Origin of the sequence: Leptospira ellinghausenii (assembly GCF_003114815.1) — a bacterium.
Lineage (GTDB): Bacteria > Spirochaetota > Leptospiria > Leptospirales > Leptospiraceae > Leptospira_A > Leptospira_A ellinghausenii.
The window spans coordinates 115,344-173,014 of sequence record NZ_BFAZ01000002.1; the positions used below are offsets into that span (position 1 = coordinate 115,344).

Genomic DNA, 57,671 nt, shown 5'->3' on the forward strand with positions numbered 1-57,671 from the left:
ACTAGCCGTAGGAGCAGTATTGAGTGGATTTGTCCTTACTCCTCATTTCTTTTTGCACATCGATACATTGGAACGTTACTTTGCTCCAGTTTTGGACAGGGGAACAGTTCTTGCGAACCAAATGGGAACATTTACCAAACACACAGAACTCACTCATCAGGTTGAGATTTCCCTTGCGGCTTTTTCTGTTGGAATCGCAAGTTTAGGCCTTATTTTAGCATATTTCATTTACCAAAGGAAACAAAGTCCTATCCTCGAGGAACATACTGGTTTTCGTAAAATCCTCTTTCATAAATACTACATTGATGAAATCTATGATGTCCTTTTTGTGAAACCTTATGTGTTTTTATCAAAAGGAATCGCATATACCTTTGATATCAAAATCCTAGATCGTTTTTTTCTCGGGATTGGTGGGAGTTTTGGAGTGATTGCCAACGGGTTACGTAGACTCCAATCTGGATTCATCGGTGACTATGCATTGTATGTGGTTCTTGGTACGTTTTGTATCTTGGTTTATTTATTAACAAGGGGGGTGTAAGGTGCCGGAACAAATTTTATCCATCATTATCTTTTTACCGATTGTTTCCTCTTTTCTCATCGTAGTGCAAAAACGTGTGGGAGCAGTGGTAGTGATCTCTGCTTTATCCTCTGCCTTTACGACGATTCTATCGGTGGGCCTTTTTTTCTTTTATGATGCTTCTAAGTCTGGGTTACAGTTTGTGCATTGGATTCCGGATTGGATCCTTTCTGGAAAACTCAGTGTAGATTACCATGTAGGTCTTGATGGAGTTTCACTACTTTTATTTGCCCTGACTACCTTTATGTTCTTTTTATCGAGCATTGCCTCCTGGTCCAATATCCCAAAAAAGATCAAAGAATTCCATATCTGTTTACTTGTATTGGAAACAGCTGTGCTTGGGGTATTTGCCGCAGGGAACTTAGTTTTGTTTTATGTATTTTGGGAGTTAATGGTGCTTCCGATGGTTCTTATGATTGGAATTTGGGGTGGGGAAGAACGTACAAAAGCAGCACTCAAATACTTTCTATTTTCCATGGCCGGTTCCTTGTTTATGTTAGGTGGAATCTTAACACTCTATTTCAAAACAGGAAAAACTTCTATTGAATCCCTTTCCACAGCCAGTTTGGCCCTCTATTCAGAGCCACTCCAATGGTTTTTGTTTTTTAGTTTTTTTCTCGCATTTGCGATCAAAATTCCACTTTTCCCTTTGCATACTTGGATGCCTGATGTGCATACACAAGCACCTACCGTTGGTTCGGTGGACCTTGCTGGTGTATTGTTAAAGATTGGGGCCTATGGTTTCATTCGATTTTGTATTCCATTTTTTCCTGAACAAAGTTTAATTTCACAATCAGGTGTCCAAACCCTTGCTGTGATTGGGATTGTGTATGGATCGATGGCAGCCCTTGTTCAAACGGATATCAAACGGATCGTTGCTTATAGTTCTTTATCTCACTTAGGTTTTTGTATCATCGGTATCTTTTCTTTTACAACGGAAGGAGTGGTGGGAGGAATGTTACAAATGGTTTCCCATGGAATTTCCACTGGGATGATCTTTCTTATGATTGGTATGATCTATGAAAGAGCTCATACAAGAAACATATCTGAGTTTGGTGGTCTTGCCGGCCAGATGCCAGTGTTTTCTACTTTTTTTCTCATCGCAGTACTTTCTTCCATTGGCCTACCAGGAACAAATGGGTTTGTGGGTGAGTTTCTCATCCTTATGGGATCAATCAAATCCAATGTATGGCTTGGTGGTATTGCCGCAACAGGTGTCGTTCTCGGAGCCTTATACCTTTTATGGTTTGTGAAACGATTCCTTTTTGGTGTGAGTAAAACCATACAAGCAAAACCATACAAAGATCTCACCTTTAGAGAAATAGGAATTTTAAGCCCTCTTGTTGTGCTCATTTTTTGGATCGGTCTTTATCCAAAACCATTTTTAGAGATTTTACATACATCATCAAATGTCTTTTTAAATGCAGGATCCATAGAATCTGTTGCAGAAAGAAAACAAATACAAAAGGATTTTCTGGGAACAGGCGAACAAAGATTATTTGCTGATTATATCAGTTTAGGAAAGGAACCAAAATCTTTCGAAGAAAGATTAGGAGCTTATAAATCTTCATTTGCACTGCCTACCTTGGCTTTAAACCAAGAGTCAAATCCAAAACTAGAGGAAAACTTGGAGAATCTAGAGAACTCCATTGAATCCGATTTTAAATTGGAACCAACTCCAAACGAGAAAAAAGGAAACTAACATGTCTTATACTCCTTCTTCGAATGATTTAATTGCAATCTCACCTATGCTCGTTCTTTGTGGAGTTGCTTTACTTTCTCTTGTTGTTCAGTTTTTGATTCCGAAAGAAGAAGAGGGGAAACCACTTTGGATCCTTTCTGTTCTGGGAATCCTTACAGCGATGTATGCGCTTTATCACATTACAAACTCACCTGGATACGGGAAATTTTTTGGATCCCAAATTTCGGTAAGCCCTCTTACAGTATGGCTCAGTGCCATTTATTTAATCGCTGGTCTTATCACACTTCTCATCGCACCTCCCTTTTTATCCCAACATAAAACACTATTCCCTGAGTTTTTTCCCTTACTGCTTTTCTGTTTGTCGGGAATGATGTTTCTCACTTCTGGGTATGATCTGATTGTGATTTTTGTTGGTTTGGAAATTCTATCCCTCGCCTTGTATGTGATGATAGGCATGGCAAGGACTTCCGTGTCTTCTTTAGAAAGTGCGATGAAATACTTTTTATTAGGAAGTTTTAGTTCCGGTTTTATGTTACTTGGAATTGCTTTTTTGTATGGTGGTTCTGGTACAACGAATTTAGACGGTGCCCTACGAGGTTTATTTTTAAAAGGATACGAGGCCAACTTTTCAAAGTTAGGTCTTGGTTTATTTTTAGTTGGAGTTTCCTTTAAAGCTGCACTTGTTCCTTTCCATTCTTGGACACCTGATGTGTATGAAGGCGCTCAAACTCCAATCACTGGATTTATGGCAAGTGCTGGAAAGGCTTCTGCTCTTGGGCTTGTGATCATCATTTTCAATCATGTTCCTGTTGGTGAAATCGGGAATGTTTGGAAAGTACTTATGGGTTCAATTGCACTAATCTCCATGACATGGGGAAATATCGTTGCCCTCAAACAAGAAAATTTAAAACGAATGTTAGCTTATTCTTCCATTTCCCATGCGGGTTATATTGTCGCTGGGATCGCTTGTGGTGCTTCACTTGAAGCATTGTATTATCTCTTTTCTTATTCTTTACTGAACCTTGCTGCTTTTGCAATTATCTCGTATTTGGAACAAGGGAAACATGAAGTCACTGTAAATGGGATCTCTCACTTAAGCGGTGAACATCCGTTAACTGCTCTTGCCCTAAGTGTGATTTTTTTGTCGTTTGCTGGGTTTCCCCCTCTCATCGGATTTTGGACCAAACTTTTTCTGTTACAAAAAATGGCAGAATCGGATCTCCTTTTCAATCGTATCCTTCTTTTTGGAGCGGTGGCAAACTCCTGTATCGCTTTTTATTATTACATGAAAATTACGATCCAATCCTACATGAAACAAGAAACTGGGGCTGTCGCAGGTGTCAGAGATTTGCCGAGTATGCCAACCCTTGGATTTTTGGTCTTTTTGCTCTGTGTGTTTTTTACCGCAGGTTGGCTTTTTTTCCAACCAGGTGCCTTGCTCTAAATCTGTTATAGCAGAATTACATCCAGGATAGCGAAAAACAAGTTGATTCTCTGGGGTATGGAAAAAGGCTAGTGGAAAGGTGGTAAATTCGAATGGCAACGATTGTTAGAAAACAAGAAACGATCCAGGACAAAGACCAAGTGAAAGCATTTTTGACCCAAAAAGGTCTAGTGTATGAGTCTTATAAAACTCCTGAATCATTGGATCTTATCCTTGGCCAAAAAGGTTTATCGGATGCGGAAAAAGAAGAAATACTTTCTGGTTTGGAATACCGTTTTGACCAATTGAAAAAAGAGCATGGATATAAGGCAAATGACCTAGTGGTCCTTCATGATGAAGTACCAGGCATCAATGATATGCTCGCAAAGTTTGACAAACTCCATATCCATACGGATGAGGAAGTTCGGTATATCATCGATGGAAGCGGAATTTTTGGATTCATCATCGACGGGGAACGATTTGAAGTGCATGTAGGAAAGGGTGATTTTATTTCTATCCCAGCCAATACAAACCATTGGTTCACTTTGGACAAACATTTACGAATCAAAGCAGTTCGTTATTTTAAAGACAATTCTGGATGGACCCCTGTGTATGTAGATGAGTCAAAAATCCTCATCAATGCATAAGAGTTTTAAAAAATAGAATTAACATTCTGATAAAAACCATCTCCCGATCTTTTCGGGAAGGTGGGAAATAGAAAAGATTTTATGAAGATTTCTAGTTTAAACTGTTTGTGAAGGATTCTCAATTCATATCCATTTGTTAGGATCCATCCGATTCAGAAATTCCAAACCATTCCACTATGAACTGTAAGGTTTTTCTACCTTGGTAAAAGTTTTCTTCCAAACTTCCTACCAAATCAAAACTTCCATGTTTCGACATAAAGTTTTGGAATTCTTCCCCTTTGTTCCAAATCATAAACTTTAAAGAACCACTCCCTACAATATGGAAACGAACATGTTTTCCTCCACTCAGAGGAGTTAGATGAATTGCTTTGGCATTTTTGATTCCTAATTTGATGTCAGGATTACCCTGGCCAAATGGTTCTAGGTCTTTCCATTCCTTTAAAAGTTTATCACCCATTTCTTCAGGTAAAACAGTAAAGTCAGTCTCAATTAGATGAACTTTGTTGCTTGCACTATCTTCATCTAACCAAAGTTTTGCTTTATCATACAATTCGGATTCAAATTTAGGTAGTTGATCAATTGAGATGGAAAAACCACCGGCTTCTGGGTGACCACCAAAATGTAAAAAATGATGGGAAAGTGACTCTAAGAGTTGGAGTACATTCTCTGGACCATAGGATCGTACACTACCTCTCGCATCACCATTGTCAGGTGCTATAAAAATAGCAGGTTTTTTATAAGTATCTACCATTCTTGTGGCAACTATTCCGCTGACACCTGGTTCCATATCAGGTTCGTAACAATAGACCACTTCTTTCCCCGTTCGTTCTGGTTTTCGTGCAAAATAACGTTCCACTCGGTCCATATTCCGTTTGGTGCGTTCTTTACGTTCTTCATTGATCGATAGGAGGAGTTTGGCCCGAACTTTAGCATCGGATTCTGATTCAGATAAAAGGAGAGAAACTGCTTCTTCGGTTTTCCCCATCCGACCAGCCGCATTCACAACGGGACCAATCGACCATCCTAAATCTTTGGTTGTGATTCCGTTCGGATTGAGTTTGAGTTCTTTTAATAGTTCTTTAAGGCCTTTTCTTTTTTTATCACTGATATAAAGCTTTGTGAGAGATTCTAGCGCAAGTTTCACAAAATGCCGATTTTCTCCCACAAGTGGCATCATGTCGGTTATGGTTCCTATGCCTGCAAGGTCTGTTTCTTCCTCCAATTGTTCAAAAAACTGCGGGATTTTTTGGCATTGGTAAAAAAATAATTTTCTTTCGTCATCTAACGGAATATTGGTGGAAAAGTCTTCTGGGTAAGGATTGACAGCGCTATTAGATAAGTCTAATGTGCTTGCGGTTTCGTTTGAGAGTTTAATTCCATTTTGGAAATAGTGAACTACTTTAGAGCCATCTTCAGCTAAAATGGTTTTGGCATAAAGCTGGTTCCATTCAGAACTTTCATGGAATAAAATCGCAGTTACCAATTTAAAGGATAAGGCAGCTGTGCAGATTTTTTTTTCGGGGTATTCTGAGTCAGTGCGTCTTGGGTTAATGAGTGCGCAGTTTTTGGGAATACGAACGGGAACTTCGTGGTGGTCGAGGACAATCACTTGGATTCCAAGGGAAGTTAATTCATCAATTTCGTCTGCTTGGCTTGACCCAAAGTCAAGTGTGACTAGTAAATCGGGTTTTGCTTTTTTGATTTTAGAAACTGCTTCTTTACAGAGTCCGTATGGATCACTTTCAGAAGAAACCATCACTTCTAAATTGGCCGATTGGAATTCTGGATGTGCTTTTAAAAAGAATGCAAGTAAACAAGTGGAACTAACACCATCCGAATCTCTATCTCCATACAGTAAGATCTTACGATTGGATTTTGCATATGTAAGGAGTAGGGAAACTGCCTCACCAATGTCCGGAAGGGAAAAGGGAGAATGGAAACAAGAAAAATCAGATTGAAGGAGTTCTTTTGGGTGTGTGTTTTGGAAACCCTCCCTACGATCGACTAAATACCGAAGGATGGGTCTCTTAGAATCAACTTTGGTTCGAACTTCGGATAAATTTGGTCCGAAGTGAACCTTTGTTACATGATGCAATTGCCAATAATTTTGGAACCAAATTCCACTTCAAGACCCGGTGTTTTGATATCACCGACAACCTTTCCATTCTTTTTTAATTCCACTTTCTCTTTCGCATCGACATTTCCTTTCAGATTGCCAAGAACCACTAAACTTCCAACTTCCACATCTGCTTCTACATCACCAGTTTCATCGATGATGAGTTTACCATGGGAAGTAATGGTTCCTTTGAATTGGCCTTTGATTTTTAATGTTTGGTTGAAGGAAAGGGTTCCGCGAAACGTGATGTCGTCGCTTATAATTGTGTCTATCGATTCGTCTTTCATCAGTAGGGATAGTGTGTATTCATAGTACAGTTTTGGCAACTCTATCGTTTTCGGTGTTTTGAATTAAACGGAAAAAAGTTCATATTTTGAAGGGAATTCTCTTGTCTCACTGGTTCCATCTCTGAAACTGGGTCTCAAGAATAGGAAACAGCAGTGAAAATAAGACGCTTCTGGAAGTCTGGGTTCATCCTACTTCTAGCGGTTTTCATCAATCTAAATCTGGTTGACGACCGGTTTGTTTCGCCTCTCGAAGATTTGGACTTCCAATACCAATCTTACGAGTTGGAGGAAACGACCCGTGTGCTTTCTTCCTCTAAAGAATCCAATCAGGTTCTCAAACTCGTTCCAAACAAACGAGAACATTCCCTTGTCAAAATTTGCCTCAATCGATTTTCGATTTTGACGACAGAAACTGAATTTTTTACCGAAATCTCTATCTTATTTTTCTTTCTTTACCTACCTCCGCCATTTTTGGCGTAAACGTTGCATGTAAATTACGTCCATTCCCTGTAAAATTTTATAGGGTGGTTTCATATTTGAAATAGGTATTATGTTAGAAAAAATCATTCAGTTTTCCATCCACAAAAGAGCAACGGTTCTTGTGATCACCGCTGTCCTTACCCTTGTGGGTTTTTACAATGCACTCAATTTATCCATTGATGCGATTCCAGATGTGACAAACGTCCAAGTTTCAGCCGTTACTTCTGTGCCGGGTTTATCTCCCCTAGAGGTAGAACAATTCATCACGTATCCCATTGAACTTGAGTTTAACGGGATGCCAAAAGTCACAGAAATTCGATCCATTTCCAGAACGGGTGTGAGTTCGGTGACTGTTATCTTTGAGGATGGAACCGACATCTATTTTGCAAGGCAACTTGTGAATGAACGTCTGAAACAAGCCGAGAATTTTATTCCGAAATCCTATGGGAGACCAGAACTTTCCCCTATCGCTACAGGTCTTGGTGATATTTATGAATTTGCTTTAGTCTCAGAAAGTCATACTCCAGAAGAACTTCGAACGGTAATGGAGTGGGAAGTGGCTAGGCAACTACGTTCTGTCAAAGGGATCATAGATGTGAACGTTGTAGGAGGCGATGCCAAACAATTCCAAATCAAAATTGACCCCAAACGACTGTTATCTCATAATCTCACACTCTCCCATATCACAGAAGCTTTGGAAGGAGCCAATGTAAACTTAGGTGGAGGATACATCCAAAAAGGTGAGGAACAATTTGTCATCAGAGGAGAAAGCCAATTTAAATCCATCGATGATATTTCGCGTTTATCAGTTCGAACTTCAAAAGATGGAATCCCACTTACACTTGGTCAAATTGCTCGAGTGGAAACAGGACCTGCTCTTCGGTTTGGCCTCAGTACCATGAATGGCAAACGAGAAGTGGTAGGTGGGACTGCGATGATGTTACTTGGTAGTAACTCATTACAAGTTGTAGGCCGAGTGAAGGAAAAAATGAAGGAAATTGAATCAAGACTCCCACAAGGGATGAAGATCCAAGTGTATTATGACCGGTCTGAATTCATTGGTCGAACTCTCTCCACAGTGTTTACCAATTTAGTAGAAGCTGCCATCATCGTTTTAGTCTGTTTGATCCTAACACTTGGCACCGTCAAAGGTGCGTTTGCTGTGGCTCTTGCAATACCTGTTTCCATGATGATCGCCACCATTCTGATGAATGCCTTTGGGATTGTGGGGAACTTGATGTCACTCGGAGCACTTGATTTTGGACTCCTTGTGGATGGTTCCATTGTGATGTTAGAGTCCACTCTCCATGGATTTCTGATTCGAAAAAGTTTCCTTCTCTCCAAAACCTCAGCCCAGGACATGGAAGATGGAATGGAAGATGTGATCATGGAATCCTGCATCAAGGTAGTACGTGCTTCCGCATTTAGTGTGGGAATTATTTTACTCGTGTATTTACCACTGATGACACTGGAAGGTGTGGAAGGGCGGATGTTTCGTCCGATGGCAATTACCGTAGCGTTTGCGTTAGGTGCAGCGCTCCTTTATTCCATCACTACATTTCCAGCCCTCATGTCTTATATTTATAAAAAGCCCATTTTACATGAGTCCGCTTTTTGGGAAAAATTCCAAAACAAATATGCGGATATTTTAACCTATGGGATGAAATTCAAACGCCAGTTTACTTATGCCGGGATTGGAGTTGTTGTTATATCCTTTATGCTCGCCTCTACTTTAGGTTCCGAGTTTTTACCAAGGATTGATGAAGGTGAAATCGCTATCGATATCAAACGACTTCCTTCCACAGCAATCAATCATTCCAGGGATTTGAATTTGGAAATGGAAAAGGTGATCTTAAAGTTTCCAGAAACAGTGAGTGTTGTGTCGAGACAAGGCCGTGGTGAATCCGCAGCAGAACCGATTGGTTCGGAAGAAGGTGAGATGATGGTGAAGTTAAAACCCAGGAAGGAATGGGTCACCGCCAAAGACAGAGAAGAACTGATGGAGAAAATGAAAAACTCGATCAATCAAAATGTTCCGTCTTCTTACATCAGTTTGTCGCAACCGATCGAAAACCGTGTGAACGCATTGTTGTCTGGATCAAAGGCCGATATCGTGATTAAAATCTACGGTGATGATTTAAAAACATTAAAATCAATCGCAGATAATTATGCATCCAAAATCAAAAAGATACAAGGTGCCGCAGACTTACGAGTTCAAAAATTACTCGGTCTACCTCTGCTCGAGATCAAAATGAATCGTGGGAATATGGCACGTTATGGGGTAAGGGCGGAGGAAGTCCTAACAACCATCGAAACCCTACGTGTTGGGTTTAATGCGGGTAAGGTATATGAAGGATACAAACGATTTGATTTGATCGTTCGCCTTGATGCTGACGTAACCGATATTGGGGTCATTGAAAATGTTCCCGTTATGACTGAGTTAGGTGGCACGGTTCCATTGGGACAGGTTACAGATATCCAGATGACAGAAGGTCCTGCAGCATTGTATCATGAAGGTCTGAAACGAAGAATCCTTGTAGAGGTGAATGTTCGCGGACGAGATATGATTGGTTTTGTGAATGATGTACAAGCGGCAACAGAATCCATTGAAACAGGTTTACCTCAGGGGTATTATGTGGATTGGGGCGGACAATTTGAGAACTTCACTCGCGCAAAAAACAGGTTGGCGATTGTGATTCCCATTGCAGGTGCCATCATCTTTGGAATGTTATTCATTGCATTTGGAAGTGTTTATTATGCCTTAGGTGTATTTATTCTAGTTCCTTTGTCATTGTCAGGTGGGATTTTATCTCTTGTGATGAGAGGGCTTCCTTTCTCGATCCCTGCAGGGGTTGGATTTATTGCCGCAGCTGGTATATCAGTGTTAAACGGGGTTGTGTATGCATCTGCCTTAAAAGACCAATTAAAAATCACAAGAGATCCATCTATTGCCGTGGTTGAAGCTGCTGTTTATACTCTCAGGGCTGTTGCCACAACAGAACTTGTGGCCATCATTGGATTTTTACCAATGGCTATTGCTTCCAGTGCGGGAGCAGAAGTGCAAAGGCCACTCGCCACGGTGGTAATGGGTGGAGTACTTGTTGCGACTATATTGTCTCGATTTTTATTACCGATTGCATTTGAGTTTTTAGTCAAACTAGCACAAAGACAAGAACTTAGACAAATGGAACGAGAAAGAAAGATGAATGAATATTTTGTAGAAGAAATGAAAAAATACAAAGCATCCGATTCATTCCATTCTACTGATCATTCCCATGGAATTCATTTAGAAAAAGAAGTCCAAGAAGATGATGAAGATACAAAACAATCAAAACAAAATCAAAAAACAAAACGAAAGAGGACATAAATGAAACCAAATTATTACGTAGCACACCCTTGGCATGGATTGGAGTTAGGACCAAAAGCTCCTGATGAGTTAGATGTTTTTATTGAACTAACTCCTCAAGATACAGTGAAATATGAAATTGATAAAGCATCTGGTTTCATTCGTGTTGACCGACCACAAAAGTATAGTAACCGTTCTCCTACTTTGTATGGTTTTATCCCTCGCACTTTTTCTGGAGAAGCTTCGGGCAAACATTGTTCGGAGGTAGTGGGAAGGCCTGATATTGTGGGTGATGGAGATCCAATTGATATTTGTGTATTAAGTGTAAATCCGATCACGCATGGTAATATGATCCTTACTGTGATTCCGATTGGTGGATTACGTATGATTGATAAAGGGGAAGCCGATGACAAAATTGTCGCTGTCCTCAAAGGAGATGAAGTGTTTGGTCAAATCAAAGAGATTTCAGAAGTTCCAAAAGCACTCATCAACAAACTCCATCATTATTTTCTCACTTATAAATTAGATCCGAACTCTCCTTCCACGGGAACTGTCGAAATAACAGAAGTGTATGATCGTGCTGAAGCCATCAAAGTCATTCAATATGGTATAGAGGATTATATCAAAAAATTTGTAACAGTATGAAGCATTTAATTAGATATCTACTCATCCCATTTTTGGGATTCATGACAACTTCAGTTTTTTCAAAGGAAAAAGCTGTATATGAATTACATTCTAAGGATGAGTTGTTTTATTTGGGCGAAGATTCAAGAGCGCAGGATTCCAAAGAAAAATGGAATTTGGACGAGTTAGAAAATTTTGCTGTTTCGAGTAATCCACTGTATTTGCGAGAAAAACAAAATATTGGTATGGCTCGTGGTGATGTGATCACTGCGAGTTTGTATTACAATCCCATTGTCAATATGCAACAGCAGTTTATGGGTGCCTCTTCCAAAGCAGCAACAGGTCTTCCTGAAACATCGATCATTTACAACCAACCTTTTGATATGAGTGGTGTGATTCCACAACGTGAAAAGGTTGCCAAACAAGAGTTTTTGGCAACGATCGCTAGTTTTCGGGATTTTGATCGTTTGTTTCGGTTACGCCTACGCCAAAATTTTTGGACCTACTTATACGTTACGGAACAGATTAATTACCAAAAAGAATTTTTAGAAAATTACCAAGACCTACTCGACTTAACGAAGTTACGTGCTGAGAAAGGAGATATTTCTTTTTTAGAGTATGATCGTTTGGCTCTGGAAAGAGTGCAAATCGAAAGAGAATATCGAAATGCCAGGATCCTTCGCGCTCAAGTTGTTAAAAACTTGCGAGTGTTAATCGGAATTTCTGATATCAATTCACCACTCAATATTAAAGGAAGGTTGGAATTTATCTCCACGAAGGAGTTCGGAATTGATCTCAATGATTTTGATATTGAGGAAAGACCAGACCTTGTTGCATTAAAAATAAGACAACAACGAGAACGGATGAATATTGAACTCAAAAAAAGAGAAATCATTCCTCCGCTTACCCTCGGGGTAGAGTTTTTGAATAAAGGAAATGAAAATGTTGCAGGTGTTTATGCAGCCACTCCACTTCCACTTTTTGATCGTAAACAAGGTGAGATATTAAAATCAGAAGAATCTTATAAAAAATTAGGATTTGATGTAGATGCGAAAAGAAATGAGATTTTATCTGAAATTTCTGCTGCCATCAAAGAATTACAAGCAAGAGAGTCACAGTTACTAGATTACCAGAAGATGGGACTTTTAGAAAAAAACAAAGAAGTGCAAGAAAAATCGAGGCTTGCATACATTCGTGGTGCTTCCAATTTAGTTACGTTTTTGGAAGCCGAAAAAAACTATCTTAGTGTGCTTAGAAGTTATTATGAAATCATTTATCTTTATTACAACGCTTTGGAAGGATATAAAGCATCCATAGGAAAAATGGATAACTCGGAGTTTTAAGCCAACATGCAAAATGAATTGAATTTAAAAAAAATCAGAAATATTAGTATTCTCGTATTACTTGGAAGTGTGTTGTATTTTGGTTATACAAAGTTCTTTGGAGCTGGAAAAAAAACTGAAGCACTCACTGAGGATAAATCGAAATTTGCCATTTCCAGTGAAATACAAAAAAATCATCCCTTTTCCGTGGTTTATTTACAGGAAAGAGCTTTAGAAGAAGAATTACAACTCCCCGGAACAGTTTCGTATGACATGAATAATGTGGCGAAAGTTGGTTCCCGTGTGAATGGTCGAATCTTACAAGTCTTTGTAAAAGAGGGTGAATACGTTAAAAAAAGTACAGCACTTGCATCCATCCAATCTGTTGACTTAGGAACAACTGAAGCTAATTACTTAAAAGCTCGAGCAAGACTCGAAGCATTAAAGGTTCAAGCTGATCGTGCAAAAGATTTGTATGAACGAAAAGTAACTTCAGCCAAAGAATATGAAATGTCTCTAATGGATTATAAGTCTGTAAAGGCAGAGATGGAAACATCTCGGAATGCTTTAGAAAACTTGGGTCTAAATGAAACTGAAATCGCAAATTTAGAAGCTGGCAAATACAATTCTAAAAATTTATACATCCGAACTCCCATCTCCGGTACAGTCACAGAAAGGGAAGCGATCATTGGGCAAGCAGTCAATGCACGTGATAACTTATTCACAGTTGCCGATTTATCAGTGTTATGGATTAATTTAGAAGTATATGAAAAAGATTTAGCTTCGATACGTGTGGGAAATGAAGCAAAGGTGATTCCCATTGGATCTAAAGATGAATCCTTAAAAGCCGTTGTCTCTCATGTGGGTGATATCATTGATCCTGTGAAAAAAACAGCAGAAATACGATTGGAAGTACGAAACTCAAAAGGTAGATTACGTCCTGGACAAAGTGTCACAGCAACCGTTGTGGGTGCAATGGTTACATCATCGGTTAACAAAGCAAAGGTGATTCCATCAAATTGTATTCATAAAATCGAAGGGGAAAACTTTATTTTTGTCAGAAATCCAGATGGTTCTTTCTCAGCGAAAAAAATTGGGATAGGGAAAACCTATGACAATTGGGTAGAAGTGACAGATGGTGTTGGTTCTGGAGAAGCTATTGTAGAAGAGGGGAGTTTTGTCTTAAAAAGTGAATATTTGAAACTATAATCACTAGTTTTTTGTTGACATAACGCCCATTTCCTATTTATCTGTTTAGTATGAAAGACCTCACGGAAAAACAAGAATCTGTTTTACAATACATCTCGGACACGGTCCGTGAAAAGGGATTTCCCCCTACCATCCGTGAGATTGGTGACCAATTTGGAATCACTGCAAAAGGTGCTTACGACCATCTAAAGGCAATTGAAAAAAAAGGTTATATCCGCACTTCCAAAAACCAAAGCCGTGCGATCGAACTTCTGAAAGGAAATGCGGACGAAGCTCTTCTTGTGCGGGCTTCTGGAATCCCTCTCCTTGGGCAAGTAGCAGCAGGAAATCCCATCCTTGCGGAAGAAAACATTGAGGAATACATTGCCGTCCCAGATGATTTGGCGACAAAACCGGGAACCTTTGCCTTAAAAGTAAAAGGTGATTCCATGGTGGAAGCAGGGATCAGCGATGGGGACATTGCCATCATCCAGAAAAAAGATACGGCAAGGAATGGTGAAATTGTCGTCGCTATGATTGATAATGAAGCCACTCTTAAGGTGTTTTACAAAGAGCCTGACATGATCCGACTAGAACCTCGGAACGCAAAACTCAAACCCATTCGCACAAAGAAAGCAACGATAATTGGAAAACTCATAGGTCTCTATCGTATTTACTGATTGACCAAGAGTAGGTTTCCTCTCATCCTAGAAGGGATGTCGAAACATCTCTTCTCACTCGCCTGTATCACACTCTCCCTTTTCCTTGTCAGTTGTGCTCCCAAAAAACAAGAAATCAATGCTTATGATTTAAAACGTGTTTTGGAACGATTTGCTCAAAATCGAATCCAAACGGGGCTTATGGCAGATACCAAACGACCAACTCCATCAGACGTACAATTATTCGAAGAAGCGTGTGATGTGTATCGTTTGTCGGTCCCTGAGGCAAAAGAAATGTTAAAAAAAGAGAATAAGGCATTATACGAGTCAATATATGGAAATGAATAAAGTGAAATTTTCAGAACGTTTTTTATGGGTGAGTGTCACCTTGTCCTTGTTAGGATTAGTTTTTTTCCTCAGTATTGAAAAAGTAAAAGCGATTTCATCTGATGGGGAAAAATACCTTCAAATTTTACATGAAGTTGTTGCTTATATCGAAAACGACTTTGTTGAACCCCAAGAAGAGAAAAAAATATACATTGGAGCGATCCAAGGTGCCTTACATAGTTTAGGTGACCCACATACTCGTTTTATCGATGTGGATGAATTTAAAGAACTACAAAACGAAACCAAAGGGAGTTTTGGTGGCATTGGTGTAGAACTCAACTACCAAGAAAATGCATTTGTCATTGTGGCACCGATTGAAGGAACCCCTGCTTGGAAGGCTGGTCTTTTACCACAGGACAAAATCATTGAAATTAATGGGAAACCAGTCAAATCACTTTCCCAAGCAGAATCTTTTGCCATGATGCGTGGCGAAGTGGGAACCTCTATTTCCATGAAAATTGAAAGGAAGGGATTAAAAGAACCTTTTGTTGTCAATTTAGTGAGAGAACTCATTCAAATTCGTTTTTTACGTTCCTTTTACCTTCCTGAAAAAGAAACAGGTTACATCAAACTAGTTCAGTTTATGGGGAAAGATACAGGCAAAGAGTTTGCTGCTGCAGTTAAAAACTTAAAAGACTCAGGAGCCAAAAAACTTGTTATCGACCTCCGAATGAATCCAGGTGGACTCCTTGATTTAGCAATTGATTTAGCAGATTTGTTCCTTCCTCCCAATTCAGACATTGTCTCCGTAAAAGGTAGAGGGGGAGTTCTCATTAAAAGTTTTAAGTCGGAAAATCGTGATTTAAAATTCTTGGATTTGCCTGTTGCTATCTTAGTTAATGGTGGGTCTGCGAGTGCATCCGAAATTTTAGCTGGAGCGTTGAAGGACAACAAACGAGCGTTAATAGTTGGAACACAGAGTTTTGGAAAAGGAAGTGTTCAGTCAATTATTCCCTTGTCCTTTGGTGCTGGTGTTGCGATCACCATTCAAAAATACTATACACCATCAGGAATTTCCATTCATGGAATAGGAATCACTCCTGACCATGTCATCAATCCAGTTTCTGCCAATGAAGACGAAAAGTATGCTTTGGAAAAACTATTTAAGAAAAACTTAATACGACCTTTTTTAGAATCTCATTCAGAATTTAATGAAATCTCTATCACCGATTTTAAGGAGATCCTTAAAAAGGAAAATTTGAAGATTTCAGATTCTGTGATACGTATTTTTTTATTCAATGAAATGAGAATGGGTTCTTCCCAATCTAAACCAAGACTTGACTTGGACATTCAATTATCAGAAGCAATTAACCTATTGAAATAAATGGTTTATGGAATTGGGATTGAATCCAGTTGTGATGAAACGTCAATTGCCATTGTCAAAGATGGCAAAGAATTAGTTTCACTCAAAGTATACAGCCAAATTGAAACCCATTCTCCTTACCGGGGAGTGGTTCCCGAAATTGCCTCTCGCGCACATTTGGAAAAAATAAATTCACTTCTTTCTGTCTGTATGGAAGAATCAAATTTGAAGTTCTCTGATTTGCAATATGTTGCCGTGACAGGGTATCCAGGTCTTGTTGGGTCACTTATGATTGGAGCACAACTTGCAAGGTGTATCTCACTTGTGCATTCAATTCCCATTGTTCTTGTGAACCATTTAGAAGCACACTTAACTGTGATTGGACTCGAACACGATTTGCCCACATTTCCTTGGTTAGGTGTCCTGCTTTCGGGTGGGAATTCATCCATTTACATCTATAAAGATTTTGGTGAATTGGAATTACTTGCCGATACAAGGGATGATTCTCTTGGAGAAGCGTTTGATAAAGTAAGTGCCATTTTGGGTTTACCTTACCCAGGTGGCCCCATCATTGAAAAAATGGCATCTTCCTTCGAAATACCAAAAGGAGAAAAAAGTCCCTTTCCGAAGTTATTAAAAGAAGACACACAGGATACCATTCGATTCTCCTACAGCGGCTTAAAAACAGCTGTGATGTATTACCTAAAATCATTCACAGGTATGCCTCCCATTGAAAAAATTGCTTACTACTTTCAAAAAACAGCCTTTGAATTAGTTGTACGAAATATAACAAAAGCGATCGAAAAAACCCAAATCAAAACGATTGTTGCCGCTGGGGGAGTGCTCGCGAATGAAACACTTAGGTCTACCCTCCAATCGGAAGCCCAAAATCGATCTTTTCAATTGTATTACCCCCAAAAAAAAATTTACTGCACGGATAACGGAGCGATGGTGGCATGTCTTGGATACCATCTTTGGAAAGAAAAAAAATTTGTAGGGCTCGATTTTAAAATCAGTCCAAAACGAAACTTTGAACAAATACTATGAAACTAAAATTAACTTGGATCCCCAATACCTTAACCCTCGGAAACCTCACTTTAGGTTTTGTTTCCATGTTACTTGTCTCTGAGACAAACCCAAGCCAACCAAATTCACATGAATTGTATTCCCTAGCAGGTGTGTTTATCATCTTAGCTGCGTTATTCGATGGTTTTGATGGAATGGCTGCGAGAGCTCTGAATTGTACGAGTGAACTTGGTGCTGATTTAGATAGCCTTGCAGACCTTACCACATTTGGAATTGCACCTGGTTTTTTAGCGTATAAAATGTTCTTTTTTGATATCAAACTCGATATTTTTGATAAACCAGATTATCTGCCTCTCGGAATGTTCATCGCGGCCTTGTATCCTATTTGTGCTGCTTACCGATTGGCAAGGTTCAATGTTGCCCATGATCCAAAGTCATTTAATGGACTCCCTTCTCCTGTGGCAGGTGTTGTGATTGGAATTTTCCCTATGGTTTTTTCAGTATCACAAGTGCCGTTATGGACTGCTGTTACCTTCTTTGTGATTACCGCATTACTTATGGTTTCCACGTTACGATACAGCAAACCCCAGGTAGCAATGCGTGGACTCTTTTCTTGGAAAAAATTAGGTATTAGCCTTTTTGGTTTGGGACTCATTTTGTTTGCAATTGGATTTTACCGATGGCCCTATGTGATGTATGGCGCAGTTGGTTTTTATGTATTTTCGGGGATTGTATCTTTCCTCATCCAAACCATCCAAGACTACCGAGTTTAATTCATTCGACTTGGAAAATTTCTAATAAATTTGCGACACTAAAAATGGTTCTGATTTCACTCGAGAGATGGACCATTTTTACTTTTTTGTTTTTTTCTTTTGTCCAACTGTAGGTATGAAGTAGGATTCCGATTCCCGACGAATCCAGATACGTTAAGTGTTGGAAATCGAAAACCAGTTCTGTGACCGAATCTGAATCGATCAATTCCTTAATTTCCAATTTTAATTTGGGTGTGTCCCTTAATGATAAGGAACCATTCAGATCGATGATGGCTTTTGAATTCTCACGTTTGATTTCGTATTGAAACATAACTTCAGTTAAGACAACATCTGAAAGAGGAAATACAATCAAAAAACGTTTGATTTTTCCAAAAAGGACTCTAGAAAAAGAGCAATGAAAATTAAGTTTTGGGGTGTTCGAGGTTCCATAGGTTCACCCATCCGGCCAGAAAACGTAAAACATAAAATCGAAAAAATTCTCTCTTTGGCAAGTCCAACCGACATCCAAAACGAACAAAGTATTCATAGTTTTTTAAATTCTCTTAGTTTTTCCTCATCATCGACTTACGGTGGTAATACGACTTGTGTCGAAATCCGTGACAAAGAGGGAACTCTCATCATTATCGATGGTGGTACTGGTTTACGGGAACTTGGAAACCAAATGATGTCATCCCAATTTGGAAAGGGTGTGGGGCACGCCTATTGGATACTCACTCACACACATTGGGACCATATCCAAGGCATACCTTTTTTTATTCCTCTGTTTTTACCAGGAAATCATTTCGAGTTCATTTCGTCCATGAGTGATGCAGAAAAGAGGTTAGAACACCAATTTGTATTCACACATTTCCCTGTTTCCTTTGATCATTATGCTGCAAAAAAAACCTTTCAATTCATCGAAGAAGGAGAGGTTGTTTCCCTTGGCCCAAACATCAAAGCGTTTAGTAAAGCAGTGCGCCATCCTGGTGGGAGTTTTTCCTATCGGTTTACTGAAGATGGAAAATCGATCATCTTTGCATCCGATGCCGAATTCAATTTGGAAGAAATGGAAAACATTGATACATACATTGATTATTTCCGAGATGCAGATGTTTTAGTTTTTGATACACAATATACATTTGAAGAATCATTACAAAAAATTGATTGGGGCCATAGTTCGGCTTCCATTGCTACAGATATTGCCCTTCGGGCAAAAGTAAAAAAACTCGTGATGTTCCACCATGATCCTTCTTATGATGATGAGAAGTTGGATTTGGTATACTTACGGGCGTTAAAGTACAAAGAGATGTTTGATCCACATGGAAAATTAGAAATCATTATGGCTTATGAAGGTTTGGAAATAGAGGTATAAAATGGCAAAAAAAAATTACATCATTGGGATTGATGCGGGGACAACTGGGATTCGAACATTTTGTTTTAATGACAAAGGGAAAGTGATTTCGTCTGCCTACCAAGAATTCAAACAATACTATCCAAAACCAGGTTGGGTCGAACATGACCCTGAAGAGATCTGGCAAAAAACACAAAAACTCATCGCCCTTGCGATCAAAAACGGAAAACTAAATCCCAAAGATGCCATCGCCATCGGGATTACCAACCAAAGGGAAACATCTGTTGTTTGGGATAAAAAAACAGGAAAACCAGTTTATAATGCGATCGTATGGCAATGCCGTAGGACATCGGATATCTGTAAGGATTTAAAAAAACAAAGCCTAGAATCCAATTTTCGTAACAAAACAGGACTTGTACTTGATGCTTATTTCTCTGGAACCAAAATCCAATGGATCCTCGACAATGTCAAAGGAGCACGAGAGAGGGCCGAACGAGGAGACCTTCTTTTTGGAACCATTGATACTTGGTTATTGTACAAACTCACAGGTCACAAAGAACACAAAACCGATCATACGAATGCATCCCGTACTTTACTCTTCAATATCCAAACCAAGGAATGGGATGAAGAACTTTGTAAGATTTTAAAAGTTCCTATGTCAATGTTACCCAAGGCATACAATTCTAAAAATCTATTTGGTTTTACTTCCAATGTTAAATCCATTCCAGATGGAATCCCAATCTCTTCACTTGTGGGTGACCAACAAGGTGCCCTTTTTGGGCAACTCTGCACAGAACCTGGGGAAGCAAAAAACACTTACGGAACAGGTTGTTTTTTACTCTTCAATGTGGGGGATGAATTTCGAATTTCGAACCAAGGTCTCATCACCACACTGGCTCTTGGACCTGAAGGGAAAACCGTGTATTGTTTGGAAGGTTCCGTATTTATTGGGGGAGCTGTAGTCCAGTTCCTAAGGGACAATTTAGAATTTTTTAAATACTCCAAGGATTCCGAAAAATTGGTTAAGTCCATTAAAACAAAAGATGATGTTGTTTTTGTTCCTGCCTTTGCGGGACTTGGTGCCCCGCATTGGGACCAAGAAGCACGCGGAGCCATCTTTGGACTCTCTCGAGACACAACACCTGCCCAAATCACAAGGGCTGCCCTAAAGGCAATCGCTTTACAATCCTATGAACTAGCCAATGCAATGGAAAAGGAAACGGGAAAACCACTGAAGTTTTTACGAGTGGATGGTGGGGCAACTTCGAATGCATGGCTTATGCAATTCCAAGCAGATATCTTAGGAACTAAAGTGATCCGACCACAAAACGTGGATACTACGGTTCTTGGTGCAGCCTACCTTGCTGGCCTTGAACGAGGGTTTTTCAAATCAGTCGCCCACTTACGGAAAGAGGAAACCAAAACCACTCAGTTCATACCCAAAATGAAAGAGGCAGAACGAAAAGAAGAAATTGATAAATGGAATTCTGCAATCCTTAGGGTCAAAACAGGAAACTAATCAGTAATCAAACCATAACAGTGAAAATTCAAAACACTGTTTTGGTTTGGTAATCCCAGCTCCTACAAGGAATAAACCTGTTTCGTAGTAGGGAATTTCAAGGATGAGGTCCTTCGGCAATCGGTGGAATTCCTTCGTATCGATTTCTTTTCGTGTGAGAAAAAAATCGAATCGAATGGTTTCGATCCAATCTTTGGTTTTGAAAAACAGTTTGGTTTTTGTTTTTCCATAAAATTCTAAAAACTCACCACTCACACAAAAATCAAATCGTTTGGAATCCTCAAAGGGGATGGTTTCTTTCGCATTTACTTCCCCATCTTCTCGGTAAGTGAAGATGGTTCCTTCCTCATAATACAAATTCCTTGCAAAGCGTTTGTACAGTTCTGATTCGATGATGGAAATTAAATCTTCCCCTTCTGGTGGTTTGACTTTCGGTGCGGATTCAATTTGTTTCATTTTGTTTTTGGAAATGGATCTTCGAATCACTCCTAAAACAGGTGGTGAAAGTTTGGGTAAAATATAACGGAAATACCTTTCATCGTGTGTGCGTAGTATCTCTTGTAAAAAGAGTCCATGGATAAGGGGAATGAGTTCTACCGTGAACATTTGTTTGTTTAAAAAAAATGCAAAGTCTGTTTCAAACCGAAAGAGGTTTGTCACAATTCTCATTTCTTCTTCTTTGGTTCCAGAATAAAGGATCGCAACCAATCGATTGAGGTAGAGTTTACTTTTTTTGTCCATATACAAGGAATCAATTTCCTTTAGCACCATAGATTCATCAAACTCAGGGTTTACGATGTCACTTAGAGATAAGTATTTTGTTTGGTTGAACTTGTCCCTTTTACTGCGAACCAGTTCTGTTTTAGTTTGTTTGGACCCACCAATCGTTCGTTTGTTGGGTAAAAAACCTGGATTTGTTTTTTGGAAAAAATCCGTTTTTTGGTCGGGGCTATTGTAGTAGGGTGGGGTAGAAATAGCTGTCCTTTCAAAGGTTTGGCGAGCAAATTGCAGTTTGTATAAAAAACGTGGGAATAAAATAGGATCTGTGGAAACGGAAGGGAGTGATGGGATTTTTTTTAAGGGAATTGGGTAAAAGGGATCAGGTGAGGCCACAAAACGGGCAACAGAATCCAAATCGGCCAAATAAAAATGGTAATTGTTTCCTATGTGGTAAATCAAACAGGTGGAGATTTTTTTAATTTCTTTTGGATGCGAATGCGAAAGTGTTCCCAGTTATAATCTTTTTTCAAAATTTCCAATTCCTGGTCCACACCAAAACGCATAAAATCAAATATCTCTTCGTGTTCCATCCCAACGACAATTGATAAGTCTTGGATCACCCTTTGCAAACGCCTTGCATCTCTATCACTTAAGGAAAAGGTTTCTAAGAGTCTTTGTTCAAATTCAGTGAGTTGGATCAAAATCTTCCTAAAACGCAGCCACAAGGATGGTTTCGATTTCATTTTTCGGAAGTTCTCTTGGAAGACAATCAAGAAATGAATACGTTGCCGCAAGTGTCGCAATCCCAGGTAAATCGATTTTTTTCACTTCATACTCAGAGAGGCGTTGTGGGATACGTAACTCTAGATAAATTTTTCGGATCCCTTCCACCGCTTTGATCGCCGCTTCGATGACAGAAATGTTTGTCACATCTTCGTCAAGGGCTCTTGCGATCATTACATACTTACCTGCAGAAGAAGTCAGGTTGTATTCCATAACGTGTGGGAGGAGGATCGACATACTTTGAAAGATATCAAGATTTGTAACGGTTGTTACTGCTAGTGATAAAGCGTAACACAAACCAAGGCTACTTGTCGATTGTGCAATCCCTGCAAGTAAACTTGCTGCATAAATGGAGTTTTTCGGTCCTAAGTTTCTTGGTTCCCGAATGGCAGGTACAATGTTTTTGGAAATGAGTTCGATAGAACGTAACGCAGTGGAAGAAGTGATTTCGTTTGCATACTTCGAGAGAATGCTATCCACTGCTGCTGATAAAATGGAAATTCCTGTTTTTGCAGTTTCGGAGCTCGACATACCAGCACCAATTTTCGGATCAGAAACAATGAGTTCTGGGAAAGCCCATTCATGAGCGAAGTACTTTCTGTTTTTGTCTTTGTCGTCTACAATGGAAAAAAATGGAGAACATTCATTACCGAGTAGGGGTTTTGTAGGCACTACCACAAGAGGTAATCCCTTTTTTTTCGGTTGTTTTCTGCCCACTAGTAGTTCTTCCGCAAACATATCATTTGTTGCGAGTAAGGAAGCCGCTTTACCAGCGTTCATCGATTCAAAGGAACCATAAGCTACAACACAATCGGCATTGGAGATTCGTAAAAAATGAGCACAAGTATCTAAGTCTTTGAAATGAACACGGTCAACGATGTCATCATAAATGATCACACCTTCTGCGTGTTTTTCCAAACTCGTTTTGATGATGGAAAGTTCTTCCGAGTTTTCTAACTCTTTTTGTGTGGTGATGAGTACAACTCTTGATCCTATGTTTTTGACAAAGGAACCGAGTTTATAACCACAATCGATTTCGAAATGAATTTTTGGCGGAAATTGAAAATTGATCCATTCGGGGAGAACTGGCATACTGATCCCCTAACTATGAATAAGCGAAGCGTGAGAAATCCTCGGAGAGGACAATAAAAAAGGATCCCTCACCACCTGTCCTTTTTACTGTTGTCCGAGGAAAGACGTTGCAATTTGGTCGGAAATTTTATCTAACATCTCTGGTGAAAGAGTGTCATAGTCTCCGTTTTTCAATCGTTCTTTGATCGCTTTGATTTTTTCAGTGCGATCCTCTTCTGGAGGAGCTTGAACAATTTGTTTTGCAATTTGTTTTACTTCTGCTTGGAGTTTTGCTTCCGAAGCAATTTTTTTAGCCGCATCGGAGATCGAAATTGTATCTACCGGTGTTTGTGATTCCGTTTCCTTTGGCCCTTGTGGTTTTTTCGGTTCGTAACCGTAACCACCAACTCGACCTACTTTATCGATGTTCATATATTTAGTCCTCTTCCTACATCACATATCGGAGGAATCTGAATTTCCCTTAAGTGATTTTTTTCGATGGTTTAAGAGAAATACAAATTCTCCCTTCGCATTGGGCGGTTTTTCTGCCAATTCCCTAGGATTTGCATAATAAAGTACCTCTTCGAAGGCCTTTGTCAACTCCCTTCCCACAAGGACCTCTGTTTCGGGGTACAATTCCTCGAGGAGAGGATACAATCTTGGGAGTTTGTGGACAGATTCATAGAAGACGATCAGTCCTTCGATTTCCTTTGCCTTCTCTAATTCTCGGCGTTTTTTACTCGGTTTTTCAGAGAGAAAACCTAAAAAATAAGTAGGATTCACTTGGAATCCAGAAACAGAGAGTAAAGCGGTTAAGGCTGATGCACCTGGAACAGGAATGATTGGAATTCCATTTTCCCTAGCGGTGCGAACCATTTGGCTTCCAGGATCGGAAACACCAGGGGTTCCCGCATCGGAAACAAGGGCCATAGATTTCCCTTTTTTCAATTGGTCGAGGACATTGGCATACGGCGATTCGGAATGGTCTTTGTAAAGGGCAAGGACTGGCGTCACAATCCCGAGTTTGTGAAAGAGAGACTTGGTTTCCTTTGTGGATTCACAAAGCACAAGTTCCACTTCTTTGAAAACCTCGATGGCACGAAGGGTGATGTCTCCCATATTCCCAATGGGAGTTGCCACAACATATAAATTCCCCGATTCACGTTTATGGGCCAACGTATTGGCACCCAGGAGGAGATTGTCCCGCAGGACAAGTACAACCCAATTCATTATTCCCCTTAGTGCATGGGTTACAGGCAGTTCCTAACGCACAAGAGGAAGGTGTTCCACACGCAGGGTTGGAACAGGTAGTTGTGTTACAACCAACTCCAACAGAACAAAGAGTTTGGATGTCATTCACTCGGTTGGGAATGGCACATGTGCTCACAGCTGCTGATGGGTTGGAAATGAGGCCTCCAGTCAGCATCGCACGTATGGTGAAGTTGTAGATTTGGCATTTTTGGAAAAATTCAGTCCCCGGAGGTGGGACAGCAAACCGAATCCGTTTGACCATGATCCGACTTGAGGAAGTGGAAGCTTCATATGGTAAATGAGGGAAACTAGGTTGTACGCCATCTTCTAACCACTCTCCTTGGACAGTTTGGATGATCCCAGGGAATGCGGTTGTCACATACAAATTGTACCCAACAAACTGTGGTTCTCTGTTTGTTACATAGTATTTCAGAATGTATTCAGGTCTTGGGTCGGCATTATAATTGAGAATATCGGTTTGGAAGTCGTTTGTGATGTTACTATTCACTGCGACTACGGAAAGGAGCTGTGGGACATTGGGTGGTACCAAAAATACAAACGGGGCTACCGGGGTGTCTGTGTTCACTCCACAATGAAAAAAAGAGAGAAAAGATACGCAGATATAGTAAATTGGATGTAAAGAGGGAAAACGCATTCTGTTTCTCGTTTCCCTTCCAAGTTTTCAGGAATTCAATCTATGGGAATCCAAAAAAAATTACTCTTTGTCTCCATTTCCCTCATTGGGCTTTTTTTTCTCATCCTCCTTATGCTCGGTGGTGAGGATGAAGATGAGCTCCGTCGTAAAAAAGAAAGAAGTTCGCAGGCCCTAGCTTTATTTGGTGGTGGTTCGAACAATCCCAAAGGTACAAACCGACTCGGTGTTCGTGGGGAAGAAGCAGGTTCCATCTTCGATTCTGATTATTACAATGCAGGTGGGATGCGGTATGAAGACGACCCAAACATTGCGGCAGGGGAATCTGGTGAAATTCCGATTAATCCTCAAACTGGGAAACCCTATCCTCCCGAGGCAATGCAAGCCTTTGAGGAACTAAGAGAACAATTCCCTGACAATGACCTGATTCCAAAACGAATGACAGCAGAAGAAAAGAAAAAACAAGCTGAGTTCAATCAGAAACTCACGCGAGCTACAAATTCTGTGTTTGGTGGCAATGCCAATGCTTCTGACCTAACAACGTATTACAGTCATGTTCGGAAACAAGGAAAGGATCGACTTGAGATCATCAATTATCTCATCGAATCACAAGGTGGGGATGATCCTGAAATGGATAAAAAGTTCCAAGAAATCTTAAAGAACATCCAATTCCAAAACGAACAAATCGAAAAAGAAGCAGCTGGTGCGTATGCAAAGGCGGGGCTTCCACCACCCACTTAAGTTTCGTTTGAAAGGATTGGATACCGGTAACTGGATTTAGGATCAAGTCCATATTCATCCAAATGGAAAGAGGGAGGGAGCCTTTCTCTTTTCCATTGGGAAATCCCAAATAGCTTTTTGAATTTTTGAATATTAGCGAATAAGTTGTCCTGTGATTCCCAAGGGAATTCTTTTTTTAATTCTTCCCAAACATTGGATTCATCCATTCCCAAATACACCAATTTTCGTTCAATGGAATTGAGGATGGGATATGGCATGAGATCTTTTTCGTCTTCTTGGTGTTCGGCGAGAGGTTTCAGTTCCGCAGTTGGTTTTGTATTTCGCAACATCTGAATGGAATGTTTGGGAGTGATGTATCGATTGTTTCCCTTTTGGATATCATCTAACCAGTCGAGTAAAAATTCCTTACTCACACCTGCAAGTGGGGCAATGGAACCTGAAGAATCTCCATCCATTGTTGTGTAACCAACAGCTGCTTCACTTCTATTCCCTGTGGAGAGTAGGAGATGTCCATTTAAGTTTGCAAGTAACCAAATGAGAGGAGAACGAACCCTTGCTTGGATGTTTTGTAAGGCTAGGTCATGTTCTTTCCAATTGAGTTTGGTTCCTTTTACCGACTCGATGATGGAAACGGAACTGGAAACCATTTCATCAATGGATATGGAATGGTATTCACATCCCAATTCTTCACTTAAGGTTTTTGCAATTTCTTCCGTGATGGGTGAATTATTTTTTGTCCTTTGGTACAAAGTAACTAGGAGATGATTTTCCGCTAATCCGAGTTTGGTGAAAATGGATTCACCATTTTCTTCTTTGGCAATGGTTACCATGGTGGAGACAAGTAAGGCACAGGTTGCACTATCAGCTCCACCTGAAAGTGAAAGTGTATACCCTTTTGTTTTGGATTTTCGTAAATAGTCAAATAATCCCAGACAAACTGCTTTTGTGAATTCTTCAAACGGGCTTAAGGATTCAGTCGAACCCATACTCGGGAATATCTCTTCGCTACGTTTGTCTAAAATTTGGAAAAACACTCGGGATTCTTTCTCGATTTGTCCATTTGGTTTTAAAGAGATTGTGGTGAGTTCGTCTCCATTGGGTTTTGGACTGGGTTCTCGTAAATTCCTCGCCTTGGATGCCTTGGTTTCATTTGGGTCGAAGGGAATACTGGTGATGGCAAAAGGAGTGAAGTGTAATCTTGGGCCTTCTTTTAAAATGGAACCACAAGAGCAAAAAAATGCCCCCCCTTCAAAGATGATCCTTCCCGATTCATTTCCACAGAGGTTAGTAAAGACTTGTAAATTGTTTTGGTTACGGCTTGTTTCTTTAAATATTTGCCTACGAGTATTTTGTTTTCCCATCGCAAAATGGGAAGCACCTGGTGAGAGGATCACATCCACACCTGATAAATTATAAAACAAAGATGGTTTCTGTGTCGACCAACTGTCTTCACAAATTTCAATTGCGAACGTAAATTCTTTCATCGAAAACAAAAAATGACCAAAAGGTATTTCTGTATCACCGATTGTGATTCGTTTGTTTGTGAATGATTGAGGTGAGTGGAACCATCGACGTTCATAGTGTACACCTGTATTTGCCAAATTGAATTTGGGAACAAGGGCCTGTATTTTTCCATCATATAAAACCGCCATACAGTTGTACAAAAAGGAATCGACAAAAACAGGAAGGCCCACCACAACCACTTGTTTTGGAGAAATGGTTTTGATTTTGTTTACAACATCGATTGATTTTTCCCAAAGACTTGGGCGGTAAAACGCATCTTCACAACCATAACCTGAAATACAAAGTTCTGGAAATAGGATGAGATTGGCATCTTTTGATTCTTTGTTTTGGATGGCAGAAACGATACTTTCAAAATTGCCTAAAAAATCAAGAGGGGTCGTATTGAGAGAAACAGCGGCAATTTTAGATTTTGTCATACGGAAAAACTCGGTTATAAATCTTTTCCGATGCACCTCTATTTTCTACAACAAAGTTTCGATTGATACTTCCCATCTTTTCCCTAAGTTCACTGTTTTTCGACAGTTCATAAAAATGGGAACAAAAATCTGATTCTGATACCGTTTTGAAAAGACCACCTAATTCTTGCATAACGATTGCTTCTGGTGCATTTTGGATTCTGGGACCTGTGATGATGGGTAGGCCTAAGGCGGCAGGTTCAATAGTATTGTGGATTCGGTTGTGAAAACCACCACCTACGTAAGCAAAACTTGCAAATCGATACGCAAAAGCAAGAATCCCTAAAAGATCAAAAAGTAAAAATTTAGGAAGAGGTTCATTTTCTTTTAATTCAGAAAAAATGGTTACGGATCCATATTTCAGAAGTTTTGATTTCCATTCTAACATCCGTTTGGAATCCCATTGGTGGGGAAAAATCCAAAAGGAATGATGGTCACCATGTGTTTCTAAATAGTTTAGAAAATGAGACTCACAGATTGGATATGTGGAACCAAGGATCACTGGTTTGTTTCTTAAAAGATACTCTTTTTGTTTTTGTATGAAGTTTGTAAATTTAGGATTTGGAGATTTTGTTTCTAATTTATTCCAAACCGATTCAAACCTTGTGTCTCCTAAAACTAAAAAGTCGGAATTTGTTGAGACCAAACCTTCAAATTCCTTTGCCATCAATTGGTGGCTTGGATAAATTCCAGAAAGGTATTGGAAGGAAGATTTGGTGAGAAGGCGAACCAATGGATTTTTCCTGGAAGATTGGGAAGACAAACTAGCACAACAAAGATAGGATTTTGTTCCAAACTGATTGGCTTTTTTTAAAAGATTAGGCCATGTATCCCAAGCCATGATGAATAAATATTTGGGTCGAAAACGTTTGAAGATTTTGTTATACGCAAACGGTAAATCAAAGGGCAAATAAAAGTAACAGTTTGCCAATGGGTCCGTAAAAGCTGATTCTTTTACGGAAGAGGAAAAAACGGATTGGATGATAAACACATTTGGCCTATGCCGGCGTATGGTTTCTGCTAATGCTTTTGCTTGGTCAAGTTCACCTACACTTGCCGAATGGAACCAAATCACAGTTTTACCATTGGGTGGATTTTTGTACAAAGTTTCCAAAGAACGTTTTCGTTTGGAAATTTCAGTTCGGATTTTTTTTGAGAAGAGGGATGCTAATTTTAATAAGATCCAAATTTTGATTAATAGGATGTTGTAAAAAAAATATACCATTTAGCGTTTGTTACCCCAAGTATCATTCACTTCCGAACCTGGATAACTAAAAGTACGTTTATCAATCACAAAACAAAGATTATCAAAATACAAATGGAACTCACCTTTTTTTTGGGAGGCCAAACTTTTTAATCGAAAGGAAGCAAACGAGATGGGGAAGGACATTGATTGGATGAGCCTTGTATTTTCTTTTGGCAAAGTGATTTTAAATTCAAGCCTACGCCAACCTACAAAATTAAGAGTTCCCAAATCAAAATACAAATCCTTCGATTTTTTTTGTGAAAGGCCCATACTCAAATTGATATGGTGTCCTTCCGAATACACCCAAAGGATCCCTTGGATGGGCATCCCTAGTGGGAGAAGGACTGGTTCTTTAGGTCTGATTTCCCAATGGTCGAGTCGTGGGTTTTCTACATAAGTTTGTAAAAGGAAACTGGTTTGGTTTTGTAAATTGGGATAACCTGATTCTTTTAGTAATTTTGTTTCTTCTAAAAAAGCATCTGATTTGGCCACAGATGCAGCAAACTGTGTTTCGGCCAAAAAGGAATCCACGCGGTAAAAATCCCAAGGCCTTTCGCCTTCAAAGTCTTCGACAAGGTAGAGTAGGTAATGAGTGTCCATTGCCAATGCTGATTTTAAAATCTGCACTCGGCCAAGTTCGTCTGGGTCATGGGGTCTCGGAAGAGACAGAAGACTGGCAAAACTCAGTAAGAAACCTAGAAAGAATGTGATTTTTTTTATGATCTGCATGATTTCTCACTTTTCGAAAGCGCAAAAACGTGTACTCTATCCGTATCAAAGGAAAGGAATCCGCACGTCATGGGCCGCCGCGACAATTTGAAAATACTCACAACTGCCATTCTAGTGGTCCTACTTCTTTCATCGTTCATTTTCGCATTTATCTATAGGAATGAAATTTACCAAAAACTCCAAACCATCGGAAAAAACAAAGAAGTTGAGATGGTGGACCGAGAAATCACCAAATCACCCGATTCGATGACCCCTACGAAAGATCTTATGGACGAACCGAATGGGAGGGAACCAGATGAAGACCGTTCCAAACTCCCGGAACTTCCGAGTTTGGATGATATGGAACCAGATTCACAACGAGCTAGGTCAGTTTCTGTTGCAAGTGGTGCCAAAACAAGAGAAACAAGAGAAACAAGAGAAACAAGAGAAACAAAAGACAGTAGTTCTCGGTTACAAGAAAAACTAGACCAAGTAGAAGAACAAATTTCCCCCAAAGAAAACAAAGAGCCACCAAAGCAGAACGCAAAGGAAGTTGTGAAAAAACAATCTTTGGGTGAAACACCACAGGTCACTTCCAAAAACAAAGAAGAGTTCATTTCGGAACCGAAAACAACGGTTCCAAAATCAAAACAAGGAAAACTTGTTAAAGAAACTTCTACCGTAAGTCCAAAGTCGAAACGTAAAAAAATAAATTCCAAACTCAGTCACAAATCACAATCCACGACTTACAAAGAAACGAGTGTGAGTAAAAAGACAAGTTCCAAACAAACTGTCAATTCGTCTTCCTTGGAAGTTCGGATGAAAGAAGTGGAACAAAGACTCAACTCTTCCAACGATCGAAATGAAAAACGATTTATGGAGATCGAACGTAGAATTGATTCCTTAGAAAAAGCTTTAGCTAAGTAATCGTGGCAGATTACATCTCGGTTTACCAGTCCATCCAAAACGAAATGAATACCCTTTCCCAAGGGAATCCTCCAACACTGATAGCGGTTTCCAAAACGAAACCCTATGAAGTAGTGAAGGAAGCTTACCTCCAAGGGATTCGCGAATTTGGAGAAAACTATATCCCAGAAGCCATTGATAAGTTCACTCGATTGCGCGAAGAATTTCCAGAGTCAGAATCGAGTGTGAATGTACATCACATTGGACCCGTACAATCAGGAACCTTACGTAAGTTATTTGGTATTTTTTCTTATACACATGGTGTGGGATCTTTTTCTAGTCTTAGTGAACTTTTAAAACGAGCTGAAAAAGAAAAAAAGAAAATTCGTTATTTTTTACAAACAAACCTGACTAATGAGAATACCAAACATGGTTTTAATTTAGAAACGATTCTAACAAACAAAGATGAGTTAAATAAATACCAGAACGAGTATTGTATTTGGGAAGGGTTTATGGGAATGGGACCTTCTTCGGGAGATCCCAACCAAACAAAAGAGGTTTTTACAAATTTGGCTCAGTTACGTGAAAAACATTTTCCAGAAAAAAAACTTTCTATGGGTATGAGTGGGGATTACGTGTTGGCAGTGGAATTTGGATCAAACTTTGTTCGGATCGGATCAAAAATATTTGGGGAAAGGGATTATGGCACACACTCCGTTTAAAACAGTTGGGATGGTTGGACTTGGGAAAATGGGAGGAGCCATTGCCAAAGCACTTGTGGCCCAAGGAACAAAACTATTTGCATTTGATCCAAACCTAAAACAATCTCCCATCGAAGGTGTTAGTTTGGTTTCCACATTGGATGCATTAGAAAAAGAAGCTGGTTTGTTTGTGATCGCAGTGAAACCAAATCTTGTGGAACCAGTCCTTGGAGAATTTACAAAACCTGCGATTTTTGTTTCCATTGCCGCAGGTATTTCCTTTGGACAATTGGTGAATGCCGCTCCAAAGGGATCCACTTGTGTCCGAGTGATGCCGAATTTACCTCTCGTGTCCAATCGTGGTGCGATGGGGTATTTTTGTGAGGATGAAGCAGTTTCCCATACAGAACGACTTTTTTATGGGATGGGGGAAACAATCCGTATCGGGAAAGAATCCCTAATGGATGCGGTCACTGGATTGTCTGGATCTGGTCCCGCTTATGTGCTTACATTTTTGCAAGCTATGGCAGAAGCAGGGTTACAAGAGGGTCTTAGTTATGAGGAATCTTTGGGTCTTGCAATGGAAACCATAGAAGGAACTCTTGTGTATTTCCGTGATTTACGTTCCAAACACCACACTCTCCATCCAATGGAAGTGCGCAATTGGGTGACTTCTCCTGGAGGGACTACCATTCATGGATTGGATGCTTTGGAACGAGGCGGTTTTTCTACCGCAGTTCGGGATGCTGTCCGGAGAGCAACAGAGAGAAGTAAGGAATTGGGAAAGGGATGATAACGGTTGCGCGGACAGGATTCGAACCTGTGGCCTTTGGGTTATGAGCCCAACGAGCTACCAGCTGCTCCACCGCGCGGTATAAGACCATTATTTTTAAGATTCGTTTATTGTCAACAAAATCAATCAAGAAACTTTCCATTTCACCTCCCAGCTTAAATTTATCGATTTCCGCATAAATCTTACTTTACAGGTGTCAAATATAACGAATGATTCCTATCTTATATAGAATTCTGGCGGTGCGTTTTGTCTTTTAAAGAAAACACTGATATCGTTTTTGAGCATTACGAAAAAAAAATCTACGACCAAAAACAACTACTGGAAATCTCCCGTGCATTAAATTCCACGTTAGACTATAAGTATTTAATTGATGCAATTCTTAACATCTGTTTGGCGCAGTTGCAGACCTTACATGCCGCCATGTACCTTGAGCCTGAAATAGACCTCGGAATTTTTAAATTAGAACCCCAATCGATCAAAGGATTTGAATTAAGCCCAGACGAACAAAACTACGAAATCAAAATCGATAGCCCACTCATCCATTATTTTGAAGAAAAACCGAAAGCCATTACAATGGACCAAATCCTGCAAATGGAAGTCCTAAACAAAATTCCTGATATTGTTTACCTTCGCAAAATGGGAGCAGAAATCCTTGTCCCTCTGAATGCAAAAGGTAAGGTCAATGGGTTACTTGTCCTTGGGGACAAAATGACTTCCGAAGAATTTTTGGAAGATGAAAAGGAATTTATGACAACCCTTGCCAACCTTGCAGGGATTGCTGTGGACAATGCAAGACTGTATGAACTTGCGACTGTTGATATGATGACGGGTTTAAAAATCCATCACTACTTCCAAACCAAACTCAAAGAAGAAATGGAACGTTGCCGTAAAAAAGGTACCAAGTTATCCCTGCTTTTTACGGATGTTGACAAATTCAAAACGTTTAATGATACCTATGGCCACCAAGCCGGGGATGTTGTCCTAATCGAAGTGGCAAAACAACTCATTGGGAAAGCACAACGACACCATATCCCTGCACGGTATGGTGGAGAAGAGTTTTGCCTTGTGATGCCTGGTGCCACAGAAGAGGAAGCGATTGCCAAAGGGGAAGAAATCCGTAAAGCAGTGGAAGAGATGGTAGTCAAAAATCCGAACGATGGTTCTGACTTAAAGGTCACACTTTCCGTTGGGGTTTCTAGTTTTCGTGCCACTGATAGAAACAATAAAGACCTGATTGAACGTGCGGACAAAGCCTTGTACCAAGCCAAACATTCTGGCCGAAACCGCACAATTTGTTATAAAGATTAGAAAAATAGCCGATGGGTAGAGTATGGCAGAACCTGCATACCTACTCAAAGACCTTTCTCCCTCTGTTCCCTCAGATGTGTACGAATCCATCCGTAATCGTGCTCTTGGGTTGTCTTCCTTCAATTTCCAACCTTACTCTTGTTTCATTGAATACAAAACAAAAGATGCAAACACAGGGATTGAATACAGAGATTGTACGGTAGATTATTCCAGATGCCCACATTCTCGTTGTATCAAAAAATTGGTTTAGTATCTCTTAGCATCTGTTTGTGGGTGTGTCTGCCAACCCCCACAAAAAAAGAATTCAAACCCTCACAAACTATTTCTTCCACTTTTCCCTTTCCGAGAACCCTTCCTCCCCATACCAAAATACAAGTGTTAGATACTGGGATTTCCCTTTTACTGCTTGGGTTCCATTCAGGGAATGAATCCTTTTCTTTTTTATGGGATACAGGTTCTAATATCAGTTTTTATGAAGGAGCGGATTCTGCCATCTCCAAAGAATTCCAAATTGGTGGACAGGTTGTGATGATCCGAAGGGGGGAAGGGATTTTGCCCAAAGGTATCCAAGGACTTGTGGGCCTTGATTTCTTCCGCGGAACTTGTATCTTTTGGGACCAAAAGGATTTGTATTGGTTTTCAGAAAATTCACCTTTTTGTGTCCACCCAGATGCATACCTCGGCACCCAATTGAAAATCCTTGTTACAAAACACAAGGGAGAACATACATTTGTATCCTTTGAATACCCAAAATCCTTCCAGTCTTATGCCCACATTGATACAGGAGCTTCCCTCAGTTTGTTACCAAAAGGAGAGAGAGATGAGTTTTTAGGGGAAAGGAGAGTCTTTCGGCCAGGGAATTCCATTCTCATCATGAACCACTGGCGGTCCATGGAACCACTGACACTCATCGCCAAATCAGGATTTCGGGAAGATTACCAGAACGTAGAGTTTCTCACAGGAATTTCACTTGAGAATTTCCATTTGTCAGGGGACAAGGATAAGGAAGAGGGTTGGGTGATTGGGCTTGGTATTTTGAGGACTCGTCCTCTGTTTTGGGATTTTTCTCGGAACCGTATTGGGATCATCCACCAAGAGAACTAAGGTGAAAGAAAAAGAAAAAATCATAGTGGCGATGAGTGGTGGCGTAGACAGTGCTGTTGCAGCGGGCCTTCTCATGGAAGAAGGTTACGATGTCATTGGTGTCAACCTTAGGACTTGGGAATACGAAGCACCTGCTTGTGATACCACTAAAAAATCCTGTTGTTCACCAGAAGACATTCGGGATGCCCGTGATGTAGGTCTTTCGTTAAACATTCCGTTTTACGTCATCAAAATGGAAAAGGTATTCGGAGAACGAGTGATCGATCGTTTTATCAGTGATTATAAAGATGGACGGACACCAAATCCTTGTGTAGAATGTAACACCTTTGTGAAGTTTGGTGCTTTGTTTGAACAAGCCAAAAAATTAGGAATTGATAAAATCGCCACTGGCCATTATGCGCGAGTGATTGAAGTGGATGGTAGGTATGCCATTCGGAATGCAGTTGATATGAAAAAAAACCAAACGTACTATTTGTACGGTTTGTCTCAAGAAAATATCAAAAATACAGTTTTCCCTTTAGGTGAGATGGACAAGGCACAAGTCCGTGAAATAGCCAAGCGAATGGGGCTGCCCGTTGCCGAAAAACCAGAATCTCAAGAAATATGTTTTATCCCAGAAAATGATTACAGGTCTTTCCTTAAAAAAAAGGGAATTCAGTTTACACCAGGATTTTTTAAATTAGCTTCCGGACAAATCATTGGCAAACACCAAGGAAAGGAAGGATTCACCATTGGCCAAAGAAAAGGCCTTGGGATCGCTTGGAAAAATCCTCTTTATGTTCTTTCCATTGAAGATGATGGAACTGTCATTTTAGGAGAGGAAGAAGAAACGGTTTCTGAATCTTTTGTGTTAGAAGAAATCACCTACCAAGCATTGGCACCACTGTCAGCGGGCCAATCCCTTGAGATGAAGGTACAAATCCGATACAGAAGTGCACCTGTTCATTGTAAGGTGACTTCACTTGGTGATACTTGGAAAGTTGAATTTTTAGAAGATGTAAAAAGTGTAACACCTGGTCAGTCCGCTACGTTTTATCCAATAAATGGAGATTATCTTTATGCCGGTGGAATCATCCAAAAAGGTTCCATCACTCGTAAAGTGAAATCAAAAGTCGAAATTTCTAGGGAGAGTGTTCCCATTTGAAATCAGTTGAAGGAAAAACAATCCTCATCATCGGAGGAGGGTTGTTACAAGTTCCCATCATCCAAACAGCAAAAACCATGCGTTTGCATACGGTAGTTGCTGATATGAATCCCACTTCGATTGGATTCCAAATTGCCGACGAAACCATCCTCATGTCCACAAAGGATGTAGAAGGTATGGTAAGGGAGGCAAAGAAGTTTTCACAAAAAACAACAATCCATGGTGTGATCACCGCAGGAACAGATGCAAGTATGACAGTGGCCGCTGTTGCCTCTGCATTACAACTTCCTGGCATTCGATTTGTTGATGCAGAAGCTGCATCCAATAAAGTAAAGATGCGAAAACGTCTAAAAGAATTTGGACTTCCCATCCCACGTTTTGCACCTGTGTGGTCGATGCAGGACGCAAAAGATGCATTAGATGAGTTATCCTTTCCTCTTGTCATGAAACCAGCTGATAATATGGGAGCACGTGGAGTGATTAAGGTCACAAACCGTGATGACTTACAAGTTGCCTTCCGTCATGCAAAACGGTTTTGCCCCACAGGTGAATTGATTTTAGAAGAATACATGGAAGGACCGGAACTTTCAGTGGATGCTTTAGCTTTCCAAGGCCAAATCCATATGACTGGGATTGCTGATCGTATCATTGAAAGAGAACCATATTTTATCGAAGTAGGGCATAACATGCCTTCGGCGATGCCAAAAGATGTGTTGGATGAAGTGGAACGAGTGATGGCTGGCGGAATGAGGGCACTTGGAATCCATTTGGGTGCTGGGAAAGGTGATATCAAAGTCACAAAACAAGGTGTAAAAATTGGAGAAATTGCAGCCAGGCTTTCTGGTGGTTTTATGTCAGCATTCACCTATCCTTTATCAACAGGAGTGAATCTTAATCGTGCAGCACTTCTCATTTCACTTGGTGAAACACCAGACAATTTAGAACCAGTTTTCAATCGAGTGTCAATTGAAAGGTCCTTACTTTCCAAACCAGGAAAACTGATTTCCATACGTGGTGTAGAAGAAATCAAAAAGATTGAAGGTGTATCGGAAGTTTTTTTGCAGTCCAAACCTGGAGATATTATTAAAGAACCCACAAATAACATTGATAAGTCGGGTCACGTGATCATTGTTTCAGACAGTTTAAAAGAAGCAGAACTAGTTTTTGAAAAAGTAAAACAAACCATTGTCTTTGAGGTAGATGAACAATTTTCGATTACAGAAAAAGAAATTGGAGACCAAGCGCGGATTCGATTTGGAAAAGAAATCTGTTGGGTATGTAAGGTTTGTGATGGGAAAAATTGTGCATCGGGTATACCTGGAATGGGTGGGGTTGGACTTATGGAAACATTCCAAGATAATCATGAAGCCCTTTCTGAATTTAAAATCCTTCCTGGTTACATCCGAGAAAATGTAAGTCCAGAATTACATACCAAGTTTTTGGGTTATGATTTAAAAACTCCGATTATGGCAGCACCTATGACTGGTGTGGGTACCAATATGAATTTTGTCATGACCGATGCAGATTACGCCTTAACTGTTGTTCGGTCCTTTGCTCAAAATGGAAGCCTCGCTTGGTTAGGTGATGGTGCTTCACCAGAAAAATATAAAATTATGTTAGAAGCACTTAAAAAAGTTTCTGGAAAAGGAATTCTGATTTGTAAACCAAGAGAAGATGAATCTTTACTCCTCGAACGATTTTTACAAGCTGAGGCGGACGAAGTGTTCGCCATCGGTATGGACATCGATGCTGTGAATTTTAAAACCATGGTACAAAAGAATTTATCGAGTGTAACAAGGCCTTTGGAAAAACTAATCCAACTCAGAGAAAAAACAAAACTTCCTTTTATCTTAAAAGGCATCATGAATGCGGAAGATGCTAAATTAGCAGTGGAAGGTGGATTTTCTGCTATTGTAGTATCGAACCATGGTGGTCGAGTTTTGGATGGAATGCCTGGAACTGCCAGGGTGTTACCCAAAATTGCAGAAGCCGTCAATGGAAAAATCCCAGTCCTTGTGGATGGTGGAATTCGTTCCGGTATGGATGTGTTCAAAATGTTGGCTCTTGGGGCATCCTCTGTTCTTGTAGGAAGGCCAGTTGCCATTTCACTTGTTGGTGGGGAGGATGCGGGGATACGATTTCTTTTACAAAAATATTCGGAAGAACTAAAACAGTCAATGAGTGTGACAGGTGCAAAAACTTTAGTGGACATTAAGCGCTCAATGTTGCTTCATAAACTACACGGTTGAGTATGGATAAAGAAATCAAAGACCCTGAAGGTATTTTGAAGGTAATTACTGCTTTATTTGGAAAATTACCGGCTTATATCGTAAACTCAGAGAAAGAATTTCCAGTCAAAATCATTGCCCTCAAAAACAAAGCACTCATCATCAACACCAATCTAAAGTTTCCAACTCGGGAACGTATTCTTACTGTTGTGCATAATGGAAGCAAATTTTTAGCACATTTCAATTTGGCAGGTGGAGATGGAAATGGTATCGAAATTCTTACACCTGTTAAAATTCAAATTGCAACAGCGTCTAGACAGGGAACAAGGGTTGAGGTAAGCCAAATCCAAACGGGGATGGTTGTTAACAACATAATCAATGTTAACGATGTTTCAAAAGCCATTGGTTTTGATGATAAAAAAGTGGATGCCATTTTACTTGCTTACCGTACAAAACTGGCAAAAGCTTTCCCACTTTCTTCCATTTTTTTTGCAGGAAGGATGGACAACCGTCTTCGCTTGATGCACCATTATGACAAAGATATTTTCATTGTAGACCGAAAAGAAAAATCGACAGCCTCACCAGCTTTTTTCCCGTTTGATGAATACTTACGAATCTTCGAAAATTCCAAAATCCCTGATAATTATACTTCTGAGATTTGTGTTCCCATCAAATACAAAGGATATGTTCACTTAGGTTACGTACAGGTGTTATCCGAAAAACCACTTGATTTTGAAGTGTACAAACAAATCCAAACATTTGCAAATGCAGTGAGTCGAGATATCATTAACACCGGCGTATTCCAAGAATCTAGAGATGTTTGCCAAGTTATGGACTTGAGTATGGGAGGGATTAGTTTTATCCACGCTCCTTCCCGTTCCTTTTCCAGGTCTGTTACTTTAAATGGTACCATCCTTTTTGATTTGAACTTGGAAGCTGGTAAAAAAGTAACGATTCGCGGTATCATTAAAAACATCAGAAACCAGGAAACAAACTTTCGAGTTGGATGCCAGTTCTACAACCTAACAGAAAAAGATACAGAGATTCTCGAAGACTTTTTAAATGTTGGAAAAGAAGAAGTTCCGAACCCTGAAGAACAAGGAACAAAAGAAAATCCAAGTTCGGATGGAAACGAAGGAGAACCAAACGAAGATAATTTTGATTCCACATCGACCACTATGGAAAGTCAAAGTTCAGAAACAGTTTTGGAAGAAGGTTCAGAAGGAGATCCTTTTGCCAACCATTTGGATGACAACTTCACAGAGAATCCAGAAGATCCTAAGTAAATGACTTCTTACCAGTCTGTCATTCGTCCTCCCTATGCCGGGAAAACGGTGATATCCTATCTCACACAAAAATTCCCTTATCATAGTTTAGAAGAATGGGAATTTTTAATCGCAGAAAATCGAATTAAAGTGCAAGGTGAGTTTGTTAAAAGTAACAGACAATTGTTAGATGGTGATCTCTTGGAATACGAACCAATTCCAGGAAGGATTCGCGAACCTGAAGTCGATGAAAATTATTCCATTTTGAAAGAAACAAATGAGTTCCTGTTTGTGGAAAAACCAGGTAATCTTCCCATGCATCCGGCGGGTCGTTATCGGACCAAAACTTTGCTCAGTTTTTTAGAAACCAAATACCCAAAAATCATTCCTGTGCATCGTTTAGACCGCGAAACATCAGGGATCGTGATTTTTTCGAAGTCTGAAGAGAGTAGGATGTGGCTTCAGAAAAAATTTGAAAACCGAGAAGTGTATAAAGAATACTTTGCAATTGTTTCTGGAAATTTCAAGACAGAACAAATGTTAAATGGTTATATCGGCAAAGACATTCATTCTGCAATCCGAAAAAAAATGTTATATTCACCAGATGAATTTCTAGGATCAAAAACTTGCCAAACGCATTTTTTCCCCATCATATATAACAAAGATAAGGACATGAGTTTGGTCCTTGTGAGACCCATTACTGGAAGGATCCATCAAATCCGAGCCAGTTTATTGTATTTGGGGTATCCTATTTTGGGTGATAAGATGTATGGAAAAAGAGAAACTACCTTTTTGGATTTTGTTAATTTTGGTATGACCGAAGCCTTAAAAGAAGAGTTGGTATTTGAAAGACAAATGTTACATGCATATAGCATTCGTTTTGTGGATGAAAGAACTAACCAAATTGTACATGTTCATTCGAATCCAATGAAAGAAATGGATTTTTACTTCCCAGATTGGAAAAACTATGTCCCATAGATTTTAATAAAAATCCAACTCAAGATTTACCTTTCCTCCGATCTTTTAAGAAAGAAAGAGGAGGCTTTTGCAAAGGATGGCAGGAGCAGGCAGATTACTTAAAGATTCGGATAAGTTTATTTTTGGTGAGTTTTGGACAGCAAAACAAAGACAAGGACATCCAATCCATCATACCGTTAGTTATAGAGCATCTTTTAAACCAGAGCTTCCTTCTTTTTTTATGAAGGAATTTCTAAAAAAGAAAAACAGAGTCGTATATGATCCGTTTGGTGGACGTGGGACAACGGCTATCCAAGCGAATATCGAAGGTCATGCAGCGATTCACAATGATATACATCCACTTTCTATCTTTTTAGCAAGTGCGAGACAGTATGTTCCCAAACTAGTTGATTTGGAAAAAAAATTAAACTCGTTAGATTTGGACAAAGAAGTGGATGAAGATCCCTTTGATGTCAATTTGTTACCCTTTTTCCATCCTAAAACTTTGAGAGAGATTAAGAATCTTAAAAAATACATGGCAATCGATGATTCGGTTGAAATGAAGTTCATTTCACTGATCGCATTGTCTAGGTTACATGGGCATAGTACTGGATTTTTTTCAGTTTATACTTTCCCGCAAGTATCAATACCGCCAGAAGCTCAGGCTAAAAACAATGCCAAAAAAGGGATTAACCCGGAATACAGGCCCATCAAACCAAGAATTTACCAAAAGATGAAACGAGATTTGGCTTTGCCGATCCCACCTTTTTATCATGAATTTTCTAAGAACAATTTGTACTCTTTGAATTCTGCAAATTCTGTTCCCAATGTTGGATCAGAATCTGTGGATTTGATTGTAACCTCGCCACCATTTTTAGATAAAGTTGACTATGAAGGGGATAATTGGTTACGCCACTGGTTTTTAGACATAGAGAAATCAAAAGACCGTAAACTCAGTATTTTTAGTAATATTAATGATTGGAATGAATTTATACGATCAACACTGAAAGAATCGGCACGTGTATTGAAAAAAGGTGCTTATATGGTGATGGAAGTGGGGGAAGTAAAAAAAGGGAATTCGATACTGTACCTAGATGAAGATGTGGTTCGAATGGCAGAAGGAACAGGTCTTGTTTGGAACAAAACCTATGTCCATACCCAAAGTTTTACAAAACTATCTAATTGTTGGCAAGTTTCCAATAATGAAAAGGGAACAAATTCGAACCGTTGTGTAGTCCTACGGAAAGTATTATAAGTCTAATGGATATGAACTGGAAATTTGTATCCTCCTTGTTGGTTTCGTTTTTTCTGTTGGGTTTTGTTGGTTGTAATGAGTCAAAGGAAGTCCAAGTTGGAGAACCAATGGAATCGCACCCCATTGAAGTCTCCATTAAAGAAAAATCATCAGGCAAGTATGAGTTAGAATTGTATTTACCTAAAGATTTTGGATTTCAAATGGAAGCCCCTCATCGAATTTTTTTATCAGGTTCGGAAGGACTTAAGGTAACGGCTGCAGAATTAAAACTAACGGGACCAACACATCCCAAAAAACCAGAATACTTTGAATATGTGAAACCCTTAACCTTCCAAGTGGAAGGAAAAGGGAAATTGTTAATGGAAGGAAAACTTTTTTATTGTAACTTTCTTAAGAATATCTGTATTCCTGCAAAAGTTACAAAAACATTTTCCATCTAATCAGTGTTATTCTAAATCTTTAGTCACAAGACGTTTTAAGTTTGGTTTTTGGATTTGGTAAAGAAAAAAGTACCTACCACCAACGGAAACGTTTTTGTTGACGATTTTTCCTTCTTTCGAGATATCTCTCAGTTCCTTTTTCCCTTTGTCAGATAAGTTGGGAATGGTATATGTTTTGAGTAGGTTGAGTGATTTTTGTTCTGCAATTGACTTAGCTTCTTCTTCTCTTTCTTTTTCTGTTGGGAGGACACTCGAAACAGCTACCTGGAATAAACTTTCTGTTATAAAACCTTCTTTTGCCTTTGTAAACTCAATGACGAGTGGAGACTCTTCTGGTTTGGTTTCTATCGTTTCTTTGGGTTCATTTGTTTCTTTTATTTCCTTGGATTTACATTGAAAAAAAAGAAAAGAAATCGAAATTGATAGCAATGCAATTGTTAGGTGTTTGTTCATCTATTGTTTCCTGAAATCAGAGATCGGTGTTTTTTCCACACGTTCCATTAATTTAGGTTGGATATTTCGGAATAGGAAAGCACATTTTGTTGGGTCAGAGTAATCTTCTTTGTATAAGTGTAAACTGTCGAAAAACCAGGCAAAGTTGTGAATGTTTTCTCTATCGTTCTTTTTTTGAGTTTGGGGAATCCCCCTAACTCCGTCTAGGTTCTGGTTAGGATTGGTTGTCGTATTTTGGGACGAACTTTGGAGATTGGGATCAACGTTTTGTGAGTTTGCTTGGGTTGAATTAGTTGTTTGAGTTGTGGTTGTAGTTTGTGTTGGAGTGGTTCCTGTTCCAGTTGTCATAGGGAATTGAGGTGCATTTGTAATGAGCCTTGTTTGTCGATCTTTACCTTCCAAAGACTTCGAGTAAGAATCAAAACCTTCCCCAAATTTATGCTGTTGCCGCTGGATTTTGAGAAGGAACGGTAGACTAAGGGTTTCTCTTTCTACAAATGCTCTTTTTTTACAGTCTTCTCTTCTATCTTTTCCTGCGATCTCACGATAGGTAACAGGAATCTCTACTTTGATTTGGAAAAATTCTCTTGAGATAAAACCTTCATCCGATTCGTTTTGTAAGGCACGTTCCACATAATTGGGATCAGCTATGGTAAAGAGGCGGCAGGAACAAAAGAGACTTAAAATTAGAAGTTTACGAACCATTTCCAACTTCAAGACTAGTAGATGATGTCGAAATTACGAATCTTTTTCCTTTGTTTCCTTCTACAATTTTTACCTCTTTTTTCAGAGGATTCTTTTTTTGGAACCTCCGAGTCCCAATTCCGCGAAAAAATCAAAACCATTCAATTAGAAAATGGACTGAAGGTTGTGATGATGAAACGCGGAACTTCCCCGACAGTTGCACTTTATATCAAATTTTTGGTGGGTGCTGTGGACGAAACACCTGAAGAAGCAGGGACTGCCCATTTATTGGAACATATGCTTTTCAAAGGCACCAAATTTGTAGGCACATCTGACTACCAAAAGGAAGAAAAATACCAAAAACAAATCGAAGTTTGGGGAACAGAACTCGACAATTTAAAATTACAAAGAAGGGATTTGTTAACGAGAGGGGAGATGGTTCCGACTTCTTTGGAATCTGAAATCGAAACATTAAATCGAAGGTTAAAAAATCTCATCCAATTACAAGATGAGTTCATCGTGAAAAATGAAGATTCTTATATTTATGAACAAAATGGAGAAGTTGGATTTAATGCTTACACCTCGCAAGATGTAACCAATTACCAAATCCAATTGCCAAACAACAGAATCGAAATATGGGCAAAAATTGAATCCGATCGATTAAAAGATCCCATTTTACGTGAATATTATACAGAACGTGATGTTGTCATCGAAGAAAGAAGGATGAGAACTGATGATAGTGGAGCTGGTGTTTTGCGAGAAAAGTTTTTTTCTTTAGCATTTGAAAGCCATCCCTACCGAAAACCTGTAATCGGTTATTCCACTGGACTTCCTTTTCTCAAAATTGATGAAACTAAGGAATTTTTTAAAAAACATTATACTCCAGATAGAATGGTGATTTCCATTGTGGGCCAATTTGATATGGAAGAAACGGAATCAATCATCCGTAAATATTTTTCCGATCTAAAACCTGGTAAACCAAGACCCAATTACAAAGTAGAGGAAAAATCATTTCCTGGTGAAAAACGGTTTAAAGTGTACCATCCATCTGGTAGTCAAATGATGATGGGTTGGCTAAAACCTCCTTATCCTCACAAAGATAATTCCAGTTTTGATGTTCTCTCAACAATTTTAACTTCTGGAACTGGATCAAGACTTTATAAACGTTTGGTTCTGGAAGAAAAGTTAGTACTAAGCATTGGTGCTGCCAATGGTTACCCAGGTGAACGATACCAAAATTATTTTGTATTTTTCATTAAACCAAATGAAGGTGCAAACATTGAAAAAATAGAGTCCATCATTTGGGAAGAAATGAACCGTATTAAGGAAAACGGAATTCCAAAAGAGGAATTGGATAAGGTCAAAAACCAAATGGTATCGGATTTTATCAAAACATTGGATGAAAATGGAACAATAGCAGACTTGTTGAGTTATTATCAGTTGTTATATGGAGATTGGTCAGGTTTGTTCAAACAATACCAAACCATTATGAATGCATCTAGTAGTGAAATCCAATCATTGATTCCAAGATACCTTACGAAAGAAAATGTTGTCATCGGTGTATTAGAGGATGTAAGGAAAAAATAATAATGAAACGAATCTTAATCTTACTAATTATTTGTCTCTCTCCATTGTTCGCACGAGAAATGGGAGAATTTGTAAAGGATATCCAAATCAAACCATTAGAATTTGATGTTCCTGGAATTACTTCTTCCACAAATCCTTCTGGAGTAGAAGTTTTTTCGTTAAAAAATTCGGAGTTCCCTATCGTTTATGCGGATATTCTAATCTACCATGGAAAAAAACATTTAGGTTCACGCCCTGTCGAAATTGCGAGAATCTTGGAAGATACCTGGGAATTGTCTGGTTCCAAATCATATCCAAAAGAAAAGTTTTTAGAAACCTTGGAATTTTATGGGGCGTCTTTTTCCGTTTCAGTGGATTACGAAAAAACAATCGTTAGTCTTTCCTATTTAAAGAAAACTGAGTCGATTGTATTACCAGTGATCCAATCATTTTTCCAAAATCCCAATTTGGATGAAAACCTATTAAAAGTTACTAAAGGGAAGTTAACGGAAGAAATCAATCGAAGGAATGATAACCCTTCGGCACTAGGAAGTAGGAAAGCAAAAGAAGCATTGTTTCGCGGAACCATTGCCGGCACTTCCATGAAAAAAGAAAATATAAATTCAGTGAGTATGGACGAACTACTCACTTTCCAATCTCAGATCCTTTCTGAATCAAAAAGAAGGTTACTCATCACAGGGGATTTTGATCTAAAATCTTGGGATGGATTTTTTTCGAACCTACCAAAAACGATCCAACCGAAAGAAGAAATGATCACTCCTTCTATTTTAAGTGCGAATGTAACAAAAGAAGGTACAGAAATTCGTTTGGTAACAAAAGATGTAAACCAAACGTTCATTTCCATGATGGGAGTTTTACCAGAACACAACCATCCTGATTTTTATGCGATTCAAGTATTGAATTATATCATTGGTGGTGGTGGGTTTAACTCGTATTACATGAGAGAAATTCGAAACAATCGAGGGCTTGCGTATTCCGCAGGTAGTAACACTGATTTTCAGGAAAATTATGGAACCATCCAATTTTATGCCATGACAAAGTCAGAATCTGCAAAAGATGTTTTATCCCTAATGAAAGAACTCATCCAACCAAAACTGATCAATTCACTCACAGAGGATGAATTGTTACGTGCAAAAAATGCGATCATCAATCAGTTCGTCTTTCAATTCGAAGATGATAAACGAACTTTATCAAGTGAAGTGAGAAGGCGTGACCACAAAATGCCAGAAGGGTATTTGCAAAACTTTCGAAAAGAAATTGAAAATGTTTCACTGGCAGACTTAAAACGAGTGGGAAAATTGTATTTCCAATCGGACAAAATGATCACAACCATAGTTGGTCCCAAATCACTGATGAGTTTCTGGAAAGGTTCAGTGAAAGTCATCCAACCGGAAGATTGATGTTAACAGCAAGTTTTGAATACAAAGGAATTAAATTTGAAGGGATCTCCGAGGGTGGGATCCGCACTTCCATCATATGCCCATCTCTTGACTTTATGTTTGATTTTGGATTCATCAATCCTGATAAAATTCACATTGGTAAAATCCTTCTTACACATGCGCATTTAGACCATTCCTGCGGAATCCCATACTATGTTTCCCAAAGAAGCCTTCGCAAACTCCCGATCCCTAAAATTTATGTACCTAAGGCACTCGAGCCAAAACTCTCTCAAATCTTAAAACTCTATTCCGAAATAGAAGAATTTGATTATGAATGTGAGCTTTATGGCCTGAATTTTGGGGACAGAGTGGAATTAAAACCGGGATATTATTTTAAACCATTAGAAAGTTTTCATAGAGTTCCATCGCAAGGATATACTGTATATGAAACCAAACGAAAGTTAAAAAAAGAATTTTTATCCCTTAACTCCGATGAAATTCGAAAATCAAAGGATAACGGTACTGATCCAACAGAAGAAATTTCAGTTCCTCTTGTTTCATTTTCTGGAGATTCCAAAATTGAATATGTGTTGGCCAACGAAGATGTAAGGAAGAGTAAAATCCTTTTTATGGAATGTACCTACTATTGTGAGAAACGAGATGTGAGTCGAGCTAGGGAGTGGGGCCATACCCATTTTGATGAAATAGTCGAACATGCTTCTTTATTTGAAAATGAAGCGATTGTCCTCATTCATCCTTCCAAACGTTATAGTTATCGTGAGTTAAATGATTTTTTGCGAAAAAAAGTCCCGGCCATTTTAAAAGATCGAATCTCTTTGTTTTTACCTCCTAAATCATGAAACCGAGACCTAGCATTTACGTGGAAGGTTTAGAACCTTTTATTGACTCAGATCTTGTATTCAAACCCAATCTTGTGTTTTCGGAAATGGAATCTTATGCCAAAGAAAAAAACATACCCATTGTAACGGCGGCAACGGGGGGAGTTTTGTCCCATTTGGTATCCTTTCTCAAACCAAAAACGATTTTAGAATTAGGGACTGGTCTTGGTTACTCCACACTTTGGATGGTCTATGGATCTAAATCGTCGAAGATCATCACAGTGGACCGAAATGAAGACCAAGCCCAACTACTGGAAGTGTATGCTGGAAAAATGGGTTTAAAAGACCAAATGGATGTTACTCGGGTGACAGGTTCTGTTTTGGATACTTTGGAAGATGAAACCTTTTGGAACGATACGGATTTTTATTTTGTGGACTGTGATAAAATCACCTACCCAAAGATCTTCCTAACCCTTTGGCCGAAGGCAAAAAAAGGTGCCAGTTTTGTTTTTGATAATGTACTCTGGCATGGGCGAGTTTTGCATCCAGATCCCAAAAAACCATCCGATATGGCAGTGATGGAACTTTGGAATGAGGTGAAATCCCAAGTTTCGGAGTATACCTTATTTCCCGTTGGTGACGGTTTACTCTTTTTTCAGAAGTAGAAAAAATAGTAGTCAAACCTAGAACTTTTCGTGTATTCTGCTCCTTGGTTTAAGGAGAAACGTTTCGTGTTAAAAAAAAGTTTTTTGATTCTGTCTTTGGTTTGTTTGAGTCTTTCGGTAACGGCACAGGAATCAGGTGCACCTGAAAAAGGAAAGGAATCCTTTGAAGAATTAGACAAATTGGACCAAGGAACCAATTTAGAACGAAAACAATATAAAAACATTTCGGAAAACAATAAAGACCGAGTCATCAATTCAATTAAATTGTTAACGATTGTTACGGCAAACTTTGGAGACGAAGTTCCAGATTCCAAAACAGCATTAGATAAAATCAAAAAAGACTACCAAATTGTTTTACGTTATTACTACCGAAGGGCTTATATTGCTTCTGGGAAAGCGATGGTGATTCTTGAAAAAGACATCAACACCCTCCTTGGTAAATTTGCCAAAAGTTATGATACCAAAACACAAAACTTACTAGCTGATTGTGCCGATACCATTACTGGACAGGAACAAGCACAGTTGGTAGATACTTCTACAGAAGGTGTAAAACCTGTTGTACCTTACCGTGAAATTGCAGAAGCACAACAAAAACTCAGAATTGCTTATGGACAACTCGGGTTAGCAACAGATATGATTAGGGATGATCGTTATTACGATGCTATCGTACATTACCGAATCGCAAAAGACTATGGAATCAAAATCTTAACTGATTTCAAGGAACAAGAAGCTGATAAAAAAGTGATTACTGATAAATATGCAAAAGATCTGGTTGATAATAAAAATCAAATCGTGAGCCAAAACACAAAATAATACCTTCAAACTTTTCTTTTCTCCGCTCGCTATAGGGCGGAGAATGGCACAAGCGTGTCTCCATCTTATCTAAACTTCCTTCCGTTTTTACTCCGATTTTTTCCAGTTTGTATTTACATTTTTACTTTTTCCTTATTTTCTGAACCAAATTTTCGTATCGTGATCGATCCTGGCCATGGTGGCGTTGCCAAAGATCCAAAGGCACAACATGGAGATAAATATGACAGTGTTACTCAAACCTATTTAGAAACATACAAACAGGGCACAGAAAATGGAAGTATTACGGAAAGAAAGGTTGTACTCGATTTAGCAAAAGAAGTCCATAAGGTATTAAAATTAACTGAGACCGATGTTGGGTGGAAAGAATTCGAAAGTTATCTTAAATTATTTTCCAAAAAAAATGAATTCACTCGAGTGAAACTTATAAGCCACCTAACAAGAGAATCCTCATTTGATGATGATGCCCCATCCGACGATCCAAATGCACCCTACCGTCTTTATGATTTTCCAGATCCCAAATCTGGAATCAGAAAAAAAGGAAGGTTGTCTAAAATCAATGAACTAAAACCCCATTTGGTTTTATCCCTTCACTTAAACCCAGCAAGTAAAGGCCAAAAAGGAGGAATGGCAGCAGTCCTCACTCCTGGTTACAAAACCTTTTCTAACTTAAAAAAAATATCTGACAAACAAAAATCCCCCAATGGATTCTTAAAAGGTCCTTGGTCTGATTGGCTCATATTCCATTCGGGTTGGAGTAAATTAGAAAATGCCACCGCGGATACTTGGATTTATCTCCATGGATATTGGTCTAAAAAAAATGGAAAAGAAACTGACCTTTCCAAGTTTGAAGGTTACCGCCAAAACATGATTAGTTGGAAATATGCAGATGATCCCAATTGGGAAAAAAATATTGGGAAAAAAGGTCCTTATGCCAAAACACACGAAGAGTTTTTAGAGTCGGGCCGATTTTGGGAAAGGGAAATGGGGAAAAAGGAAGAGTGGAGAAGGGAAGGTGGAAAAGAAGGATTTGGAGGTGACAACCATTATGTGACTAGAGAACTCATGCGGTTTGTCCAATACGGGCTTCCCATCCAATTAAAAGAAAAAGATTCGCCCTATCCAGAACTTGGTCCCATCCAAAAACCATATATTTCTACCTATAGTTTACCTACTTATACCAATGCCCTTTGTGCTTTTATTGAAATAGGATATGTGAACCGTAGCCGTGATATCAAATACTTAACACAAAACAAAAAGGAAACAGCCATCTCGTTGGCTGTGGGCATCTATTCTTTATTTGTTGGTCTCGATGTGAAAAAAAATCCAAATCTTCCTTACAACCCCAAGGGTAAAAAAGTAAATTGGGAACGTTATGAAACTTATTTTGAAGACGTATTATAATCTTAACAACCTATGAAGCCAAAAAAAGAAACTTCTAAAGTATTACACCATTCTTTGTTCCCTGAGTTTATCCAACTCTACCAAAATTCTTTGGTGTCTCGTTATTCGAAAGAGAACTTACAAAATTATCCAGAATTCCATTCCATATCTGAAAAAACAATTCACGAACTCCTAACGTTTTTTTTGGAATATTTGTATCCTTCTTATGAAAAAAGAAAGAAGTTAGATGCCGCCTTTGACGCGTTATCTGGATTTGTAAACCATCCTTCCAAAATATGGGGGATACTCGGAAACTTGGCTTTGTCGATCTTTCGGTTTGGAAAACATTTTCCCATGGCATTAAAAGCTGGGATGTCAGCACTGCATTCCTATGTGACAGCACATAGTTTTGAGGAAGAATTGGTGTTGGCACTCGATGCACAGGAGAATCCAAAAACATTTTTAGAATCCAACTTTGCCATGGAGAAACTCATTTCCTTTGTGGAAAGGGAGAAAGCAGATGCATTTCGAAAAGATGTTTGTGCTCTATTTTCGATTTTTTCTGACAAAGAACTCGTTCGAAAGATCGTTTTGATTATGGAAGATATCTTAGTGAAGATGGAATCGAAACAATCTCTCTATACGGAGAATGATAAAAATGGAATTTCACTTGGAGTTTCAATTCTTAAGGAAGGTCAGAAGATTTTTGATTTGCTTAAGAAAGAAGAAATGGTTCTCGTTTTACAAGCAATTGATAAAATCGAAAAAGAGTTTTATCAAAAAGCTTGTACGAGATTTCGAACTAAATAACTTTTGGTACCGATGGCCGGAATCGAACCGGCATGATGTTGCCATCGGTGGATTTTGAATCCACTGCGTCTACCAATTCCACCACATCGGCATAATCAGTCTTCAGCTTCGATATATTTACCTTTTCCGCGGGCCACTATTTTGCCGATCTCATTTTCGATTTCAGCACGGTTTTCGATGATTTTTTTGTTCTTTTTCACAAACCATCCACGTAAGTGAAGAGGTTCATTCACCTTTGCAGGTTGTAGGAAACGAATTGTAAGTTCCCCTGTTGTGGTTTCGAAATTCATCGCTTCATTGATCTTGACCATGATCTCGTCAAGGATGGTTGAGATAATCCCTGGATGGATTTGATCTGGTAAACCCTGGTATTTTTCGGGGCAGGTGTAATCACCGAAGGCAGTTTTTGTGTCTTCATCGAATGTGATTTTTAACTGCAACCCGTCTGCATTGTCCGGAGAGGAGGCAAAGCTGAGATTTTTTTTCGCAACGGATTTCATGCCACCATGGAACGCAAGAAATTCTCTTGTGTCAAGCAGAAAAAGAACTTGCAGTCAGTTTGGCTTAAAAAGCCTCGTAAAATACTTAGAAATGCAATATTCTTTGTAAATTTCTTAAGTTACAGCTCTCTAAACCTCGAAAATAAAGAGTAGAACCCTTCTATGTTAACAACCCTTATGATGTTACTCGGTCTCTCTGGTGCTGGCGCCGATCTCGATGAGATCTCTCGTCGTGAAGGGAGTGGTGAGTCCGGTGCGTCTTTGAGTCCTAGGCAAAAACGTAGACTCAAACAGAAGCAAGGTGATGAAACCGATGAGGTACAAGCCCCCAAAAGAGGTGGTGGGCGGTCTTCCCGAGAAAAAGGGAACAAACAAAGTAGGGGTGAGGAACTTGGTTTCCAAACAGATACCAAAAGTCCAAATTCAAAACCAAAATCGTTATCCGAAAAACTATCCGACTTACCAAACTTTGAAGGTGATTCCGACGAACCAAGTTTAGGTGGTGATGAAAATCAAAAATCACCCAGAAGGAAACGAGAAAAACAAAAACCGCCTAAATCACTAAGTGATCTTCCGTTAGGTGACTTTGGAGAAATAAATCCCGAAGTTGATGATTCACCGTCTAGGCCCAGACGAGAAAGTCCCGAGATAAGTTTTTCAGCAGATGACATCATTTCTAAAAATTCGAAGTATAGTTTCCATCGTAGGCCACTACTCAATGCAGAAGCACTTGTCGAAGCGGAACAAGTTGAGGAAGCAATTGAGATCTTTGAGAGGACTGGCAATCGTATCCCGGATGCTGACATCAAAGAGAAAATCAAAAAAAACATTCAGGATTTAGAAGAGTTTTTAGAAGACAATCCAAACATAGGATCTGGAGAAACTGGAAAAGATGGCAAACCCCAGGACAAGGATTCTGCGAAAAAAAACAAACCAAAACCACCAGGGAATATAGAGAAATCAGACAAAGACTTAAGTGATTTGGTGCATGCTTTAAAAGAAGTATCCGAATTATTTGCCGAATCAATTGCTCGTGCCATTCAATTTGCACAGAATGCACCACCACCTAACTTTCCCAATTTGCAGAAAGAACCTTCTTTACCTCCTGGTCAAAATTTGGGAGAGTTTCCTCCACCTCCACTTCCCAAAGGGAAAAGTGATCCACAACCTCCTAGTGGGCCACAAATCAACCAAACGGTTGAAGGTGGCAACCAATTGGTTCATCCAATTGTGTATCAGTTTTTGCAATCAAGTCCACAATCTCCCGGAGTCATTGATCCAAAACTTGTTCAAAACCAAGACCAATTATTACAATCATTGAACCAAGGTTTGACTGCTGGAGGATTAACATCTTCTCCATCTGGTATTCCTATGGCACCAGCAGGTTCTGGAATTGTAGGTCCCTTTTTTGTTCCACCGGAAAACAAACAAAAACCGGAAGAGGAAAGAAAACCTTTCGACTTGCAGGAGTTAGCGGAGCAAATTTCTAAAAAAGATGTATCAGAGCTTGATTTACCTGAGGATACATTTTTTTCAAATGATTGGAAACAGTTTAAAGATTTACCTCTTGTTGATAGAAGGTCTGGTGAAGAACGAAGGAAAAATCCTGACCGTAGAAACAATTTAGTAGGAAGGAAAGATAGACGGTCTGGGGAAGACAGACGGAAACGTGATCGTTTTAAAGAAAGAGAAGAATTCTTAAAAAACCAAGCACTTCAAAAACTTGAAAAAAAGGCAAAAGAATTTGAAGCAAAAGGGGAAGAATCTTCGCTCAATGATTTATTAAAACCTTACTTTCCTGAGCAACCCAATTTAAAATTACCTGAGTCATGGGACTTAGAACCCATTGGATTACCAGATCCAAATGATCTCAGAAGGGATGAAAAAGAACCACTCCTCCATCCAGAAGAAAGGAAACAAACTGGTGAGGAACCGAATTGGTTCCAAGATACAACAGATTCTTTACGTAAGGAACTGGAACTCCCTGATCCTGTTGATCCACAAACTGACGAATTAATTTCTTCAAAAGTAGAACTACCAGAGGCAGTTGATCCTAACAAACATAAGTCGGAAACGATTATTGAAACGGATATGCCCATCCAAGTGGAACTCACAAATAGGCCACTCGTTGCTGACGATATTAAAATCGGGTTACCTGATGCGGATGAAGTTTTTAGGGATCGTAAACGTAAAGAAGAAGCTGGTGAAACAGAAGGTCCTTCATTTGATGATGTAGATGGTCCTGAAATTGAAATTGTCGATGGGGATTTGGGAGAGATTGCGGAAGAAGAATCTCCCATGCCTCTTGAGGAGATGGCTGAAAAAGCCACCGAGGATGAACCTGAAAAAATCATCCATGGGGTTTTGGAATTAAAACCACCAGAAGCGGATGATGCACCGTTTTTAACTCTAACTTATGATTTTGGAAAAATCCCACATGCGTTCCGATTATCAAAGAATTATTCTATTATGGAATATTCGTATTATAAATACAAACCGATGCTCATGAAAGCCCAAGAGTTTGCCCGTCGGAAGATGTTAAAAAATGCTCTCAATTATTACCGAGTGATCAAATCCCAAAATATACCACCTGAACTTCGTAAGATGATCAACCGAAACATTCGAGACATCACAGAGTTTATGGAAAAATTCCTAATGGCAAAAGGAAACTAACTCTTGACAACTTTTTTATATGTTCTCAGTCTAACAGATGTAGTAGAGGTACACTCCAATGAGATTGCGACTTAAATTAAATAGGTAAGCAAAAACTAAATTTCAAATCCACACTTCTCCTTATGCATAGGACAAGACATGCTTACCTATTATCCGTTTTGGAAAATAAAGGAGTTTGTCGCGTGTCCGATCATATTACCGTTCAAAATGTAACATACCAATACGAATCTCAGTCGGAACCTTTGTTCCAAAATCTTAACCTACATTTCACAAAAGGTTGGACTGGGATTGTCGGAAAAAACGGAAGTGGAAAATCTACTCTAGCCAAAATCATCGCTAAAGAGATTCTTCCCGACCAGGGAATCGTTTTGGGAAACGATTCTATTTGTTCGATTTCGCAAGGAACTGAAATGAAAGAAGAAGAACTTTCCCATTTTCTTTACGATGATTCCAAAGAATCTGGATTTTGGAAGAGTTTACTCGAAATCAAAATGCAATCGGTTGAGGACTATAAGTTTCTCAGTTTCGGCGAAAAACGAAGGATTCTTTTGGCAATGGTTTTGTCCAAAAATGTAGATGTTTTGATTTTGGATGAACCAACAAACCACCTGGATTCCAAAAGTACAGAAATCATTCGCGATGCAATTTTGTATTACCGGGGAATTGGTATACTGATTAGCCACGACAGGTCTTTGTTAGATGAGGTGACTAACTCTTGTGTTTTTTTGGAAAAAAACTTTATTTCTAAGCGCCCGGGAAATTATTCTGAGGGCAAAAGGCAAATGGAAAGGGAAGCACAAGAGCGAATTCATGATTGGGAAATCGCAAGGACAGAACGTAAAAAACTCGATGCCGAACTAAAACGAAGAAGGGAAGAAGCAAGTCTTTCTCATAAACATAGATCCAAGAAGGGACTTGATCTTCATGATCATGACGGTCGGCAAAAAAAGAACTTAGCCCGAGTGACCGGTAAAGATGGCCAAGCAGGCCGATTGAAAAACCAAATCGAAAGAAGAACAGAACATTCCAAACTAAAAGAAGAACAATATTGGGACAAACTTCCAGAAAAAGAAAATTTAGGAATACTATGGAATGGGGTTCCTTCCAAACGAAGCACCTTATTTATGTTCGATGGTGAATCGATCTCTTTGGATATTCTGTCTTTGTCACTTTCCTCTCATTTGGAAATCCTTCCTGATTCAAAAATTGCCATCACAGGTCCAAATGGTGTAGGTAAGTCCACACTTCTCAGGTATTTAGTGAAAACTTTCCAAGAGAAGGGGATTCCTTATCTCTATTTGCCACAGGAATTTTCAAAAAACGAATTAAACATTTTACTTTGGGAATTTCAAAATTTACCGGATGACACAAAAGCAAAAGTTCTTTCTGGGATCCACAGACTTGGGAGTGATCCCAAACGGTTTTCTGAATCCGAAGAACTAAGTCCAGGTGAAGGTAAAAAACTGTTTCTGTCTCTCCACTTGGAAGAGAGTTTTGAAGTGATCCTCTTAGACGAACCAACAAACCATTTGGATCTAAAATCTGTAGAAGCCTTGGAGGTATCACTAGGACGTTTCCCGAAAGCTCTGCTTGTGGTGAGCCATGATAGGCGATTTGTGGAAACAGTGACAACGAGAGAGTGGGTTTTGGAAAACTTCAGGCTTAGTGAAAAACATCTAGACAGAATCTAATGACTGTACTTAGAATAATTCTAAGGAGTGACATTATGCCACAAGTGACATCACATGCCCCTGATTTTAAAGCAACCGCAGTGATCGGGGACAGTTTCAAAGAAATCAAATTATCCGATTACAAAGGGAAATGGGTGGTTCTATTTTTTTATCCACTTGATTTTACTTTCGTATGTCCAACAGAGATCATTGAATACGATGCAAAACTCGAAGATTTTAAAAAGATCGGAGCTGAAGTATTGGGAGTATCTGTTGATAGCGAATTTTCACACTTAGCTTGGAAAAAAACGCCTAAAAAAGAAGGTGGTATTGGTGAGATTAAATACCCACTCATTGCAGACAAAACAAAAGAAATTGCAAAGTCTTTTGGTGTCCTCATTGAGTCTGGTCCTGATGCTGGAGTTGCGTTACGCGGAACTTTCATCATTGACCCACAAGGTATCATCCGCCAAGCAACTGTTAACGACCTTCCAGTAGGACGTAACATTGAAGAAGCACTCAGACTCATCAAAGCGTTCCAATTTGTGGAAAAACACGGTGAAGTTTGTCCTGCAAACTGGGATGAAGGGAAAAAAACGATGAAAGCGGATCCTACTGGATCAAAAGCTTACTTCGCTTCCGTCAATTAATTGCACTTTCTCTAAAACGAGAGAATGGGAGAACCAATGGAATCTACAACAAATACCGAAAAACCGAATGTCGAATTTTATAAGGCTGATAATTTTCCGAAGGGTTTGACACGAAAGGTTGTAGAATCCATCTCCCATATCAAAAATGAACCGAGTTGGTTACGTGAGTTTCGTTTAAAAGCCTTTGAGGTGTATGAACAAAAACCAATGCCTGCTTGGGGTTTTATACCGCAGTTCCAAATTAACATTGATGACTATGTGCATTATGTAGGTTCCAACCAAAAAAAGAAAAAATCTTGGGATGAGGTGGATCCTGAAATTTTACGTAGTTTTGAAAAACTAGGAATCCCAGAACACGAACGCAAATACTTGGCAGGAATCGAAACCATGAACGATTCCGAAACCATTTATGCCAATGTTAAAAAAGAACTTACTGATTTAGGGATCATTTTCTGTGACATTGATACCGCCATCCGCGAATACCCGGAACTGGTTCGTGAGTATTTGGGAACAGTTGTCACCATCGGAGACAATAAATTTTCTGCACTGAACTCTTGTGTTTTTAGTGGTGGGTCGTTTGCTTACATTCCGAGAGGTGTCAAAACTCCTATGCCTCTTCAAGCATACTTCAAGGTAACAGCCGCTAGCTCCGGCCAATACGAACGTACTCTTCTCATTGCTGATGAAGGTGCTCATTTGGAATACAGCGAAGGTTGTACTTCTGTCCAAGATAAAGGTACGAATTTCCACACAGCCGTTGTGGAACTTGTTGCCAAAAAAAATTCTAAAATCTTTTATACTACCATCCAAAACTGGAAAAAGAATATGTACAATTGGACAGTGAAACGTGGGTTATGTGAAGAAGCAGCTCATATCACTTGGACTGATTGTAATATTGGTGCTAATACAATCAAATATCCTGGTATTATTTTACATGGAGACCATTCCACTGGAGATGTGCTTTCCCTTGCGTTTGCGGGCAATGGCCAAGTGCAAGATACGGGTGCTCGGATCATCCATGTAGGTAAAAACACAAGGTCTAATATTTTAGCAAAAGGGGTAGCCCTTGACGGTGGGATTAACTCTTACCGAGGTCTTGTGAAGTTTGAGCCATCGAGTAAAGGTTCGTATAGCCACATCAAATGTGATGGACTTATGATGGACAATCGTTCCCAATCTCATGCTTATCCTTATAACGATGTATCGGGGGAAGAAGGAACCTTAAACTACGAAGCGACTGTTTCCAAAATTGATGATGACCAACTGTTTTACCTTCAGTCTAGAGGCATGTCTGAAGATGATGCAAAACTTCTCATCATCAATGGATTTTGTGAAGGGGTCACCAAACACTTAGATGTGGAATATTCAGTTGAGATGACAAAACTCATTCGAATGATCCTGGAAGACGGAAAAGTCATCTCCGAAACTTAAAAACAGGGATTATCGTTTCAAAATCAGGGCCCAGAGGCTTACACTTGCGATGAGTAGGCCGAGGCTTTCTCTCACTTCTTCCACTTCCATTCCAAAATAGGGTGCTTCGGTCATATAAAACACTGATAAAACCAGATACAGTGGAATGAGAACTGTTCCAATCCATTTAGGCAATC

General features: G+C 39.3%; 56 protein-coding genes and 2 tRNA genes (2 of these 58 cut by a window edge). 40 read left to right on the top strand and 18 right to left on the bottom strand.

Annotated elements, in window-relative coordinates; all coding sequences use genetic code 11:
* The 4 genes from nuoL to DI076_RS01105 all read left to right on the top strand — a co-directional run.
* Nucleotides 1–538, top strand: partial view of an NADH-quinone oxidoreductase subunit L gene (gene nuoL, locus DI076_RS01090; RefSeq protein ID WP_108958213.1) — the 3' end only. 1,391 nt of this gene lie to the left of the window's left edge; the window shows 538 of its 1,929 coding nt (coding positions 1,392–1,929); its start codon lies off the left edge, out of view; its stop codon occupies nt 536–538.
* A 1-nt stretch (nt 539) separates the two neighbouring features.
* On the top strand, nt 540–2,279 hold the full coding sequence (locus DI076_RS01095; RefSeq protein WP_108958214.1) for a complex I subunit 4 family protein: 1,740 nt from the start codon (nt 540–542) through the stop codon (nt 2,277–2,279).
* 1 nt (nt 2,280) lies between these two features.
* Nucleotides 2,281–3,723: an NADH-quinone oxidoreductase subunit N gene (locus DI076_RS01100; protein ID WP_108958395.1), complete on the top strand. Its 1,443-nt coding sequence runs from the start codon at nt 2,281–2,283 to the stop codon at nt 3,721–3,723.
* Between the two features lie 92 nt (nt 3,724–3,815).
* Complete coding sequence (locus DI076_RS01105) at nt 3,816–4,349, top strand: cupin domain-containing protein (protein WP_108958215.1); 534 nt, start codon at nt 3,816–3,818, stop codon at nt 4,347–4,349.
* Between the two features lie 136 nt (nt 4,350–4,485).
* Here DI076_RS01105 and recJ read toward each other — a convergent pair whose 3' ends face one another.
* Both recJ and DI076_RS01115 read right to left on the bottom strand, forming a co-directional pair.
* Nucleotides 4,486–6,444, bottom strand: a complete 1,959-nt coding sequence (recJ, locus tag DI076_RS01110) for a single-stranded-DNA-specific exonuclease RecJ (RefSeq protein WP_108958216.1) — start codon at nt 6,442–6,444, stop codon at nt 4,486–4,488.
* On the bottom strand, nt 6,432–6,752 hold the full coding sequence (locus tag DI076_RS01115; RefSeq protein WP_012388301.1) for a bactofilin family protein: 321 nt from the start codon (nt 6,750–6,752) through the stop codon (nt 6,432–6,434). The genes recJ and DI076_RS01115 overlap by 13 nt, the downstream gene beginning before the upstream one ends.
* Nucleotides 6,753–6,905: 153 nt before the next feature.
* Here DI076_RS01115 and DI076_RS01120 point away from each other — a divergent pair, with 153 nt between their 5' ends.
* From DI076_RS01120 to DI076_RS01165, 10 genes are all read left to right on the top strand, one after another.
* Complete coding sequence (locus DI076_RS01120) at nt 6,906–7,232, top strand: hypothetical protein (protein ID WP_108958217.1); 327 nt, start codon at nt 6,906–6,908, stop codon at nt 7,230–7,232.
* A 70-nt stretch (nt 7,233–7,302) separates the two neighbouring features.
* On the top strand, nt 7,303–10,599 hold the full coding sequence (locus DI076_RS01125; protein WP_108958218.1) for an efflux RND transporter permease subunit: 3,297 nt from the start codon (nt 7,303–7,305) through the stop codon (nt 10,597–10,599).
* Nucleotides 10,600–11,223 carry an inorganic pyrophosphatase gene (locus DI076_RS01130; protein WP_108958219.1) on the top strand — a complete coding sequence of 208 codons (624 nt, stop codon included), beginning with the start codon at nt 10,600–10,602 and terminating at the stop codon, nt 11,221–11,223.
* Nucleotides 11,220–12,545, top strand: coding sequence for a TolC family protein (locus DI076_RS01135; RefSeq protein WP_108958220.1), 1,326 nt, complete (start codon nt 11,220–11,222; stop codon nt 12,543–12,545). The genes DI076_RS01130 and DI076_RS01135 overlap by 4 nt, the downstream gene beginning before the upstream one ends.
* Before the next feature lie 6 nt (nt 12,546–12,551).
* Nucleotides 12,552–13,733, top strand: coding sequence for an efflux RND transporter periplasmic adaptor subunit (locus tag DI076_RS01140; RefSeq protein WP_108958221.1), 1,182 nt, complete (start codon nt 12,552–12,554; stop codon nt 13,731–13,733).
* A gap of 50 nt (nt 13,734–13,783) precedes the next feature.
* On the top strand, nt 13,784–14,392 hold the full coding sequence (lexA, locus tag DI076_RS01145) for a transcriptional repressor LexA (protein WP_100718067.1): 609 nt from the start codon (nt 13,784–13,786) through the stop codon (nt 14,390–14,392).
* Nucleotides 14,393–14,428: 36 nt separating this feature from the next.
* Nucleotides 14,429–14,719: an LA_1448 family UV-C exposure upregulated protein gene (locus DI076_RS01150; protein WP_108958397.1), complete on the top strand. Its 291-nt coding sequence runs from the start codon at nt 14,429–14,431 to the stop codon at nt 14,717–14,719.
* 1 nt (nt 14,720) lies between these two features.
* Complete coding sequence (locus tag DI076_RS01155) at nt 14,721–16,082, top strand: S41 family peptidase (RefSeq protein ID WP_174704999.1); 1,362 nt, start codon at nt 14,721–14,723, stop codon at nt 16,080–16,082.
* Nucleotides 16,083–17,108, top strand: a complete 1,026-nt coding sequence (gene tsaD / locus DI076_RS01160; protein WP_108958222.1) for a tRNA (adenosine(37)-N6)-threonylcarbamoyltransferase complex transferase subunit TsaD — start codon at nt 16,083–16,085, stop codon at nt 17,106–17,108.
* A complete protein-coding gene (locus DI076_RS01165) occupies nt 17,105–17,860 on the top strand; it encodes a CDP-alcohol phosphatidyltransferase family protein (protein ID WP_108958223.1) in 756 nt (251 codons plus the stop codon). The genes tsaD and DI076_RS01165 overlap by 4 nt, the downstream gene beginning before the upstream one ends.
* A gap of 1 nt (nt 17,861) precedes the next feature.
* On the opposite strand, the gene DI076_RS01170 is transcribed toward DI076_RS01165, so the two are convergent.
* Nucleotides 17,862–18,212 (bottom strand): STAS domain-containing protein, encoded by a 351-nt coding sequence (locus DI076_RS01170; RefSeq protein WP_245918193.1) that lies wholly within the window; start codon nt 18,210–18,212, stop codon nt 17,862–17,864.
* Nucleotides 18,213–18,254: 42 nt separating this feature from the next.
* Between DI076_RS01170 and DI076_RS01175 the strand changes: the two genes are divergently transcribed.
* Together DI076_RS01175 and glpK are read left to right on the top strand one after the other, a co-directional pair.
* Nucleotides 18,255–19,211, top strand: a complete 957-nt coding sequence (locus tag DI076_RS01175) for an MBL fold metallo-hydrolase (protein WP_108958224.1) — start codon at nt 18,255–18,257, stop codon at nt 19,209–19,211.
* 1 nt (nt 19,212) lies between these two features.
* Complete coding sequence (gene glpK, locus DI076_RS01180) at nt 19,213–20,709, top strand: glycerol kinase GlpK (protein WP_108958225.1); 1,497 nt, start codon at nt 19,213–19,215, stop codon at nt 20,707–20,709.
* Here the strand turns inward: glpK and DI076_RS01185 are convergent, their stop codons facing one another.
* From DI076_RS01185 to DI076_RS01210, 6 genes are all read right to left on the bottom strand, one after another.
* Complete coding sequence (locus DI076_RS01185; protein ID WP_108958226.1) at nt 20,710–21,888, bottom strand: flagellar motor switch protein FliG; 1,179 nt, start codon at nt 21,886–21,888, stop codon at nt 20,710–20,712.
* Complete coding sequence (locus DI076_RS01190; protein WP_100718073.1) at nt 21,885–22,130, bottom strand: hypothetical protein; 246 nt, start codon at nt 22,128–22,130, stop codon at nt 21,885–21,887. Before DI076_RS01190 ends, DI076_RS01185 begins: the two co-directional genes overlap by 4 nt.
* Before the next feature lie 7 nt (nt 22,131–22,137).
* Entirely contained in the window at nt 22,138–23,304 is a 1,167-nt protein-coding gene (locus tag DI076_RS01195) for an iron-containing alcohol dehydrogenase (RefSeq protein WP_012388317.1), read from the bottom strand.
* Between the two features lie 84 nt (nt 23,305–23,388).
* Nucleotides 23,389–23,715 (bottom strand): flagellar biosynthesis anti-sigma factor FlgM, encoded by a 327-nt coding sequence (locus tag DI076_RS01200; protein WP_100718075.1) that lies wholly within the window; start codon nt 23,713–23,715, stop codon nt 23,389–23,391.
* Nucleotides 23,716–23,736: 21 nt separating this feature from the next.
* Nucleotides 23,737–24,459: a 16S rRNA (cytidine(1402)-2'-O)-methyltransferase gene (rsmI, locus tag DI076_RS01205; RefSeq protein ID WP_108958227.1), complete on the bottom strand. Its 723-nt coding sequence runs from the start codon at nt 24,457–24,459 to the stop codon at nt 23,737–23,739.
* Nucleotides 24,449–25,189, bottom strand: a complete 741-nt coding sequence (locus DI076_RS01210) for an LIC11073 family putative lipoprotein (RefSeq protein ID WP_108958228.1) — start codon at nt 25,187–25,189, stop codon at nt 24,449–24,451. Before DI076_RS01210 ends, rsmI begins: the two co-directional genes overlap by 11 nt.
* Nucleotides 25,190–25,231: 42 nt before the next feature.
* Here DI076_RS01210 and DI076_RS01215 point away from each other — a divergent pair, with 42 nt between their 5' ends.
* Nucleotides 25,232–25,927: an LIC_20245 family lipoprotein gene (locus DI076_RS01215; protein ID WP_108958229.1), complete on the top strand. Its 696-nt coding sequence runs from the start codon at nt 25,232–25,234 to the stop codon at nt 25,925–25,927.
* On the opposite strand, the gene nadE is transcribed toward DI076_RS01215, so the two are convergent.
* From nadE to DI076_RS01230, 3 genes are read right to left on the bottom strand one after another with little or no spacing between them, the layout of a single operon-like run.
* Nucleotides 25,924–27,867 carry an NAD(+) synthase gene (gene nadE, locus DI076_RS01220; protein WP_108958230.1) on the bottom strand — a complete coding sequence of 648 codons (1,944 nt, stop codon included), beginning with the start codon at nt 27,865–27,867 and terminating at the stop codon, nt 25,924–25,926. The genes DI076_RS01215 and nadE overlap by 4 nt on opposite strands.
* Nucleotides 27,854–29,131: a 3-deoxy-D-manno-octulosonic acid transferase gene (locus DI076_RS01225; RefSeq protein WP_108958231.1), complete on the bottom strand. Its 1,278-nt coding sequence runs from the start codon at nt 29,129–29,131 to the stop codon at nt 27,854–27,856. The genes nadE and DI076_RS01225 overlap by 14 nt, the downstream gene beginning before the upstream one ends.
* Entirely contained in the window at nt 29,132–29,881 is a 750-nt protein-coding gene (locus tag DI076_RS01230; RefSeq protein ID WP_108958232.1) for a flagellar filament outer layer protein FlaA, read from the bottom strand.
* Between the two features lie 69 nt (nt 29,882–29,950).
* Here DI076_RS01230 and DI076_RS01235 point away from each other — a divergent pair, with 69 nt between their 5' ends.
* Genes DI076_RS01235 through proC form a run of 3 tightly spaced genes read left to right on the top strand, consistent with a single transcriptional unit; the run spans nt 29,951 to nt 32,260 of the window.
* Nucleotides 29,951–30,787, top strand: coding sequence for a hypothetical protein (locus DI076_RS01235; RefSeq protein WP_108958233.1), 837 nt, complete (start codon nt 29,951–29,953; stop codon nt 30,785–30,787).
* 44 nt (nt 30,788–30,831) lie between these two features.
* On the top strand, nt 30,832–31,488 hold the full coding sequence (locus DI076_RS01240; RefSeq protein WP_167396494.1) for a YggS family pyridoxal phosphate-dependent enzyme: 657 nt from the start codon (nt 30,832–30,834) through the stop codon (nt 31,486–31,488).
* Nucleotides 31,469–32,260 carry a pyrroline-5-carboxylate reductase gene (gene proC / locus DI076_RS01245; protein ID WP_108958235.1) on the top strand — a complete coding sequence of 264 codons (792 nt, stop codon included), beginning with the start codon at nt 31,469–31,471 and terminating at the stop codon, nt 32,258–32,260. Before DI076_RS01240 ends, proC begins: the two co-directional genes overlap by 20 nt.
* A 6-nt stretch (nt 32,261–32,266) precedes the next feature.
* Here proC and DI076_RS01250 read toward each other — a convergent pair.
* A tRNA-Met gene (locus DI076_RS01250) sits at nt 32,267–32,339 on the bottom strand.
* 167 nt (nt 32,340–32,506) lie between these two features.
* On the opposite strand from DI076_RS01250, the gene DI076_RS01255 reads away from it, so the two are divergent.
* The 9 genes from DI076_RS01255 to mpl17 all read left to right on the top strand — a co-directional run bounded on the left by DI076_RS01255 (nt 32,507) and on the right by mpl17 (nt 41,961).
* On the top strand, nt 32,507–33,568 hold the full coding sequence (locus DI076_RS01255; protein ID WP_108958236.1) for a sensor domain-containing diguanylate cyclase: 1,062 nt from the start codon (nt 32,507–32,509) through the stop codon (nt 33,566–33,568).
* Nucleotides 33,569–33,590: 22 nt separating this feature from the next.
* Nucleotides 33,591–33,818 carry a hypothetical protein gene (locus tag DI076_RS01260; protein ID WP_012388329.1) on the top strand — a complete coding sequence of 76 codons (228 nt, stop codon included), beginning with the start codon at nt 33,591–33,593 and terminating at the stop codon, nt 33,816–33,818.
* Nucleotides 33,782–34,672: a hypothetical protein gene (locus tag DI076_RS01265; protein ID WP_108958237.1), complete on the top strand. Its 891-nt coding sequence runs from the start codon at nt 33,782–33,784 to the stop codon at nt 34,670–34,672. The genes DI076_RS01260 and DI076_RS01265 overlap by 37 nt, the downstream gene beginning before the upstream one ends.
* 1 nt (nt 34,673) lies before the next feature.
* Nucleotides 34,674–35,816, top strand: a complete 1,143-nt coding sequence (mnmA, locus tag DI076_RS01270; RefSeq protein ID WP_108958238.1) for a tRNA 2-thiouridine(34) synthase MnmA — start codon at nt 34,674–34,676, stop codon at nt 35,814–35,816.
* Nucleotides 35,813–38,065 (top strand): alpha-hydroxy-acid oxidizing protein, encoded by a 2,253-nt coding sequence (locus tag DI076_RS01275; protein WP_108958239.1) that lies wholly within the window; start codon nt 35,813–35,815, stop codon nt 38,063–38,065. The genes mnmA and DI076_RS01275 overlap by 4 nt, the downstream gene beginning before the upstream one ends.
* 2 nt (nt 38,066–38,067) lie before the next feature.
* A complete protein-coding gene (locus DI076_RS01280) occupies nt 38,068–39,330 on the top strand; it encodes a PilZ domain-containing protein (RefSeq protein WP_108958240.1) in 1,263 nt (420 codons plus the stop codon).
* On the top strand, nt 39,331–40,287 hold the full coding sequence (locus tag DI076_RS01285) for an RluA family pseudouridine synthase (RefSeq protein ID WP_108958241.1): 957 nt from the start codon (nt 39,331–39,333) through the stop codon (nt 40,285–40,287).
* A gap of 76 nt (nt 40,288–40,363) precedes the next feature.
* Nucleotides 40,364–41,521: a DNA methyltransferase gene (locus DI076_RS01290; RefSeq protein WP_108958242.1), complete on the top strand. Its 1,158-nt coding sequence runs from the start codon at nt 40,364–40,366 to the stop codon at nt 41,519–41,521.
* A gap of 11 nt (nt 41,522–41,532) precedes the next feature.
* Entirely contained in the window at nt 41,533–41,961 is a 429-nt protein-coding gene (mpl17, locus tag DI076_RS01295; RefSeq protein WP_108958399.1) for a cell surface protein MPL17, read from the top strand.
* Between the two features lie 6 nt (nt 41,962–41,967).
* On the opposite strand, the gene DI076_RS01300 is transcribed toward mpl17, so the two are convergent.
* Nucleotides 41,968–42,414: a lipoprotein gene (locus tag DI076_RS01300; protein ID WP_108958243.1), complete on the bottom strand. Its 447-nt coding sequence runs from the start codon at nt 42,412–42,414 to the stop codon at nt 41,968–41,970.
* Complete coding sequence (locus DI076_RS01305) at nt 42,415–43,119, bottom strand: hypothetical protein (RefSeq protein ID WP_108958400.1); 705 nt, start codon at nt 43,117–43,119, stop codon at nt 42,415–42,417. It abuts the gene before it with no gap.
* A gap of 21 nt (nt 43,120–43,140) precedes the next feature.
* Between DI076_RS01305 and DI076_RS01310 the strand changes: the two genes are divergently transcribed.
* The 7 genes from DI076_RS01310 (at nt 43,141) to DI076_RS01340 (ending at nt 50,571) form a co-directional block, all read left to right on the top strand.
* Nucleotides 43,141–44,685: a M16 family metallopeptidase gene (locus DI076_RS01310; RefSeq protein ID WP_108958244.1), complete on the top strand. Its 1,545-nt coding sequence runs from the start codon at nt 43,141–43,143 to the stop codon at nt 44,683–44,685.
* A 2-nt stretch (nt 44,686–44,687) separates the two neighbouring features.
* Nucleotides 44,688–46,085 (top strand): M16 family metallopeptidase, encoded by a 1,398-nt coding sequence (locus tag DI076_RS01315; RefSeq protein ID WP_108958245.1) that lies wholly within the window; start codon nt 44,688–44,690, stop codon nt 46,083–46,085.
* Entirely contained in the window at nt 46,085–46,924 is an 840-nt protein-coding gene (locus DI076_RS01320) for an MBL fold metallo-hydrolase (protein WP_108958246.1), read from the top strand. The genes DI076_RS01315 and DI076_RS01320 overlap by 1 nt, the downstream gene beginning before the upstream one ends.
* The gene (locus tag DI076_RS01325) at nt 46,921–47,568 is read left to right on the top strand and encodes an O-methyltransferase (protein WP_108958247.1); all 648 of its coding nucleotides are present in this window, start codon (nt 46,921–46,923) and stop codon (nt 47,566–47,568) included. The genes DI076_RS01320 and DI076_RS01325 overlap by 4 nt, the downstream gene beginning before the upstream one ends.
* A 66-nt stretch (nt 47,569–47,634) precedes the next feature.
* Nucleotides 47,635–48,381, top strand: a complete 747-nt coding sequence (locus DI076_RS01330; protein ID WP_108958401.1) for a hypothetical protein — start codon at nt 47,635–47,637, stop codon at nt 48,379–48,381.
* 111 nt (nt 48,382–48,492) lie between these two features.
* Nucleotides 48,493–49,782 carry an N-acetylmuramoyl-L-alanine amidase CwlD gene (locus DI076_RS01335; RefSeq protein ID WP_108958402.1) on the top strand — a complete coding sequence of 430 codons (1,290 nt, stop codon included), beginning with the start codon at nt 48,493–48,495 and terminating at the stop codon, nt 49,780–49,782.
* A 12-nt stretch (nt 49,783–49,794) separates the two neighbouring features.
* Entirely contained in the window at nt 49,795–50,571 is a 777-nt protein-coding gene (locus tag DI076_RS01340) for a hypothetical protein (protein ID WP_108958248.1), read from the top strand.
* Nucleotides 50,572–50,575: 4 nt separating this feature from the next.
* Here DI076_RS01340 and DI076_RS01345 read toward each other — a convergent pair.
* Nucleotides 50,576–50,662 (bottom strand) — tRNA-Leu (locus DI076_RS01345).
* 4 nt (nt 50,663–50,666) lie between these two features.
* Entirely contained in the window at nt 50,667–51,071 is a 405-nt protein-coding gene (locus tag DI076_RS01350; RefSeq protein WP_002973585.1) for a PaaI family thioesterase, read from the bottom strand.
* Between the two features lie 162 nt (nt 51,072–51,233).
* Here DI076_RS01350 and DI076_RS01355 point away from each other — a divergent pair, with 162 nt between their 5' ends.
* From DI076_RS01355 to sufB, 4 genes are all read left to right on the top strand, one after another.
* Complete coding sequence (locus tag DI076_RS01355) at nt 51,234–53,744, top strand: hypothetical protein (RefSeq protein ID WP_108958249.1); 2,511 nt, start codon at nt 51,234–51,236, stop codon at nt 53,742–53,744.
* Nucleotides 53,745–53,926: 182 nt separating this feature from the next.
* Nucleotides 53,927–55,435, top strand: coding sequence for an ATP-binding cassette domain-containing protein (locus DI076_RS01360; RefSeq protein WP_108958250.1), 1,509 nt, complete (start codon nt 53,927–53,929; stop codon nt 55,433–55,435).
* Nucleotides 55,436–55,470: 35 nt separating this feature from the next.
* Nucleotides 55,471–56,064: a peroxiredoxin gene (locus DI076_RS01365; RefSeq protein WP_012388348.1), complete on the top strand. Its 594-nt coding sequence runs from the start codon at nt 55,471–55,473 to the stop codon at nt 56,062–56,064.
* Nucleotides 56,065–56,100: 36 nt separating this feature from the next.
* Complete coding sequence (sufB, locus tag DI076_RS01370) at nt 56,101–57,495, top strand: Fe-S cluster assembly protein SufB (protein ID WP_108958403.1); 1,395 nt, start codon at nt 56,101–56,103, stop codon at nt 57,493–57,495.
* Nucleotides 57,496–57,504: 9 nt separating this feature from the next.
* Here the strand turns inward: sufB and DI076_RS01375 are convergent, their stop codons facing one another.
* Nucleotides 57,505–57,671, bottom strand: partial view of a transmembrane 220 family protein gene (locus tag DI076_RS01375; protein ID WP_108958251.1) — the 3' portion only. It continues 136 nt past the right edge of the window; the window shows 167 of its 303 coding nt (coding positions 137–303); the start codon falls outside the window, past its right edge; it ends in the stop codon at nt 57,505–57,507.

Coding starts and splice junctions, on each gene's coding strand:
- DI076_RS01100 (WP_108958395.1), top strand. CDS start 2,281: ATGTCTTATACTCCTTCTTCGAATGATTTAATTGCAATCTCACCTATG.
- DI076_RS01105 (WP_108958215.1), top strand. CDS start 3,816: ATGGCAACGATTGTTAGAAAACAAGAAACGATCCAGGACAAAGACCAA.
- DI076_RS01115 (WP_012388301.1), bottom strand. CDS start 6,752: ATGAAAGACGAATCGATAGACACAATTATAAGCGACGACATCACGTTT.
- DI076_RS01125 (WP_108958218.1), top strand. CDS start 7,303: ATGTTAGAAAAAATCATTCAGTTTTCCATCCACAAAAGAGCAACGGTT.
- DI076_RS01130 (WP_108958219.1), top strand. CDS start 10,600: ATGAAACCAAATTATTACGTAGCACACCCTTGGCATGGATTGGAGTTA.
- DI076_RS01135 (WP_108958220.1), top strand. CDS start 11,220: ATGAAGCATTTAATTAGATATCTACTCATCCCATTTTTGGGATTCATG.
- DI076_RS01140 (WP_108958221.1), top strand. CDS start 12,552: ATGCAAAATGAATTGAATTTAAAAAAAATCAGAAATATTAGTATTCTC.
- lexA (WP_100718067.1), top strand. CDS start 13,784: ATGAAAGACCTCACGGAAAAACAAGAATCTGTTTTACAATACATCTCG.
- DI076_RS01150 (WP_108958397.1), top strand. CDS start 14,429: ATGTCGAAACATCTCTTCTCACTCGCCTGTATCACACTCTCCCTTTTC.
- tsaD (WP_108958222.1), top strand. CDS start 16,083: ATGGTTTATGGAATTGGGATTGAATCCAGTTGTGATGAAACGTCAATT.
- DI076_RS01165 (WP_108958223.1), top strand. CDS start 17,105: ATGAAACTAAAATTAACTTGGATCCCCAATACCTTAACCCTCGGAAAC.
- DI076_RS01175 (WP_108958224.1), top strand. CDS start 18,255: ATGAAAATTAAGTTTTGGGGTGTTCGAGGTTCCATAGGTTCACCCATC.
- glpK (WP_108958225.1), top strand. CDS start 19,213: ATGGCAAAAAAAAATTACATCATTGGGATTGATGCGGGGACAACTGGG.
- DI076_RS01195 (WP_012388317.1), bottom strand. CDS start 23,304: ATGCCAGTTCTCCCCGAATGGATCAATTTTCAATTTCCGCCAAAAATT.
- DI076_RS01200 (WP_100718075.1), bottom strand. CDS start 23,715: ATGAACATCGATAAAGTAGGTCGAGTTGGTGGTTACGGTTACGAACCG.
- DI076_RS01210 (WP_108958228.1), bottom strand. CDS start 25,189: ATGCGTTTTCCCTCTTTACATCCAATTTACTATATCTGCGTATCTTTT.
- DI076_RS01215 (WP_108958229.1), top strand. CDS start 25,232: ATGGGAATCCAAAAAAAATTACTCTTTGTCTCCATTTCCCTCATTGGG.
- nadE (WP_108958230.1), bottom strand. CDS start 27,867: ATGACAAAATCTAAAATTGCCGCTGTTTCTCTCAATACGACCCCTCTT.
- DI076_RS01225 (WP_108958231.1), bottom strand. CDS start 29,131: ATGGTATATTTTTTTTACAACATCCTATTAATCAAAATTTGGATCTTA.
- DI076_RS01230 (WP_108958232.1), bottom strand. CDS start 29,881: ATGCAGATCATAAAAAAAATCACATTCTTTCTAGGTTTCTTACTGAGT.
- DI076_RS01235 (WP_108958233.1), top strand. CDS start 29,951: ATGGGCCGCCGCGACAATTTGAAAATACTCACAACTGCCATTCTAGTG.
- DI076_RS01240 (WP_167396494.1), top strand. CDS start 30,832: ATGAATACCCTTTCCCAAGGGAATCCTCCAACACTGATAGCGGTTTCC.
- proC (WP_108958235.1), top strand. CDS start 31,469: ATGGCACACACTCCGTTTAAAACAGTTGGGATGGTTGGACTTGGGAAA.
- DI076_RS01260 (WP_012388329.1), top strand. CDS start 33,591: ATGGCAGAACCTGCATACCTACTCAAAGACCTTTCTCCCTCTGTTCCC.
- DI076_RS01265 (WP_108958237.1), top strand. CDS start 33,782: ATGCCCACATTCTCGTTGTATCAAAAAATTGGTTTAGTATCTCTTAGC.
- DI076_RS01280 (WP_108958240.1), top strand. CDS start 38,068: ATGGATAAAGAAATCAAAGACCCTGAAGGTATTTTGAAGGTAATTACT.
- DI076_RS01285 (WP_108958241.1), top strand. CDS start 39,331: ATGACTTCTTACCAGTCTGTCATTCGTCCTCCCTATGCCGGGAAAACG.
- DI076_RS01290 (WP_108958242.1), top strand. CDS start 40,364: ATGGCAGGAGCAGGCAGATTACTTAAAGATTCGGATAAGTTTATTTTT.
- mpl17 (WP_108958399.1), top strand. CDS start 41,533: ATGAACTGGAAATTTGTATCCTCCTTGTTGGTTTCGTTTTTTCTGTTG.
- DI076_RS01300 (WP_108958243.1), bottom strand. CDS start 42,414: ATGAACAAACACCTAACAATTGCATTGCTATCAATTTCGATTTCTTTT.
- DI076_RS01305 (WP_108958400.1), bottom strand. CDS start 43,119: ATGGTTCGTAAACTTCTAATTTTAAGTCTCTTTTGTTCCTGCCGCCTC.
- DI076_RS01310 (WP_108958244.1), top strand. CDS start 43,141: ATGATGTCGAAATTACGAATCTTTTTCCTTTGTTTCCTTCTACAATTT.
- DI076_RS01315 (WP_108958245.1), top strand. CDS start 44,688: ATGAAACGAATCTTAATCTTACTAATTATTTGTCTCTCTCCATTGTTC.
- DI076_RS01320 (WP_108958246.1), top strand. CDS start 46,085: ATGTTAACAGCAAGTTTTGAATACAAAGGAATTAAATTTGAAGGGATC.
- DI076_RS01325 (WP_108958247.1), top strand. CDS start 46,921: ATGAAACCGAGACCTAGCATTTACGTGGAAGGTTTAGAACCTTTTATT.
- DI076_RS01340 (WP_108958248.1), top strand. CDS start 49,795: ATGAAGCCAAAAAAAGAAACTTCTAAAGTATTACACCATTCTTTGTTC.
- DI076_RS01350 (WP_002973585.1), bottom strand. CDS start 51,071: ATGAAATCCGTTGCGAAAAAAAATCTCAGCTTTGCCTCCTCTCCGGAC.
- DI076_RS01355 (WP_108958249.1), top strand. CDS start 51,234: ATGTTAACAACCCTTATGATGTTACTCGGTCTCTCTGGTGCTGGCGCC.
- DI076_RS01365 (WP_012388348.1), top strand. CDS start 55,471: ATGCCACAAGTGACATCACATGCCCCTGATTTTAAAGCAACCGCAGTG.
- sufB (WP_108958403.1), top strand. CDS start 56,101: ATGGAATCTACAACAAATACCGAAAAACCGAATGTCGAATTTTATAAG.